This is a genomic window from Chlorogloeopsis fritschii PCC 6912, assembly GCF_000317285.1.
GTDB classification, from domain to species: domain Bacteria; phylum Cyanobacteriota; class Cyanobacteriia; order Cyanobacteriales; family Nostocaceae; genus Chlorogloeopsis; species Chlorogloeopsis fritschii.
Genome location: NZ_AJLN01000116.1, coordinates 1 through 57,671, shown reverse-complemented (window position 1 = coordinate 57,671; position 57,671 = coordinate 1). Strand labels below are relative to the sequence as shown.

Annotated in this window: 55 protein-coding genes and 2 pseudogenes (1 of these 57 running past the window's edge); 26 read left to right on the top strand and 31 right to left on the bottom strand. The window is 41.9% G+C overall.

The features are described 5' to 3' along the window. From gcvP to gcvT, 3 genes are all read right to left on the bottom strand, one after another. Positions 1-1,849, bottom strand: partial view of an aminomethyl-transferring glycine dehydrogenase gene (gene gcvP / locus UYC_RS0124210; RefSeq protein ID WP_016874717.1) — the 5' portion only. Its footprint begins 1,115 nt before the window's first position; 1,849 of the gene's 2,964 nt are visible here — the first part of the coding sequence; the start codon lies at positions 1,847-1,849; its stop codon lies beyond the left edge, outside the window. 248 nt (positions 1,850-2,097) lie between these two features. After that, positions 2,098-2,484: a glycine cleavage system protein GcvH gene (gene gcvH / locus UYC_RS0124205; RefSeq protein ID WP_016874718.1), complete on the bottom strand. Its 387-nt coding sequence runs from the start codon at positions 2,482-2,484 to the stop codon at positions 2,098-2,100. Positions 2,485-2,553: 69 nt separating this feature from the next. Beyond that, positions 2,554-3,693, bottom strand: a complete 1,140-nt coding sequence (gene gcvT / locus UYC_RS0124200) for a glycine cleavage system aminomethyltransferase GcvT (protein WP_016874719.1) — start codon at positions 3,691-3,693, stop codon at positions 2,554-2,556. A 132-nt stretch (positions 3,694-3,825) separates the two neighbouring features. Between gcvT and UYC_RS39570 the strand changes: the two genes are divergently transcribed. Then, positions 3,826-4,146 (top strand): hypothetical protein, encoded by a 321-nt coding sequence (locus UYC_RS39570; RefSeq protein ID WP_162139011.1) that lies wholly within the window; start codon positions 3,826-3,828, stop codon positions 4,144-4,146. Positions 4,147-4,151: 5 nt separating this feature from the next. On the opposite strand, the pseudogene UYC_RS40415 reads toward UYC_RS39570, so the two are convergent. Beyond that, positions 4,152-4,220, bottom strand: a pseudogene (locus UYC_RS40415) (hypothetical protein); the annotation flags it as partial. A 65-nt stretch (positions 4,221-4,285) separates the two neighbouring features. Beyond that, a complete protein-coding gene (locus UYC_RS0124190) occupies positions 4,286-4,489 on the bottom strand; it encodes a type II toxin-antitoxin system HicB family antitoxin (protein WP_016874720.1) in 204 nt (67 codons plus the stop codon). A 480-nt stretch (positions 4,490-4,969) separates the two neighbouring features. On the opposite strand from UYC_RS0124190, the gene UYC_RS0124180 reads away from it, so the two are divergent. Continuing rightward, positions 4,970-6,706 carry a DUF1565 domain-containing protein gene (locus UYC_RS0124180; RefSeq protein WP_016874721.1) on the top strand — a complete coding sequence of 579 codons (1,737 nt, stop codon included), beginning with the start codon at positions 4,970-4,972 and terminating at the stop codon, positions 6,704-6,706. Positions 6,707-6,856: 150 nt separating this feature from the next. Here UYC_RS0124180 and plsY read toward each other — a convergent pair whose 3' ends face one another. The 4 genes from plsY to UYC_RS0124155 all read right to left on the bottom strand — a co-directional run bounded on the left by plsY (position 6,857) and on the right by UYC_RS0124155 (position 10,811). After that, positions 6,857-7,540 carry a glycerol-3-phosphate 1-O-acyltransferase PlsY gene (plsY, locus tag UYC_RS0124170; protein ID WP_016874723.1) on the bottom strand — a complete coding sequence of 228 codons (684 nt, stop codon included), beginning with the start codon at positions 7,538-7,540 and terminating at the stop codon, positions 6,857-6,859. Positions 7,541-7,837: 297 nt separating this feature from the next. After that, positions 7,838-9,103 carry a DUF3086 domain-containing protein gene (locus UYC_RS0124165; RefSeq protein ID WP_016874724.1) on the bottom strand — a complete coding sequence of 422 codons (1,266 nt, stop codon included), beginning with the start codon at positions 9,101-9,103 and terminating at the stop codon, positions 7,838-7,840. 305 nt (positions 9,104-9,408) lie between these two features. Beyond that, a complete protein-coding gene (locus UYC_RS0124160) occupies positions 9,409-9,831 on the bottom strand; it encodes a DUF3119 family protein (RefSeq protein ID WP_016874725.1) in 423 nt (140 codons plus the stop codon). Positions 9,832-10,013: 182 nt separating this feature from the next. Further along, a complete protein-coding gene (locus tag UYC_RS0124155) occupies positions 10,014-10,811 on the bottom strand; it encodes an MlaE family lipid ABC transporter permease subunit (protein WP_071588439.1) in 798 nt (265 codons plus the stop codon). 517 nt (positions 10,812-11,328) lie between these two features. On the opposite strand from UYC_RS0124155, the gene UYC_RS0124150 reads away from it, so the two are divergent. From UYC_RS0124150 to aroH, 3 genes are all read left to right on the top strand, one after another. Next, positions 11,329-11,616, top strand: a complete 288-nt coding sequence (locus tag UYC_RS0124150; protein WP_016874727.1) for a hypothetical protein — start codon at positions 11,329-11,331, stop codon at positions 11,614-11,616. A gap of 452 nt (positions 11,617-12,068) precedes the next feature. Next, entirely contained in the window at positions 12,069-12,890 is an 822-nt protein-coding gene (sppA, locus tag UYC_RS0124140) for a signal peptide peptidase SppA (RefSeq protein ID WP_016874729.1), read from the top strand. Between the two features lie 98 nt (positions 12,891-12,988). Beyond that, positions 12,989-13,357 (top strand): chorismate mutase, encoded by a 369-nt coding sequence (gene aroH / locus UYC_RS0124135; RefSeq protein WP_016879697.1) that lies wholly within the window; start codon positions 12,989-12,991, stop codon positions 13,355-13,357. Between the two features lie 87 nt (positions 13,358-13,444). Here aroH and crtR read toward each other — a convergent pair whose 3' ends face one another. Together crtR and UYC_RS0124125 are read right to left on the bottom strand one after the other, a co-directional pair. Then, on the bottom strand, positions 13,445-14,344 hold the full coding sequence (gene crtR, locus UYC_RS0124130) for a beta-carotene hydroxylase (RefSeq protein WP_016874731.1): 900 nt from the start codon (positions 14,342-14,344) through the stop codon (positions 13,445-13,447). A gap of 174 nt (positions 14,345-14,518) precedes the next feature. Beyond that, positions 14,519-14,773, bottom strand: coding sequence for a hypothetical protein (locus UYC_RS0124125; protein WP_016874732.1), 255 nt, complete (start codon positions 14,771-14,773; stop codon positions 14,519-14,521). A gap of 452 nt (positions 14,774-15,225) precedes the next feature. Between UYC_RS0124125 and pyk the strand changes: the two genes are divergently transcribed. After that, the gene (gene pyk, locus UYC_RS0124120; protein WP_016874733.1) at positions 15,226-16,995 is read left to right on the top strand and encodes a pyruvate kinase; all 1,770 of its coding nucleotides are present in this window, start codon (positions 15,226-15,228) and stop codon (positions 16,993-16,995) included. Between the two features lie 103 nt (positions 16,996-17,098). Here pyk and UYC_RS39090 read toward each other — a convergent pair whose 3' ends face one another. The 4 genes and pseudogenes from UYC_RS39090 to UYC_RS0124110 all read right to left on the bottom strand — a co-directional run bounded on the left by UYC_RS39090 (position 17,099) and on the right by UYC_RS0124110 (position 19,528). Beyond that, entirely contained in the window at positions 17,099-17,275 is a 177-nt protein-coding gene (locus UYC_RS39090; RefSeq protein WP_016874734.1) for a hypothetical protein, read from the bottom strand. A gap of 156 nt (positions 17,276-17,431) precedes the next feature. Then, positions 17,432-17,728 carry a nuclease A inhibitor family protein gene (locus UYC_RS40000; RefSeq protein WP_268743994.1) on the bottom strand — a complete coding sequence of 99 codons (297 nt, stop codon included), beginning with the start codon at positions 17,726-17,728 and terminating at the stop codon, positions 17,432-17,434. Positions 17,729-18,073: 345 nt separating this feature from the next. After that, positions 18,074-18,328 (bottom strand): annotated as a pseudogene (locus tag UYC_RS40260) (hypothetical protein); the annotation flags it as partial. A 171-nt stretch (positions 18,329-18,499) separates the two neighbouring features. Beyond that, positions 18,500-19,528 carry a ChaN family lipoprotein gene (locus UYC_RS0124110; protein ID WP_016874736.1) on the bottom strand — a complete coding sequence of 343 codons (1,029 nt, stop codon included), beginning with the start codon at positions 19,526-19,528 and terminating at the stop codon, positions 18,500-18,502. A gap of 27 nt (positions 19,529-19,555) precedes the next feature. Between UYC_RS0124110 and UYC_RS0124105 the strand changes: the two genes are divergently transcribed. Then, positions 19,556-20,509 (top strand): MDR/zinc-dependent alcohol dehydrogenase-like family protein, encoded by a 954-nt coding sequence (locus tag UYC_RS0124105; protein WP_016874737.1) that lies wholly within the window; start codon positions 19,556-19,558, stop codon positions 20,507-20,509. A gap of 120 nt (positions 20,510-20,629) precedes the next feature. On the opposite strand, the gene UYC_RS0124100 is transcribed toward UYC_RS0124105, so the two are convergent. From UYC_RS0124100 to UYC_RS0124075, 5 genes are all read right to left on the bottom strand, one after another. Further along, complete coding sequence (locus UYC_RS0124100; RefSeq protein WP_016874738.1) at positions 20,630-20,917, bottom strand: hypothetical protein; 288 nt, start codon at positions 20,915-20,917, stop codon at positions 20,630-20,632. 122 nt (positions 20,918-21,039) lie between these two features. After that, the gene (gene chlG / locus UYC_RS0124095; RefSeq protein WP_016874739.1) at positions 21,040-22,080 is read right to left on the bottom strand and encodes a chlorophyll synthase ChlG; all 1,041 of its coding nucleotides are present in this window, start codon (positions 22,078-22,080) and stop codon (positions 21,040-21,042) included. A 97-nt stretch (positions 22,081-22,177) separates the two neighbouring features. Then, on the bottom strand, positions 22,178-23,278 hold the full coding sequence (locus UYC_RS0124090) for a Get3/ArsA fold putative tail anchor-mediating ATPase NosAFP (RefSeq protein ID WP_016874740.1): 1,101 nt from the start codon (positions 23,276-23,278) through the stop codon (positions 22,178-22,180). Positions 23,279-23,399: 121 nt separating this feature from the next. Continuing rightward, positions 23,400-23,594, bottom strand: coding sequence for a cytochrome b6f subunit PetP (gene petP, locus UYC_RS0124085; protein ID WP_016874741.1), 195 nt, complete (start codon positions 23,592-23,594; stop codon positions 23,400-23,402). Positions 23,595-23,884: 290 nt separating this feature from the next. Continuing rightward, positions 23,885-25,168 carry an acyltransferase family protein gene (locus UYC_RS0124075; protein WP_016874742.1) on the bottom strand — a complete coding sequence of 428 codons (1,284 nt, stop codon included), beginning with the start codon at positions 25,166-25,168 and terminating at the stop codon, positions 23,885-23,887. Between the two features lie 809 nt (positions 25,169-25,977). On the opposite strand from UYC_RS0124075, the gene UYC_RS0124070 reads away from it, so the two are divergent. The 11 genes from UYC_RS0124070 (at position 25,978) to UYC_RS0124020 (ending at position 38,455) form a co-directional block, all read left to right on the top strand. Then, positions 25,978-26,823, top strand: coding sequence for an ABC transporter permease (locus tag UYC_RS0124070; protein WP_016874743.1), 846 nt, complete (start codon positions 25,978-25,980; stop codon positions 26,821-26,823). Positions 26,824-26,919: 96 nt separating this feature from the next. Further along, complete coding sequence (locus UYC_RS0124065) at positions 26,920-28,275, top strand: ABC transporter ATP-binding protein (protein ID WP_016874744.1); 1,356 nt, start codon at positions 26,920-26,922, stop codon at positions 28,273-28,275. After that, positions 28,263-28,787: an acyltransferase gene (locus UYC_RS0124060; RefSeq protein WP_016874745.1), complete on the top strand. Its 525-nt coding sequence runs from the start codon at positions 28,263-28,265 to the stop codon at positions 28,785-28,787. The genes UYC_RS0124065 and UYC_RS0124060 overlap by 13 nt, the downstream gene beginning before the upstream one ends. A 74-nt stretch (positions 28,788-28,861) precedes the next feature. After that, positions 28,862-30,322 carry a class I SAM-dependent methyltransferase gene (locus UYC_RS0124055; RefSeq protein WP_016874746.1) on the top strand — a complete coding sequence of 487 codons (1,461 nt, stop codon included), beginning with the start codon at positions 28,862-28,864 and terminating at the stop codon, positions 30,320-30,322. Then, a complete protein-coding gene (locus UYC_RS0124050) occupies positions 30,319-32,658 on the top strand; it encodes a glycosyltransferase family 4 protein (protein ID WP_016874747.1) in 2,340 nt (779 codons plus the stop codon). The genes UYC_RS0124055 and UYC_RS0124050 overlap by 4 nt, the downstream gene beginning before the upstream one ends. Before the next feature lie 54 nt (positions 32,659-32,712). Then, complete coding sequence (locus UYC_RS0124045; protein ID WP_016874748.1) at positions 32,713-33,867, top strand: class I SAM-dependent methyltransferase; 1,155 nt, start codon at positions 32,713-32,715, stop codon at positions 33,865-33,867. 334 nt (positions 33,868-34,201) lie between these two features. Continuing rightward, positions 34,202-34,339 carry a glycosyltransferase gene (locus UYC_RS36790; protein ID WP_016874749.1) on the top strand — a complete coding sequence of 46 codons (138 nt, stop codon included), beginning with the start codon at positions 34,202-34,204 and terminating at the stop codon, positions 34,337-34,339. A gap of 116 nt (positions 34,340-34,455) precedes the next feature. Then, the gene (locus UYC_RS0124035) at positions 34,456-35,541 is read left to right on the top strand and encodes a COG1470 family protein (RefSeq protein ID WP_016874750.1); all 1,086 of its coding nucleotides are present in this window, start codon (positions 34,456-34,458) and stop codon (positions 35,539-35,541) included. Between the two features lie 107 nt (positions 35,542-35,648). After that, entirely contained in the window at positions 35,649-36,017 is a 369-nt protein-coding gene (locus UYC_RS0124030; protein ID WP_026087466.1) for an EamA family transporter, read from the top strand. A gap of 184 nt (positions 36,018-36,201) precedes the next feature. Next, positions 36,202-37,119, top strand: coding sequence for a HEAT repeat domain-containing protein (locus tag UYC_RS0124025; protein WP_016874752.1), 918 nt, complete (start codon positions 36,202-36,204; stop codon positions 37,117-37,119). Positions 37,120-37,168: 49 nt separating this feature from the next. Further along, positions 37,169-38,455, top strand: coding sequence for a hypothetical protein (locus UYC_RS0124020; protein ID WP_016874753.1), 1,287 nt, complete (start codon positions 37,169-37,171; stop codon positions 38,453-38,455). Positions 38,456-38,699: 244 nt separating this feature from the next. On the opposite strand, the gene UYC_RS0124015 is transcribed toward UYC_RS0124020, so the two are convergent. The 3 genes from UYC_RS0124015 to UYC_RS0124005 all read right to left on the bottom strand — a co-directional run bounded on the left by UYC_RS0124015 (position 38,700) and on the right by UYC_RS0124005 (position 42,782). Next, positions 38,700-39,854, bottom strand: a complete 1,155-nt coding sequence (locus tag UYC_RS0124015; RefSeq protein ID WP_016879694.1) for a SpoIID/LytB domain-containing protein — start codon at positions 39,852-39,854, stop codon at positions 38,700-38,702. Between the two features lie 352 nt (positions 39,855-40,206). Beyond that, positions 40,207-41,454, bottom strand: coding sequence for a tryptophan synthase subunit beta (trpB, locus tag UYC_RS0124010; RefSeq protein ID WP_016874755.1), 1,248 nt, complete (start codon positions 41,452-41,454; stop codon positions 40,207-40,209). A gap of 71 nt (positions 41,455-41,525) precedes the next feature. Next, positions 41,526-42,782, bottom strand: a complete 1,257-nt coding sequence (locus UYC_RS0124005; protein WP_016874756.1) for an FGGY-family carbohydrate kinase — start codon at positions 42,780-42,782, stop codon at positions 41,526-41,528. 136 nt (positions 42,783-42,918) lie between these two features. Here UYC_RS0124005 and psaM point away from each other — a divergent pair, with 136 nt between their 5' ends. Together psaM and UYC_RS0123995 are read left to right on the top strand one after the other, a co-directional pair. After that, positions 42,919-43,014 carry a photosystem I reaction center subunit XII gene (psaM, locus tag UYC_RS0124000; RefSeq protein WP_016874757.1) on the top strand — a complete coding sequence of 32 codons (96 nt, stop codon included), beginning with the start codon at positions 42,919-42,921 and terminating at the stop codon, positions 43,012-43,014. A gap of 355 nt (positions 43,015-43,369) precedes the next feature. Further along, complete coding sequence (locus UYC_RS0123995) at positions 43,370-43,780, top strand: slr1601 family putative cell division protein (RefSeq protein ID WP_016874758.1); 411 nt, start codon at positions 43,370-43,372, stop codon at positions 43,778-43,780. A 376-nt stretch (positions 43,781-44,156) separates the two neighbouring features. Here the strand turns inward: UYC_RS0123995 and UYC_RS0123990 are convergent, their stop codons facing one another. After that, entirely contained in the window at positions 44,157-44,876 is a 720-nt protein-coding gene (locus UYC_RS0123990) for a tetratricopeptide repeat protein (protein WP_016874759.1), read from the bottom strand. Positions 44,877-45,219: 343 nt separating this feature from the next. Between UYC_RS0123990 and UYC_RS0123985 the strand changes: the two genes are divergently transcribed. Both UYC_RS0123985 and UYC_RS0123980 read left to right on the top strand, forming a co-directional pair. Next, the gene (locus UYC_RS0123985) at positions 45,220-45,684 is read left to right on the top strand and encodes a hypothetical protein (RefSeq protein WP_016874760.1); all 465 of its coding nucleotides are present in this window, start codon (positions 45,220-45,222) and stop codon (positions 45,682-45,684) included. Positions 45,685-45,811: 127 nt separating this feature from the next. Next, positions 45,812-46,369: a glutathione S-transferase family protein gene (locus tag UYC_RS0123980; protein ID WP_016874761.1), complete on the top strand. Its 558-nt coding sequence runs from the start codon at positions 45,812-45,814 to the stop codon at positions 46,367-46,369. A 154-nt stretch (positions 46,370-46,523) separates the two neighbouring features. Here the strand turns inward: UYC_RS0123980 and UYC_RS0123975 are convergent, their stop codons facing one another. The 4 genes from UYC_RS0123975 to UYC_RS0123955 form a co-directional block, all read right to left on the bottom strand. Then, on the bottom strand, positions 46,524-47,015 hold the full coding sequence (locus UYC_RS0123975; protein ID WP_016874762.1) for a YajQ family cyclic di-GMP-binding protein: 492 nt from the start codon (positions 47,013-47,015) through the stop codon (positions 46,524-46,526). 132 nt (positions 47,016-47,147) lie between these two features. Continuing rightward, positions 47,148-47,579, bottom strand: coding sequence for an MAPEG family protein (locus UYC_RS0123970; RefSeq protein ID WP_016874763.1), 432 nt, complete (start codon positions 47,577-47,579; stop codon positions 47,148-47,150). Positions 47,580-47,939: 360 nt separating this feature from the next. After that, positions 47,940-48,443, bottom strand: a complete 504-nt coding sequence (locus tag UYC_RS0123960) for a DNA-processing protein DprA (protein ID WP_026087467.1) — start codon at positions 48,441-48,443, stop codon at positions 47,940-47,942. A 98-nt stretch (positions 48,444-48,541) separates the two neighbouring features. Continuing rightward, the gene (locus UYC_RS0123955; protein WP_016874766.1) at positions 48,542-49,072 is read right to left on the bottom strand and encodes a PadR family transcriptional regulator; all 531 of its coding nucleotides are present in this window, start codon (positions 49,070-49,072) and stop codon (positions 48,542-48,544) included. 179 nt (positions 49,073-49,251) lie between these two features. Here UYC_RS0123955 and UYC_RS0123950 point away from each other — a divergent pair, with 179 nt between their 5' ends. After that, a complete protein-coding gene (locus tag UYC_RS0123950) occupies positions 49,252-49,689 on the top strand; it encodes an antibiotic biosynthesis monooxygenase family protein (protein ID WP_016874767.1) in 438 nt (145 codons plus the stop codon). A gap of 84 nt (positions 49,690-49,773) precedes the next feature. On the opposite strand, the gene UYC_RS0123945 is transcribed toward UYC_RS0123950, so the two are convergent. Both UYC_RS0123945 and ebsA read right to left on the bottom strand, forming a co-directional pair. Next, positions 49,774-50,868 (bottom strand): phosphotransacetylase family protein, encoded by a 1,095-nt coding sequence (locus UYC_RS0123945; protein WP_016874768.1) that lies wholly within the window; start codon positions 50,866-50,868, stop codon positions 49,774-49,776. Positions 50,869-51,080: 212 nt separating this feature from the next. Further along, on the bottom strand, positions 51,081-51,455 hold the full coding sequence (gene ebsA / locus UYC_RS0123940) for a type IV pilus biogenesis protein EbsA (protein ID WP_016874769.1): 375 nt from the start codon (positions 51,453-51,455) through the stop codon (positions 51,081-51,083). A gap of 390 nt (positions 51,456-51,845) precedes the next feature. Between ebsA and UYC_RS0123930 the strand changes: the two genes are divergently transcribed. Further along, the gene (locus tag UYC_RS0123930) at positions 51,846-52,820 is read left to right on the top strand and encodes a radical SAM protein (RefSeq protein ID WP_016874771.1); all 975 of its coding nucleotides are present in this window, start codon (positions 51,846-51,848) and stop codon (positions 52,818-52,820) included. Continuing rightward, positions 52,774-54,186, top strand: a complete 1,413-nt coding sequence (locus UYC_RS0123925) for a glycosyltransferase family 2 protein (RefSeq protein WP_016874772.1) — start codon at positions 52,774-52,776, stop codon at positions 54,184-54,186. The genes UYC_RS0123930 and UYC_RS0123925 overlap by 47 nt, the downstream gene beginning before the upstream one ends. Positions 54,187-54,407: 221 nt before the next feature. Here the strand turns inward: UYC_RS0123925 and UYC_RS0123920 are convergent, their stop codons facing one another. Further along, positions 54,408-56,579: a DNA polymerase III subunit gamma/tau gene (locus tag UYC_RS0123920; RefSeq protein ID WP_016874773.1), complete on the bottom strand. Its 2,172-nt coding sequence runs from the start codon at positions 56,577-56,579 to the stop codon at positions 54,408-54,410. Positions 56,580-56,939: 360 nt separating this feature from the next. Here UYC_RS0123920 and UYC_RS0123915 point away from each other — a divergent pair, with 360 nt between their 5' ends. Next, entirely contained in the window at positions 56,940-57,662 is a 723-nt protein-coding gene (locus UYC_RS0123915; protein ID WP_016874774.1) for a hypothetical protein, read from the top strand. Positions 57,663-57,671 lie beyond the last annotated feature (9 nt).

Sequence of the window (57,671 nt, the reverse complement as noted above, 5' to 3'; positions counted from 1 at the left end):
GGTTTGTCCCGTGGGCAGATGTGGGAATTAAACAAACTTTCCGGTGTCTTTCTCCACGGCTTTCATGATACTGGCGAATAACTAAAAGTCCAGCGTACTCACCTTGAGAACCTGCATTGGGTTGCAGAGAAATTCCAGCAAATCCAGTAATTTCCGCTAACCATTCCTCTAGTTGTTGGAACAGAATCTGATAACCCTGCGTTTGCGATAGGGGGGCAAAGGGATGAATCTTAGCGAATTCTGCCCAACTTACAGGTATCATTTCCGCTGTCGCGTTCAACTTCATCGTACATGAACCCAAAGGAATCATCGATGTCGTCAGCGATAAGTCTTTAGTTTCTAGCCTGTGCAGGTAGCGCAACAACTCAGTTTCTGAGTGATAGCGGTTGAAAATGGGATGGGTGAGGTAGCTGCTGGTGCGGGAAAGATGGGCACAGAGAGGATTGGGGGATAATTCTTCTAAACTAAAAGGTAATTCATCCTTGCCTGCAAAAATTGCTAGTAGGTCTTTTACATCTGCAATTGTCGTAGTTTCATCAAGTGAAATACCTACAGCAGCTTCATCAAAAATTCGCAGATTAATTTTCTTTTGTTCGCAAGCTGCAAGAATATCTTTTAAACTGCCCCTTCCTAGTTCTACCCGTAAGGTATCAAAGAAATATTCAGAACTAATCTTATAACCTAGAATTTTCAGTCCTTCTGCCAAGATGACAGTTAGTTTATGGATATTCTCGGCAATAGTTTTGAGTCCATTCGGGCCGTGATAGACAGCATACATACTTGCCATCACCGCCAACAACACTTGTGCCGTACAAATATTGCTAGTTGCTTTTTCGCGGCGGATGTGCTGTTCGCGGGTTTGTAAAGCCAAACGTAATGCAGGTTTACCTTGGGCATCTTTTGATACACCTACAATTCGTCCTGGAACTTGTCGCTTGTATTCTTCTTTGGTAGCAAAATAAGCCGCATGAGGCCCGCCATAGCCCAAAGGAATACCGAAGCGTTGAGTACTGCCGACGGCAATATCAGCCCCAAATTCACCAGGAGGTGTCAAAAGTGTCAAGCTTAGAGGATCTGCTGCTACCGTTACCAATGCCCCCACAGCATGGGCTTTTTCTACAAAAGCGCGGTAGTCATAAATAGTGCCATCACTGGCAGGATACTGCACAATTGCCCCAAAAATCGGTTCTGAAAAATCAAAGGTTTGATGATCGCCGATGATGATATTTATCCCTAAAGGCTTTGCCCGTGTTTGCAGAACATCGATAGTTTGGGGATGGCAGTCTTGGGATACAAAGTAGGTATTGGACTTATTCTTGCAAAAACCATAGCTCATGCTCATAGCTTCTGCTGCTGCCGTAGCTTCATCCAACAATGAAGCATTTGCAATTTCCAAACCCGTCAGATCTATAATCATTGTTTGGAAATTCAGTAGCGCTTCCAGTCGCCCTTGGGCAATTTCTGGCTGATAGGGAGTGTAAGCAGTATACCAACCAGGGTTTTCTAGGATATTGCGCCCAATTACTGGTGGGGTAATACTGTCGTAATATCCCATACCGATAAACGAGCGGAAGATGCGATTTTTTAAAGCTATTTCTTTTAACTTTGCTAGTGCTGCGTACTCACTGAGCGCTGCTGGCAAATTTAATCGACGAGATAGTCGAATCGACTGCGGTACTGTTTGCTCAATCAGGGTATCCAAGGAAGAAAACCCCATTTCCGCAAGCATTTGCTGGATCTCGTCGCCATTCGGCCCAATATGTCGTTGCTGAAAATCACTTGACTTTTTATTGTCTTCGCCTGGCGTCTTGCGATCGCCTGACTGAGGACGAGGAGTGGATGCTACCACAAATAGTTTCTCCAGACGTTACTATTTCATATTTTGCAATAAGTATATTTGAGGCGTGGAGCAAAACTCTCAGTTTCTGTAAGATTAATAAAATTTTTTGGGAGTGGTTAGTCATTGGTCATTAGTCATTGGTCATTTGTTAGTGGTTGGTAGAGACGCGATAAATCGCGTCTGTACAATTACTCCCCTTGTCTCCTTGTCTCCTTGTCCTCTTGTCTCCCACTCCCCCTTGCCCCCCTCCTTCCCAACTACCCTTCTACTTGGGCGCTATACTCATCTGCGGTTAATGCATCATCAATTTCACCAGGATCGTTAACCCGCACTTTAATAAACCATCCTTCACCATAAGGATCGTCTGCAACTTGTTCGGGAGAGTCTAACAGAGGTTCGTTACGGTCTATTACAGTACCAGTAATTGGTGAGTTTAAGTCTTCAACGGCTTTTACTGATTCAACTGTGCCAAAAGTTTCTCCTTTAGTAATAGCATCACCAACTTCTGGCAATTCCAAAAATACAATATCTCCCAATTGATCTACAGCAAAGGCGGTAATGCCAATTGTCGCAATTTCCCCCTCTAATCGCACGTATTCATGGGTATCTAAGTACTTTAAATCTCCAGGATATTCCAAAGACATATTGCTTCCTCTTCCACAATGGCAAAAATCAACATGGCTAATAGCTAATGGCTAATGGTAAAGACATTATTAGCTGTTTGCAACACGAGCTTTTGAACGGTAAAAAGGTTTTTTCACCACTACCGCCGGGTAAGTTTTACCGCGAATTTCCACTTCTAGCTGCTGGCCAACAGTTGCTAGCTGGGTAGGAACATAGGCTAGAGCGATCGGATAACCGAGCGTAGGAGATAGTGTACCACTAGTAACTTCTCCTACTACAGTACCTGCTGATAATACTTGGTAGCCGTGGCGGGCAATGTTACGTCCTTGCATTTGCAAACCTACGAGTCGGCGCTGTACTCCAGCAGTTTTTTGCCGTTCTAATATGGCACGCCCAATAAAATCAGCTTTGGTATCAAGATGCACTAGCCAACCCAAACCAGCTTCTAAAGGGGTGGTGGTGTCGTCGATATCTTGTCCATAAAGTGCCATTGCTGCTTCTAGCCGGAGAGTATCTCTAGCACCCAATCCGCAAGGGGTAACACCAGCATCAACAAGACTACGCCATAATTTGACGCCCTCTTCAGGATCTAACATAACTTCAAATCCATCTTCTCCGGTGTAACCAGTACGGGCAAGGAAGGCGGTTTTGCCTAATACAGGTGCTTCGAGGTGACTGAATGCTTTAACTGGGGTTAAGTCGGCTTGCACAAAGGGCTGAAGAGATTCAACTGCTTTTGGCCCCTGGACAGCAATTAAGATTTTTCCTTTGGAAAGGTCTTGAAAATTGAATTCGTTGGCGTCAAGATGCTGCAATAACCATGCTTTATCTTTACTGGTGGTGGCAGCATTGACTATCATCACTCCCTGTTGTTCGCCAGAGGAAGTTTCGCCGTAGTAATAGAAAATAATGTCGTCAATAATACCACCTTTTGGATTTAACAATACGGTGTATTGAGCTTGACCAGGTTGTAACCTACTCAAGTCTGAAGGAACTAGATATTGAAGTTTTGAAATTAAGTTTTTCCCTTGAAAGGTAAATTTACCCATGTGGGAAATATCGAACATTCCTGCTGCATTTCTTACAGCCTCGTGTTCGTTGGTAATACCGCTAAATTGTACGGGCATTTCCCAACCACCAAAGCTGGTAAGCCGTGCTTTTAGTTCTTGGGCAAGGAAATATAGGGGTGTTTTATATAGGGGGAGGGCGTTTTCTTCTTGTTTAGCCACAGGTAGTTTTGTTATCTTAGGTCAACCTTTATATATCCTACGAGATTAATTAGAACCTCACTGTTTGAGGAAATGGAGAAGTGGGGCGATCGCATTTTTTTCGAGGGTAGATAATGCCTACACCCTGGAAGGGTGAGGCTATACAAACAAAGCCCACCTGCGTGGGCTAGGGGCGATCGCATTTTTTCTGTAGATCATGCCCTCAGACTAGAAGTCTGGACGGCAGTCGCTACAACGGGGGAAACCCCCAAGGGCGCGCTGCCACCCTTACGGGAAGCCGCTACTCTTCGAGAACGACTTCGTCGAACGCGTCTACGGCTAGATAAACAAAGCCTACCTGCGTGGGCTAGGGGGCGATCGCATCTCATTTATAACAAGTCTAAAAATCGGTCAACTCCTATACGCGCCTGCTTTAGAATTCGAGCCAAAGTAGAACGCTTGATTGGTCGATGAGCCGGAACTGTTAATTTTAATACTTCATCTGGCATGGTTTTTTCTAGTCTGATATGACTACCCCGTTGGCGCACAATAACCCATCCATCCCGTTCTAAAGCTGCAATAATCTATGTGTAAGGTAAGTTGGGAACTTTACTCACAGTACCAATTCCCTCACAAGTGCTCCCTCTTGAGTCATTAATTCATCTTCTAATGGCTCAAGGTAGAGTTCGATTGCCTCTTTGATATTTTCTAATGCTTCTTCGATTGTTTCTCCTTCGCTGATACATCCTGGAAGTGAGGGAACATAAATTGTGTATCCGCCTTCATCACTCGGCTCTAATACAACTTTTATCTTCATAGTTGGGCTTTTGAAGCTACTTTATCTATTGTTAATCATGTTAAAACGCACTTACCAATCTGCCCTCAAACTAGAAGGCGATCGCTTGACTGGTTTGAGTTGGTTTGTAGTGCGATGACTTCAAATTTGTCTCACGCAGAGGCGCAGAGAAATCAGGAGTGTAGTTTAAATAGGTGATGCTGTAAGCTCAGAACTCGAAGTTTCAAGCTCAGAACTCGAAGTTTCATGTTTGGAACTCGAAGATTCATGTTTGGAACTCGAAGATTTGTGTTCAAAACTCGGAGTTTCATGTTCACAACTCAAAGTTTTATATTCAGAACTCAAATTTTCATGTTCACAACTCGAAGTTTCAAGCTCGGAACTCAAAGTTTCATGTTCAGAACTCCATAAATAATTATAAAATTTGTAAAATCCATCACTATTAGCTGATTTATTTTTCTAATCTAAATTTAGATTCATCTCTCCATCGGTGGTGTCGTCATGATCCAGTACAGTTATCGAGTATTGGCAGCCACTGTTGCTTTTTCTTGTGTTTTACCCTTAACAGTTCAAGCCGCTCCACCAGTTGAACCTCAAAGGACTACTGCACAGACAGTGGAATTCGCGCAGCAACGCATTTTGTATGTTAACCCTCAGCAAGGCACAGATGCCCCTAATGCTGGCAAAGGTCAATTGACTCCTTTTAAGACAATTACCTATGCCCTGCAACAGGCAGAACCTGGTACGGTAATTCAGTTAGCCCCTGGACAGTATCAGGCTGGGGAGACTTTTCCGCTCAAACTTAAGCCAGGAGTCATTCTCAAAGGTAACGAATTCCAGCAGGGGCAGGGAGTTGCGATCGTTGGTGGGGGTGACTATCTCAGCCGTATCTTTGCCCGCCAAAATATCACCCTCTTAGCTGCCCCAGATAGTCAAGTTATCGGTGTCACTATTACTAATCCCAATACGCGTGGCACTGGCATCTGGGTAGAATCCGCCAATCCCACTATTCGTAACAATACCTTTGCCAACAACAAGCGAGAAGGCGTTTTTGTCACTGGCAACGCCGATCCCAAAATTCAGAACAATCAATTTATTAATAACGATGCCAATGGAATTTCTGTAACTGGAACAGCCAAAGGCGAAATCCGGGGAAATACGTTTCAAAAAAACGGTTTCGGTTTAGCGATCGGTGGCTCTTCTACTCCGTTAGTAGTCAATAACCAGATTCGAGGCAGCAGAAGTGGCGTGGTGGTGACGGAGAAGGCGCGTCCAAATTTGCAGGCTAATTTCGTTGAAAATAACAGTCAAAATGGTCAAATAGCAAGCATTCCCACTCAGCCAAATCTAGGCAATAATACTTTTCAAAATAATCTACAAAATAATAGTGAGTATGGACAAATAGCAAGCACTCCCACTCAGCCAAATCTAGGCAATAACACTTTTCAAAATAATCTAGAAAACAACGGTGAAAATGGACAAATAGCGATCGCTCCCACTCAGCCCAATCTAAGCAATAATAATTTTCAAAATAATCTAGAAAACAACAGTGAATATGGACAAATAGCGACTGCTCCCACTCAGCCAAATCTAGGCAATAATGACTTTCAAAATAATCTACAAAATAACAGTGAGTATGGACAAATAGCAAGCACTCCCACTCAGCCAAATCTAGGCAATAATGACTTTCAAAATAATGTAGAGGAAGTAAGTAATGGGGCGAACTCTACACCAACAGAACCACAGTTACCAGCAATAATAGTGCCGACGCTTCCAGATAATGGTATATGGACGAGGTCGGATCGGGGGATATTAAAAGAAGGGGTATATAGCTTTCCAAATGGATCTGTTATTTACTCAAATGGAAACAACGCATTTTGTGGTTTCACAAGCTCAGAGCATTATGAGAGTTTTGGTAGAGGTTGGGATCAACTAAAGCGAATCACTGAACAGGATAGAGTCAGAGCTATATCTGATATGCGCTATGATGGCCCCTGTCCCCTCGCTGATGCAAATAGAAATAGCAAGGTGTTTGTTTATGACATCAACCGCAACAATGTGGGGAATAGCCAACAGCCTACAGGTTCAAGTGTAGCAGTCCAACCACAGGACAAATTGGTTCTGATTATCGGCAATAGAATAGTGGTAGTCACCCCTGATGGCAGAGTGTTTGCCCATGACATTAGCGGGAACACTATGGGAAATGTCAACCAGCTTCCAAATCCAAGTGGTAGATAAGTGGTTAGGCAAAATTAAAGTTACGGGTGGAGATCGGGGAACAGGGTTGGGGGTACAGCTTAAAGAATGTTTAATTAATTTTGTTAAATCTGGGATAGATTCAGCATGAGCAAGTTGTGTCATCGCTGGCAGATAGAGATAATGCTGAGATTATGCAGTTTGTTCTGGTTCTGCTTGTTCTAATTTCTGTCCTAATTTTGGCTCTGTACCAGCAAGTAATCGTTCAATATTACTGCGATGTCGCCAAACTACGTATAATCCACCGACGATGCCAAACAAGATGTAGGGCAGTGGTTGGTGCAAAATTACCATGAAAATGGAAACAGCGATCGCACCAAAAATTGAACTTAAGGAAACTATCCGTGAGATGGCGACGACGACAGCAAAAACTCCTACTGTTGCCAATGCCACCTGCCAATTCATCGCCAATAAAACGCCCAAACTAGTTGCAACGGATTTACCGCCACTAAATCCTAAAAAAATAGATTTACTGTGTCCGAGTATTGCTGACAATCCTGCTAAAGTTACTATCCAAGATTGCCATATTTCTAGATTTACTGTTGAGGGAATCAAGTTTTGACTCTGGGCAAAATTGAATAACCAGTAAACGAGGAAGATTGCTAAAACTCCTTTTAGGCAATCAATTCCTAAAACAAAAGCTCCAGGGCCTTTACCTAAAGTTCTTAACACATTAGTTGCGCCTGTAGAACCAGAGCCAATTTCCCGAATATCAATGCCTTTGAGTAGCTTCACTACTGTGTAGCCTGTAGGAATGGAACCTAGCAGGTAGGCTAATACCAAAATTGCCCCACATAAACTGAACCAAATAGCCATATGTCAACCAGTCCAAAGTCAAAAGTCCATAGTAAAGAGTCTACATTGCATAGAATCCATTCATTCCCTCAGACTGGAAGTCTGGGGCTATACAAACAAAGCCTGCCTCCGCAGGCTAAATACTTTAAATTAAGTAAAGAGTTTACATGAATCTATTCATTCCCTCAGACTGGAAGTCTGGGGCTATACAAACAAAGCCTGCCTCCGCAGGCTAAATACTTTAAATTAAGTAAAGAGTTTACATTGCATAATCCAAAACTACTGACTAATGACTAATGACTAATGACTAATGACTAATTAAAAATCATCATCATAACTTCTCATCATTTTCGGATCGGGGGCAAAGGCTAACCACAGGGGAAATTGCAGTAGTGCTAAACTAATTTGCTCTTCGGAGTCGTCAATAATAATCAAAGGCAGCATCTTGGATTTCTGCAAGCGATCGGCTTTTTGGGCTAAAGCTTCTGGTGTCTCAAATAATGTTACTCCGCGATCGGGGCCAAAATCTGGACGACCAATTCCCAAGCAGTCTTGCAAGCCACGCCGCCACTCACCTAAGCGTTCTGGCGTATTAGCTAAAACTAAAGTGCGCAGGCGATCGCCATATAATTTGTGCAATATCGAGATCACTGCTGAACTAATCAGTATATTCTGCAATCTGCTTCCCATTGTTCGCAAAGCACCCCGCCCTCCTTGGTTGAAAAACCAGTCAGAAACCCGTTCAGCGTGAACTGGTTCAAAGGTACGGCGCAATTGCCAAGGTGGGCCATAATAATCTGGTTTGTTGCGATATTGATCTATTAGACGGCGAATTTGTTTTGTGGTGTCTTGAAACTGCTGTTGGGCGAATTGAGGTGTTCCTAACTCAGTTTCTGCTGGCTTCACGTCTTTGATAGCGGGTTTTTCGGGTTCTGGCTTAGTCTTCGGCACTAGTTGCAACTGTTCTGCTGCTACTGCCAAATCCTGTAAGCTACCTGTGAGATAGTCTTTAAAACCCTGCACCCGAATTGCCAAGTCTTGAGAAGCACCTGCAAATGTGGTTCGCATCTCGTTACGGATGCGTTCTTGGCGTCGTTCTAGCTGTTCTATCGAAAGTTGCAATGTTTGTTTGCGTTGTTCTAGCCCAGCAAGCGCTTCTTGCACTAGTTTCCCCATTGCTGTTTGCGTTTGTTGCATTTGGGCTTGCAAGCTGGCAATTTCTTGTTTGAGAGCTTTTTCTTGTTTTTGTAGTTCGGCGATTCGTTGAGCGGCTTCTAGCTGATTATCTTGTGAGTTAACTTCTGATCTGAGGGTGAGTGTTGCCTCTTGTTCTTGTACGGCAATATCATCAGCAGATAACTCTTGTTTTGACTCGTTGATGAGGCTTGTTGCTTCTGTATTTATAAGGGGTGAATCAGAAGTGGAGTCGTCTACTTCTGTGTCAAGAGTAGAGTTTTGCGCTGCTACTTCCGCCACTGCTTCAACAGATGAGTTTTCTTGTCGATCGCTTGTAGGGTTTTGTTCTTCTTCTTGCACTAAGGACTCTTCTGTTGGTTGTGGGGCTTGATATTCCTCTGGATTCATAAACTATAGTGTAATGACGATGACACAATTAAATAACTTTCAGAAAATATACAATTTACGAACTATAAAAGTCTCTAGTCCTGAGGGGAGCAAAACTTGCGGTAAGTCTGAAGGTTCACCCCTTTCCGAGATGACAGACACAACAGCTACTTTCGCAACTGTCACATTGCTATCATAGACCATTGCTGCTGTCGAACACACGCTAATTAATGCTCGTGTAAGCGCTTGATTGGGCTTTGGGCAGATTGAAATTATTTATGAAAATCTAGCTTCGTGCAGGTATTTTGTTGCGAGTAGGATTTGATTTAAGACTCAATACGCGGACAACGTTCTTCCAGACACTTTTTCAAGGTGTTGGGGTCAAATAAAATAGGTAAAAAGTGAATGCTTTTAACTTCTTTAAAGTAAAACAGGATAGGAATTTTATCCCAAAAAATACGCCAGTTTTGCCATTCTAGATAAGGAAAGCGCCTAATTAATTTTTCGCCTCTATAGATATCTAAATCGGTGGCGGTAAATTGCAGTCGTATTGTTACTGCCTGAAACATCAGAAACAATCCCAAAATCGCGATCGCACCACCTACCCAAGGTTGTAAAAATAGCAGTGGAATGGCTGCGATCGCTAACACTACAGGTATGTTGTAACTGGGCTTAAGTTCGACAGTTGATGCCGATAATGGTGCTTTTGAAGTAGTCACAGTCTTAATTCCTGTTTTGTGAGTAGACATCATTCATATTTTAGAAGTTAGTCATTGGTCATTGATTAGTGGTTAGTGGTTATTAGGGGCGGGTTTAGAAGATAAATTATCAGTTTAAACGGCAAGATTATCAATAAAACCCGCCCTTACAGTAGTTAGTAGTTCTCCCCATCTCCCCTAGCCCCTAGTCCCTAGCCCCTAGTCCCTAGCCCCTAAAACCCTTGTAGCAAAGCACTTCCCGCTCCTTGAAACATTAGCCAAGAGAGAAAGAAATTACTAATAAATATAATCAGCAAGGCTGTAACCACAGCAGTTGTAGTTGATTGTCCTACGCCTTTAGCTCCTCCGGTTGTTGTCAAGCCCCAACTACAACCGATGACAGCAATTAATACTCCAAAGCAACACCCCTTGATTAAGGCGCTTAAGATATCCCAAGTATCAAGAAAGTTACGGGCTGAGTCTAAAAACTGTGTATCAGAAAGATTGTATACATTAGTAGCAATAAATAATCCCCCTAGCATCCCTGTCACCAAAGACAAAAGGGTTAAAACTGGCATCATTAAAAAGCAAGCAATTACACGGGGAATAACTAGGTAATCTACCGGATCTGTTTTTAACATTAATAAGGCATCAATTTGTTCTGTAACACGCATTGTGCCGATTTCTGCTGCAAATGCCGAACCAACACGTCCTGCTAATATTACAGCAGTTAAGACAGGGGAAAGTTCTCGTGTTAGCGCAACCGCCAGTACTCCACCCACGAGATTTCCTGCACCAAAGGTAATAAACTCCCGCGCTACTTGAATAGTAAATACCGCACCTACAAAAATAGCCGTTAAAAGGGCAATGAACAGTGAATCTGGCCCTACTGCTGCCATTTGTTCTAGGGTATTGCGTCTATGGATTTTGCCTCTAAGGAGGTGAACTAGTACTTGTCCACCCAAAAAAACTGCTGCCAGCAACCGCTGACCCCATTTTCCCAAACTAGATTTAGATATAGTCTCGTTCAATGTTCACTATTTAACTCGGTAACTGCATTTAGAATAGCGAATTTAGTGAATGGTCAATAGTCATTGGTCATTTGTTAGTGGTTAGTGGATAGTAGGGGCGGGTTTAGAAGATAAATTATCAGTTTAAACGGCAAGATTATCAATAAAACCCGCCCTTACAGTAGTTAGTAGTTCTCCCCATCTCCCCTTGTCCCTGTTCCCTGTCCCCTGTCCCCTATCCCCCTCTTCTGGTTAACTTAGGTTAAATCTCATCTCAGAAATTAATATTTCGATTTACAGTGCTTACACTCCAAATATCACTGGCAATCTTCTCGTCATGCCTGATTTTTCAAGGTTTAAACAGAGTTTTGCTCAGATTGAATTTGACAACTCTGTTGAGAAATTATGTGTAGGTATTTTAATGAAAACTTAAGATTTTTGAAATCTCACCCACTGTGGAGCGATCGCACTTATTGTAGAAAGTGACAACTGAGGTAAACGGCTATTGTCCTCTTGAACCACGGAGCCAAACCTAATTATGACGATTTTAACGAACTTTCTGCGCTCGCTATTGCTTACGATTATTCTCAGTTTCGTCGCCCCCATGTTTCTTGTTGGCGCGATACTATTGATTTTATCGCTGATAGATTACATTCCCGGCTTGCAAGGAGCGGGTGAGGCGATCGCTAATCATATATTGCAGTTTCTCGTCATTTTTGGTAGTGGCACTGCCTTCAGAGGACTATTTGTAATTAGTTTGACTTGTGGTTTTGTAGGAGGACTGTTTGATACTTATGCTTACTATCGGTGTCAAATCTTACGATAGTTTACATAAATATGCGTAAAGTAAATTTGCTATTGTTGATTTATTAGTTAGCAAGCAGCTTAACTTCCAAAAGTTCAAAAATATTGCCATCCCCATCTAAAACAAGATTGGCAAAGGTAAATTATTATTTATCACAATATTTATAATCTAAAATACTTAATTACTTTGTCTGATATTTCTTTGATGCTACAAGCTCCCAGATCGATCTGTAGAGTTAATCCAAAATCTAAAATTAAATGACTCAAGTTCAGTCTTGACTTTTTACCCTAAACTTTTACAAAGCAGTTTTAGCGGCGGTTAAGTTAGCATATAAAAAAGGCACACGCAAGTTGTAAAAATTAAATTACAATTCAGATGAGTGTCAAACCTGCTTATTTTCTTTGGAATAAAAAAGCAGGTGAAACTAGCATTTATGTTTTTGAGATTCTATTTAGAGGTGTTTTTAACTGCCCATGATTTGGCCTTTTAAGCCTAAGTTTCGCAAACAAATTGCTCGAATTGAAATTACTGGTGCGATCGGTAGTGCAACTCGCAAGCGAGTTTTAGAAGCCCTGAAAACTGTAGAAGAGAAAAAATTTCCGGCTCTACTGCTACGTATTGATAGCCCTGGCGGTACAGTGGGAGATTCTCAAGAGATATACAGTGCCTTGAAGCGTTTGCGCGAGAAAGTCAAGATTATAGCTAGTTTTGGCAATATTTCTGCTTCTGGGGGTGTATACATTGGTATGGGTGCCCAACACATCATGGCTAACCCAGGTACAATTACGGGTAGCATTGGTGTGATTTTGCGTGGCAACAACTTGGAACGCTTGCTAGAAAAAATCGGTGTTTCTTTTAAGGTAATTAAATCTGGCCCCTATAAAGACATTCTGGCTTTTGACCGAGAACTGACTGAACCTGAGCAACACATTTTACAGGAATTGATTGATACTAGTTACCAACAGTTCGTGCAAACAGTAGCTGAGGGGCGGAATTTAGCAGTAGAAGCTGTAAAAAGTTTCGCCGATGGTCGAATTTTTACCGGGCAGCAGGCTTTAGAATTGGGTATTGTAGACAGATTAGGAACCGAAGAAGACGCACGTCGATGGGCAGCAGAGCTAGTCGGTCTTGACCCAGAAAAGACACAAGTCTTTACACTAGAAGAACGTAAACCCTTGTTAAGTCGATTATTGCCAGGCACTCGTCAGGTTTCATCTGGGTTAGCCAGTGGCATTGATTGGTTGGAATTTGAAATGTCTACCAGTGGTTTACCTTTGTGGTTGTATCGGCCTTAAATCGTCATTTGTCATTTGTCCTGTATCCAGCAGTCCCAAACTAATGAATAATGACTTAATGACTGAATCTTAAGGAGGATTGATTAGTGGAGTGGCGAATGCGGGCGATTCGCGGTGCAACAACAGCCTCGGAAAATACGCTGGAAGCGATGCGAGAAGCTGTCATGGAGTTAATGGATGAACTGGAAAAACGCAACCATCTGCATCCATCAAATATTGTGAGCGTGACTTTTACAGTGACACGAGATTTAGATGCAATTTTTCCAGCTGCGATCGCCCGCCAACGTCCCAATTGGGATTGCGTCGCCATGTTAGATGTACAACAAATGTATGTTCAGGGCAGTTTGGAGCGATGCATCCGGCTATTAATTCATGCCTACCTGCCAGCCTCCGACCCAATTTACCATACATATTTGCGTCATGCCGCCGAGTTACGTCCTGATTGGAGTTTGCCCCAACCTCTGTAATCAGGCGCAGAAAATCTCAATATGGGCGGTTTTTTTATGAAGTCCACCTAACGTGGACTTTGTTTGTACAACCCAATTATTTCTTTGCTAGCTTTCCTCTGGTTTTTGATGATGAAAACGAATTCCTAAAAAAATGTCATAAACGAAAGCAAAAAAGTCTTTTTTTTGTAGTAATCCTAACGATTGGTAACTACCTTTTTCATCTAGAAGAGGCTTCATGAGATAGTATGTGGGTTGATAATTGTACCAGGGAATAGAAGGCCACAAATGATGAATTAAGTGGTAATTCTGTCCGAGAATGAGAATATTGAGAATCGGGTTTGCATAGACGCGGGCATTTTTCCAGCGATCGCGCTCCACAAAGGGACGATGGGGCAAGTAATCAAAAAATAACCCCAATGTTAAACCAACGATGCCAGAAGGTACGAACCAAAAATTTAGAACATAACCCAAAAAGTGGTACTGTACCGAAAGATAGATAATTGCCACTACAAATAAGCGGCTTGCCAACCATTCTAAAAGCTCGTATTTTCGCCAGAGGCGACGTTTAAAGAAAAACACTTCATGATAGAAAAAACGTACCGCTATCAGCCATAATGGCCCGCCAGTAGAGACAAAGTGATCTGGGTCATCTTTTGGATCGTTGACATGAGCATGATGCTGTAAATGCACCCGTGTAAACACCGGAAAGGCAAAAACCAGCATCAAAGCACTACCATGTCCTAGCATCGCATTAATTATCTTATTGCGATGGGCGGCTTGGTGACAGGCATCATGAATCACCGTGCCAGAAATATGTAAGGCAAGAATGTTCATGACAAAAGATAACCAATGCGGCCAATGCCAAACCCAGTAACCCAGACAAGATAGCACAACAATTCCCACTGCTGCTAAAAACATTAGCAGTGTTGGATTTAAACCACCGGGAGGCGCTAATAATTCTTTTGGGGGGACTGTCAGTGGCTTCCGTGCCTCCGACACGAGCATCGCAAACTCCTTACTTACTCAAATTTTGTTAGTTGGTGTGAGGGCATAGACACGTAAAATCCCTAGAAGGCAGCTGACAGTGAGAGTAGCAGCTTCCCTGAGAATGGGATAAATCGATGGATGACTTCTTTGGAGTCAATGACTTAGGGAAGTATTGCGATCAAGATTAATGGACTATTCAGAAGCAATTCTGAGTAGCCTGCACTTAGTTTTCCCTACATAGTTATCCTCCTTGGCAATTGGTTCTTGGTCAAGAGCTGCCCATTGAACCGTGCCAGGTTCCTGATAAGCTGTTGCAGGGATACCAAATGCTTGATTTTGTTTGCCGACTAACTTCACCAGCCAATAATATAGAACAGCAGTGACTGTCTGAACTGCTCTACTGAACAGATAATAGCGGCAAATAAACGACTTTAATCTTGATCGCATCCTTAGATAAATTACAATCCGCCCTGAAAAATTATAGAGACTTAAAGTTTTGTATAGCAAGATTTATCGATTATCTTCGCATATCAGGGCTAATTAAAGGTATGATTCCAGACGAGACTCTAAGCTTTAGTTGATTAGTAGGATGTGTAAAGGGGACTGGGTACTAGGGACACTTGAAGAGGATAAGGAGAGGGGGAGAGTGGGAGAATCGTTATTCACGTTTACTCCCTCATCTACCCCAACTCCCCCAGCTTCCCCATCTCTCCTTGTCCCCTTGTTCCCCAGTCCTCTTTCTCTGTGTCCCCGTGTCCTCTTCCCGATCCCCTCTCACCTTAAGACTTCCCTCCAGATCAAGCAACAGCCAGCTGAAATGACTGATTCAGCAGGCACAGACAACAGGTAGACTTTCAAATTACGATAATTCCCTGAGTAGCTCCTAAGTTTCAGCCCCTATGCAACTAAGAGATTCTGTACGCCGAACAAAAATCGTCGCCACGATCGGGCCTGCCACCAGTAGCCCAGAAATGCTTAAAGCTATTATTGAAGCTGGTGCTACAACGTTGCGACTCAACTTTTCCCACGGTTCTCATGCCGATCATCAACGCAATATTCGTTTGATTCGGCAAATAGCCTTTGAGTTAAATCAACCAGTGGGTATTCTCCAAGATTTGCAAGGGCCGAAAATTCGCTTGGGGAAATTTGAAAATGGATCGATAGTAGTGGCTCGTGGCGATCGCTTCACCTTAACTAATCGCCCAGTCGTTGGCACACAGGATATTAGCTGTGTTACCTACGAATATTTAGCAGATGAAGTTCCCACAGGGGCAAAAATCCTCCTCGATGACGGGCGAGTAGAAATGCAGGTAGAGGAGGTAAACCGAGAAAAAGGCGATTTGCATTGTCGCGTCACTGTCGGTGGTACACTTTCTAATAACAAAGGTGTGAACTTTCCCGGAGTCTACCTTTCTGTTAAAGCAATGACCGACAAAGACCGCGAGGATCTCATGTTCGGTTTAGATCAAGGTGTAGACTGGATAGCACTTTCCTTTGTCCGCAACCCACAAGATGTAATCGAAATCAAAGAACTCATTTCCAGCACAGGCAAGCAAGTACCAGTGATTGCCAAAATAGAAAAGCACGAAGCCATTGAACAAATGGAAGCGATTTTGGCTTTGTGTGATGGCGTCATGGTTGCTAGAGGGGATTTAGGTGTAGAACTTCCAGCTGAAGATGTGCCCATCCTGCAAAAACAGTTAATTGCCACTGCCAATCGCTTGGGAATTCCAATCATCACCGCCACCCAAATGTTGGACAGTATGGTTAGCAACCCTCGTCCCACCCGTGCCGAGGTGTCGGATGTAGCCAATGCGATTATCGATGGCACGGATGCAGTCATGCTCTCCAATGAAACGGCTGTGGGCAAGTTCCCGGTAGAAGCTGTAGCAACAATGGCACGTATTGCCGAAAGAATCGAGCAGGAAGCAGCACAAAATAATAATGCCAGCCAGGCAAAAGATAGCAAACGTTCTATTCCCAACGCGATTAGCCAAGCAGTCGGACAAATTTCCGAACAGTTGGGAGCAGCAGCGATTATGAGCTTGACGCAAACCGGAGCCACTGCCCGCAATGTTTCTAAGTTCCGTCCCCACACGCCGATTTTGGCTGTTACACCCCATGTGAATGTTGCCAGACAACTGCAATTGGTATGGGGAGTCAAACCGCTACTAGTATTGGAACTGCCTTCCGCCGGTCAGACATTTCAAGCAGCCATTAATGTTGCTTTGGAGAATGAGCTTGTCTGTGAGGGAGATTTGGTAGTGATGACGGCGGGTACTCTGCAAGGTGTTTCTGGATCGACAGATTTAATCAAGGTAGAAGTCGTAACAGCAGTACTCGGTCAAGGAATCGGACTCGGACAAGGTTCTGTTAGCGGTAGAGCCAGAGTCGCTCACACTGGCATGGATGCGAGTAACTTTAATCCTGGGGATATTCTGGTTGCACCCCGCACTAATGCCGATTTTGTAGAAGCGATTCGGAAAGCAGGCGGTATTATTACTGAAGAAGAAAGTCTCAGTTGTCACGCAGCAGTAATTGGCTTGCGTCTTGGCGTGCCAGTGATTGTTGGTGTGAAGCAGGCAACTCAGGTGATTCGCGATGGAGCAATTTTGACAATGGATACGCAGCGAGGTGTGATTTATTCTGGGGCAGTGGGAACGCCGTAGAAGTGGTTAGTAGGGGCGGGTTTATAGAAAAGATATTTCGTCATTGTAGAAAGATTTTTGTTAAAACCCGCCCGTACAGTGGTTAGTAGTTAGTGGTTGGTGGTTAATTTCTCATCACCATGCTCTGCATGGTGATGCAAACTGGAGGCTCTGCCTCATGAGGAGGAGGCGGAGCCTCAATTAATGCTTTCCCAGGCTGGAGCCTGGGAAAGAGAAATAGAGAAATCATAGGCAAAAAACCCGCCCGTACAGTGGTTAGTTGTTGGTGGACAATGGGCATCGGTAAAAAAACCAATTCCTCTTCCTACTCCTCAATATTTTCTTACTTGCTCTCAAGCCATACTGGCAAAGCTTTCGGCAAGATGCGATCGCTTACCTTTCTTGCGCTTCGGAGTTAGCTATAACCTTTATAAACATATTAATTAACTGTATATTTTCAAGTCCACGTAGCCATCGTTGAGACACCTAACACATCTTTTTCCTCTGTCTGACCAACGCTGTAGATAAAATACCTTGCATTTAAACCTACTATATATTCTTGTAAGTTAGTCAAGTTTGATCTAAGAAACTCATCCAATAGACGGAATTGATTAGAATTACTGCGGTCTTCATTACAGTAATCCTCAAAAGTAAATGCTCTAAAAAATCCCACAGAACCCAGCAATCTATATAGCAGTTCTTGTTTTATGCTGCCAGCTTCTACAATAGTTTTTTCCTTTCTGTAGAAAGCCATACACTCAACTACAGAGAATTTCAGATCTAAAATAAGCTCTGATAAATTTTGTTTAATATTTATCGTATTTTCAGTAACTAAAGGTTCAGCCAGTAAAAACCTTTGTCCACCTCTTTTAGTTCGGTCACAAGACATTTTAGGAGCAATACCTAACCACTCACCTTCAAAAGTTTCACCAACAATAATATGAAATGCTTCCTGTTCAATAGAAATTTCTCCCCTTTTATAGGGTTCATGTAATTGGTCTACTGATAATGAGTAAAGTTGGGGATTTCCAATTCTAGATTTTTTTACTGCTTCTTTACGGATATCGGAACCTTCTTCACCTAAGTTGCTTACTAGGTAAATCTCTAGCGTCTTCAGGTGAGAATTAAAAAAATCTATGATTTCTGTATATTTCCGGCTCATCTTTCTAGCAACTTCATTTGGCGTAGAACTCTCCCAAATACTCGAACTCCAGCTTGCTGATGAGGAAACGAACTCTAGGAGAATATTAGCGTTTAATGGAAATAGAAATCCTTCAGATTGAAGAAACTTTTCTAATGACAATATCCCATGTTCATCTGTTTCCCAAATAAATGGCTCAAATTTTTTATAACTCTCGCTAGAAAATGAAGATCTCTAATAATTTCCCTAAGTTGTTGTATAAGTTCAGCATTATTAGGCTTCATTGCAACACCAAGTTTAGGCAAAAAAAGACAAGGTTCCAACTCTCATAGTCTTACGTTTCTTCAATAATTTTATTATTAAGCACCAAAGAATCTTTAGTGATTAGGGAGCCAAAGGGCTTGTCTTATCCAAAATAAAATCTGCCACCCTTGGAGTTTTACCCTTTGTCGCATCTTCAGAAGGACTGAGTAAAACCGATCGCTGAGTAAACTTTTGATTGCCAAGCCGACGTTCTACACGGCTGGGAATACCGTAACCGTAGATAATATGTCCCGCTCCAGCTAACACTACCACTTGGTGTTCTGGATTTGCTTTAACAAACTTGGTGATTGCCTCTGCCATTGTTTCATCCCATAACACTTGCGCCAAGAAAAAGCGTTCTGCACTAGGGCTGTTACCATGCCCTGCATCTTGATGGTGTTGAAAGGCTTGGAGTGCTAGTTCGCGATATTCTTGGTTATCGGTGCGAATTTCTGCAAAAGGAGGGATAAATTGCCGTTCCGAGGGTGTGAGGCTTTCTAATCCTTGACGGGCAACTTTGCGAGTAATTTCTGTAGGGGTGTTTAAGGCTAAGACGGGCAGTTGTTTTTGTTTGGCAAAGCGGAGGATGGGCGCGTAATTTTCCCAAGGGAAACCCCAGCGTTTTTCGTATTGGCTTTTCTCAAGTAGTTGTGCTTCTGTTAGTTTACCTGCCAAAAATTCATTGACGACACCTTGATAGGGGCGCTGGAACATTTCCATCGCGATCGCTATTTTCGGGTTACGCTGGTAAAGTTCTTGAATAATTTTGAGTTGGTTTTGGTGATCGAGGCTTCTGCTATGAGTTTCCCCCAAATATATTACATCCACCTTTGCTAATTCTGATAGCATTTTTTGAGGGCTGGAAATAAATTTTTCAGCTTCACCACAAGTTTTATCCAAGTTTGGAAAGATAGTATCTAAATTTTTGGGCGGTGTAGCGATTACTAATTTGGGAGGGCAGGAATTTTTTACTGTTTGGGCACAAGCAGGTAAGGCGGAGAGTAGAAAGTAAACAGTAAAAGATAAAAAGTAAAAAAATAGTTTTTTCGTTTGAAAGCTTTGCTGCTTGTTTGCTAATATTTTGGCCAATGACTGTAACTTGGGTTGCATAAAGGGTGTCTCAGTACAGCTTTATATATGAAAGGACTCTGGCTGGAAAACAAACAACTGCAATTACTTAGCGACATTCCGATTCCTGAACCACCACCAGGAGAAGCCTTGGTGCGGGTTTTGTGCGCTGGTATTTGCAACACTGACTTAGAACTTACCAGAGGTTATTATCCCTTCACTGGCATTTTAGGGCATGAATTTGTTGGCATTGTAGAACAAGGGCCAGAAAATCTTGTAAACCAACGCGTTGTTGGCGAAATTAACGCTGTTTGCGGGCAGTGTCGCTTTTGTCGCAGCGGTAACTCAACTCACTGTGAAAACCGCACTGTTCTTGGCATTGTTAACCGTCACGGAGCCTTTGCCGACTATCTTTGTTTACCAGTAGAGAATCTACATATCGTACCGGATCGTATTCCCACAGAAGTAGCAACATTTACCGAACCTGTAGCCGCAGCCCTGGAAATTCAGCAGCAGTTAACATTACAGCCAAACCACAGAGTTCTCGTAGTTGGGGATGGCAAGCTGGGGCAATTAGTAGCACAAACAGTGGCTTTGAGTGGCTGTGAGTTGTTAGTGGTGGGGCGTCATCCTGAGAAACTGGCTAACTTAGAAGCACGGGGGATAAAAACAGGCTTTGCTGATGCTGTTACAGACAAAGCTTTTGATGTTTCTGTAGAGTGTACGGGTAATGCCCAAGGATTTGCGATCGCTCGTCGCGCGTTACGCCCTCGTGGCACGCTAGTACTAAAAAGCACCTATGCTGGCAATCTCAGCTTGGATGCTTCCTCATTGGTAGTAGATGAAATCACTTTGATTGGTTCACGCTGCGGCCCTTTTCCACTAGCATTGGAGGTATTGGCTCAAGGCAAAGTGGACGTACAACCATTAATTCATGCTCGTTATTCCCTGTCTGAAGGGTTGGCAGCATTTGCTCATGCTCAAACAAAAGGTGTTTTAAAGGTTTTGTTAGAAATGCACTAGGAACTAGAGGCTAGGGGCTAGGGGCTAGAAAATTAAAAAGTAAAAATTAAAAGTTTTTGCATTTTGCATTTTTAATTTTAAATTGATCTGTCCCAGTCCCCAGTCCCTAGTCCCCGATTCCTAATAATACATCGCATTTGTTTTCGCTTGATAATCCAGACAATTTATTGCTTCTTCTGTATTAGCGATACAAGGGTGGACAGTGCATTTGAGGCGATAATCATCGGTAAAATATTGACAGCTAGAGCAGGGAATTTGATGCATATTCTTGGCTGTCTTGACGGTATCGCGTGCTGCTGTCCACAAACTCCATGCAACAAGAATAAGTAATGCCCAGGCAGTAATAAAACAAAGGGGCACTAAAAACTGTTGAATTGTATGAATGAGAAAATATAGTATTTGAGACACGGCAATTCTTATGCAAATCTGTGAAAAAATTTGAGTGAGGATCGAGAAGTTATATGGATCTTAACCTCTCATTCCTCACTCTTGACTTCTTACTCTAGAAGTATTGATTTAGAAGTATTGATTTAGATGCCGGCATGGCCAATTGCTAAACCAGCGACAAGCATTCCTAAGACTAGGAAAGGTTGGGCACTGGCTTGATATTTTACGTCATTTTTGAGGGGATCGCGCAGGAAATACATATCCTGGAAAGTGATTTGTGGGATGATCAGCAATATGAGAATTGCTGCGTACAAATTTTCGTGAATGTAAATCAGATAAGCTGCGATCGCGGTTTGAAAGACATCAATCATCACCACACAAATCCAAGCGGCGGTGGTGACGCCAAACATTACAGGTAATGACTGCAATCCTAATTTGCGATCGCCTTCTACACTCTTAAAGTCATTGACAATGGCAATACCCAACCCAGCCAAACTGTAAATTAGAGTCAGAACAACAATTTTCCAATCTAGTTCACCAAACAAAGCATGACCAGTACACCAAGGGAAGGTAATATAACTTGCACCTAAGGCATAACTTCCTAACCAGCCGTTTTGCTTGAGCTTTAAAGGTGGGGCTGAGTATATATAGCCGACAAATGCACCAATGAAGGCGATCGTTGTAATTGTGGGAAATTCATTACCTGCCCACTTATCTAGGGTAAATGCCAGGGCAATACCAGCAATAAGTAATACCCAAATCTGCGTAATTACCTGGGGTACAGAAATGGCTCCAGAGGGAATTGGGCGATATGGTTCGTTGATGGCATCGATTTCGCGATCGTAGTAATCGTTCAGAATTTGTACATAACCTGCCATCAATGGCCCTGATAGCAACATACAAACTGCTGCCTTAAACACATTTTCCAGTGTCCAAGTATACTCGCCAGAAGAAGCCGCACCACAAATTACACCCCACATTAGGGGAATCCAAGTGATGGGCTTCATCAGTTGCAAACGGATTTTCCAAATCGATGTCTCTCCAGGTGCAGCACCTTTCATGCCCAAAAGCTGCCTGGTTTTAGCACCACGATTGGCAATGGCTTTTGCTTCCTCAGTTGTCGCGACTGAGTTTAGAACTTCAGATGTATTGGAATCTGTGGTAATGGGAGTTGATTCAGACATAAGGCGTACTGAATAAATAGGGACGCTTAGGCTAGGGACTAGGGGTTAGGGACTAGGAATAAAGAAATCCTAATACCCAATCCCCATTAACAATTTTCTAAAAAGAGATGATCAAATAACTATTTTGAAACTTTGCACCAGTAACAGACCTACCACTCAAAGCTGGAGGGAGAAAAATATTTCGCCTTTGATCTCCTGCTTCTACAGTGACTTCTGGGCCGTATTGGGTAAGTTTGACTTGTTTTTTGTCAAATCCTGGCAAAAACAAGCTTACTTTTCGTTCGTGAATGTCAATTTCAATAGGTTTAGGAGCTTGTACTGCTTGTGCTACGAAGTTGGGCAGGGAATCCATTAGCGGTTGCCAATCATTAGCTTTGACATGGGGAACTACGCTGACAGGCAAGGGGGTAAATTCCCCAGATATATTGATGCTTCTATCTTCAGATACAAGCATCACGCCACCTACAGTTAAACCCACTTGTTGAGCGCTCCCCCAAAGGTAACGAGCAGAGGCAACTTCAACCGGATCGGCAGTTGTTACCAAAAAAGCTGCAACATGCTTGGGATCGGCGAGGGCTGCTTTACCCTTGTCTAGAAAATTGTTGACTTGGTTTGTAGGTTGAGCAAAATTATCTGCCGTCCAATTGATGTTGAAGAAAGTGCTAACAAGAGGTTGAATCAAGGGAGATTCAGAAATTGTCCTTCCTAAATCGGAGTTGACAAATAATTGCCGGAATCGCCGTACATACCAGCTGAGATACTCTGGCATCCCAAACATTCGCAAAGTAGAACTATCGCCGTTGCCATCGTAGACGATCGCATCATAGTTGCCGCTTTCGTAGTACTCGCGAATTGCATTGAGGACAAGAGCGCTATCCATTCCTGGCAATACGGAGAGTTCCTGTCCATAAACATCTTTAAGGATAGGAGTTCTTAGATATTGTGCTTCCAGTTTTTTCACATCTTCCCAGCTACGTTCTAGCAGCGTTGATGCTTGTAACTGTACAACTTGCAAATTAGCAGCGATTTCTTGGGGTTCGGTGCCAATAGGAAGTCCCAACAGGATTTGTAATGCTGGTTCTGCGCTTCCAGCCAGAAGCACACGCTTTCCTTGGCTTGCTAAGAGTTTGGCAGCGGCGATCGCTACCTGAGTGCGAGCAGAGCCGCCTTTGCCCAAAAATGTCAATATCAGGGCCATTACTTGATTCCTAAATTTTTACCGCCGATTTTTCAACTCCAACTTAGCATTCGGCTTTTTTTGTAACTTCTCTCCGAAGTTTAGCAATCAGCGGACACAGCCGCCGATAACTTGTTTTTCCTTACTGTACTACTTTGAGTTCGTCTTCAAAAAACCAGGTGGTAAAATCATCATTAAACTTTACCACTACGCCAACGCCGCTACCATCAGTCATTTTAAAGCCTTCGATGATACCGACTTGTCCTAGTCTTTGAGCAATAGGATTAGATACGCGATCGCGCAAACGATAAACCTTAACCTTTTGTCCGATGTCCATGCCAAATTACAATGCAATAATCCAAAACTCAGTGTAGCGGAATCCGGTGTCTAGGGGGAGAGTGGGAGAGGGAGAGACAAGGGGACACGGGGAAAAGGCGATACGGGGATTAAACATTAACCAATGACTAATGCCCCAGCGATCGCAACAGTGGCAGAACGGTTAAGATTACTAGGAATCGATCCAGATAGTTTAAAAACTGATTTATAAAGTAAATACTATGAACGGCTCAGTGAAGCAATAATTTATTGTGCGATGTCAAACTGATAGTGAGTATGCAAGTAATCTACTTAATTTTCATTTTGTCTGGAAATCTTGTTTTTTGCATATGGAAGTTCAATCAAGTAGTAGCTTACAGATGCTAACACTGTCGATAGAAAAAATGTTGCTATTAGTCTTCCATAGAATGCTTCAATTGGAATTTTTGATGTGAATATAGGAGTAACTTTTTCAATAATTGGTACGTGCCAAATATATATTCCATAAGATAGGTGACCGAAGACTTCTACAACTCTTACAGGATTTTTAATAATTATTCTAAATGATAATTTTTCATTTTTTGTAAAATCATTATACTCATAGTATTCAAATGTAAAAATAAAGAAAGAGACAACTAATGCAGTGACCAAGGGCAAAATAAAAATAGTTGTAGTTGTTCTAAATCCTTTGCCCAAGCGCTCTGGCAAATTAAACAATTCTTGATGATAGAAGTGATGTGCTGTAAATAAATAAAGTAGAAAAATCAAAATTAAAGCGATATTTTTTTTAGATACATTTAGAAAAATGTTATTTGATTTATTATCTTCTCTTCCGTTAACTCCTATCTCGTAATCTAATTTTGTATTACTTAACAAAGCATTGAGTAAAAATCCACATAAAAATAAGTCTAAATTAGTGAATAGTGGAGCATACCAATATTTAAAGACATATGAAAATTTATCGCTCATTTCATCTCTAAATGCTATCCAGAATATACAACGAGTAATAAATATAGTAAAAAATATTAATAAAATTGATAAGATAACTTGTTTTCGATTCAATAAACGATGCTTAAAATAGCTATATATAAATGGTACGATTACATAAAATTGAACTTCTGTTGAAAGCGACCAAAAAACGCCATTAAAATTCAGATTTGACAGTAGTTGTGGTGAACCGTCATATGTAAATGTACATACCCTAATTAAATAACCCCAATTTTCGATTCTCATCCAATCTGGATAAACTAAAACAGTTAAAAATAACACAGCGAAATAGTAAAGAGGAAAAATTCTGAGAGCGCGATTTCGCCAAAAATTGATAACTCCTGGTACATCATTAGTATATCGATGAGTGTAAAAAGCTTTTCCCATTAGATAGCCAGAAAGAACAAAAAAAATCCAAACGGCTACCATTCCGTTACTACATAATAACCAACTCAAATCGTAACCTTTATAGATAATTGAATTTCTAGGAGGAAGACAATGAAAAATAACTACCATGAAACAGGCAAACCCACGCAGAGTAAGCAATGGGTCTAGACGATTATGATTGTGAATTAATGTTGGAAGTGGAGTCAATAATTGATTGCCCATTGGTATTTATGCTCCAGACGGCGAATACTCAGCTTTTATAAACCTCCGTAATTGAGTATTCTGGGTAAGTTCCACTCAACAGGAACAAAACTGGCTTGCTACGATCAAAATTTGACTTTAGCAAGGCACAAATGAAGTAACTGAGACTAGAAGCATTATTATCAATCTCCCCTAAATTCGATAAAAAGGGAGGTTCTCAAGCTTAAAAGCCAGCAATTAATTGGCTAATCATCATATTTTAATGGTTGTGTCGCATTAGTAAAGTGCCTTATACCGTTTCTTTGTGAAGCTGTGCCAAATTCTCTCTATACCTCTTCTCTTTGTGTTCTACCCTGCGGGTAGTCACGAAGTGGCTTCTGAAAGTAGCCGCTCCGCGTCTACGTTTTTATTTATTGCGCGTCAGCGCATCTTCATGCAGAATTGGTATTCAGAATTTTTTCTAAGGCAAGATCCAACTGAGTCATTGAGGCTCAAATAGCGGGGCTAAAAAGGACAGTGGATTTAAATTAGCCTTACACTGCTATCCTAAAGACACAGATGGAACGTTTGCTTGAGATTTTTAATTATTTGGAAAAGCGTAGATTTCAGTCATATAAAGTATAAATAGGATGAATAATGACTGAAGATATACAGTAATATCTTACGCTAGCTCTATTAACTTTATTGTATAATGCCGAAGATAATTTCTATCAGACTCTTTTTTAGCAATTATTTTGATAATACAACGGGAACTTTCATAGCTAGTCAGCTTCATTGAAAGGAATTTTGTGTGTAGGTTGTGAGAGAGGAAACAGGAATTGTTGCGAACGATGCGAGGAGTTATCCGTAAGACAGGAAAGCTGAGACGTTACTTACCCATCAAAGAGTTGTGGTGGGCAAAGTTCGACTTACTGAGGACGCTCGTGCGTCGTGATTTAGAAGCACGTTACAAGGGTTCTGTGTTAGGTAATTTATGGCCCTTGCTAAATCAGTTATCACAGTTATTGATTTTCACTTACGTTTTCTCGGTAGTGTTAAAAGTGAAGCTGAATCTTAGGAACTTACCAGAAAACAACTTCACCTTTGGTTTGTGGCTGTTTGCAGGATTACTACCTTGGATTGCATTTAGCAGTGGTTTAATTCAGTCAGCAAATTCAGTGGTGGCACAGCCAAATTTAGTCAAAAAAGTAGTATTCCCCTTAGCTTTATTGCCTCTAGTGCCAGTTTTATCAACGTTTATTGAAAGTTCTTTTGGTTTAATGGCGTTGATTTTTTTTGTGGCAGTAACTTCTCATACTTTACATCCAACTTTGGCATTTTTACCGTTAGTCTGGCTGACGCAACTGCTTTTTACTTCAGGCTTAGGATATTTGGCGGCAGGATTAACAGTATTTTTACGAGATATTCCGCAGACATTAGCAGTTATTTTAAACATTTGGTTGTACTTGGCACCTATTGTCTACCCAGCATCAGCGATTCCGGAAGCTTGGCGAGGTTGGGTATTTTGGTTGCATCCAATAGGTACTATTGCCGAAGTCTATCGTGACATAATTTTAGGGGGAGAAGTTAAGCATTGGGGCGAATGGGGAGTTGCTTTACTAGTATCTACAATTATGTTTTATTGTGGATTTTGGGTGTACAAGCGTTTGCGTCCGGCGTTTGCTGATGTTCTGTGAGTAGCTGCATCCAATTTACTGAAAAACAGGGTAGTACACAGGATGTCTTGAAGTTGTCAGATATAACACATTTAGATTGAAGTAACGTGTGGCGGTATGGGGGAGATTGCAATTTCACTCAAGAATGTCTCAAAATGCTACAAGCGATATGCTCGTCCGGTAGATAGGCTAAAGGAAATTTTACTACCTGGAAAGAGCCGAGCACAGGAGTTTTGGGCACTGCGAGATATTGACCTAAAAGTTCCCAAAAGAGAAACTGTAGGAATTATTGGTCAAAATGGGTCTGGCAAAAGTACATTGCTGCAAATTATTGCAGGAACTCTGACACCAACTACAGGTGAAGTGTTTGTAAACGGCCGAGTTTCAGCATTGCTAGAACTGGGTAGTGGGTTTAATCCAGAGTTTACAGGACGGCAAAATGTCTTTTTTAACGGGCAAATTTTAGGTTTAAGCCGAGAAGAAATAGAAGCTAAGTTTGATGATATCGCAAGTTTCGCTGAAATTGGCAGTTTTATCGACGAGCCAGTTAAAACATATTCTAGTGGGATGTTTGTTCGTTTAGCATTTTCAGTAGCGATTAATGTTAACCCTGAAATTTTGATTGTAGATGAATCCTTAGCCGTAGGAGATGGTGTTTTTGTACATCGCTGCATGGCAAAAATCAGAGATTTTCAAGATGCTGGTGGGACGATTTTATTTGTATCTCATGATGTAGGAGCTGTATCACGTCTTTGTTCAGAAGCTATCTGGATTAATCAAGGTGTAATTGTAGATTCTGGAAAACCTGCTGAGGTGTGCAAACATTATCAAGCTTGGATTCATGAAGAAGTAAATAAGAGAACTGCAGTACATATAAATTTAGGAGAGCATATGTCGCCGAGTTTAAATGATGAAAAAATAGATATTAGTAAAATTACTATTAAAGAAGTAAATCCTTTTACTAACAAGACATATATAGCATTTTCTGGATATGAAAGATTTGGTACAGGTCGTGCAGAAATTGAAGCTGTTTGTCTAGTTGGAGCAGATGATAAGCCGATTACCTTAGTTTACCCAGGTGATATAGTCAGAGTCAGAATTACTACATTTAGGCATGACAAAGTTAGAAAGCCCAATGTTGGTATTGCTCTACTTGATAGATTGCGCACTGTTTTATCAGGCTGGAGTACTGAAATGCTAGACAAAAATTTTACTGATTATTGGACATCTAAGTCAGAGATAGGTAGAGCAACAGTTGAATTCGAGTTTATTTGGCCTCATCTAGCTGGGGGCAATTATGCCTTTGACATAGCATTTGGAGATGGGCCTCATGAAAATTTAGAAATGCTGGATTGGATTCAAAATGCAATTAGTATACAAGCAGCAGTAAATGATTTAGTAGATGGGATATTTCAAGTTTCTGGTAGAAAGGTAAGTCTATTGGAGGCTGAGGATACATTATGTACAAAATAATAAAAGAAGTTTTCAAGTCTCGTTTAGAAAGGTGGTTCAAGTCATATATTGAAACTTATATAGAACAATATATTAAGCAATATATGTTTGAGGGAGAATTTGACGAGCAGATCAAGAATGTAATTTTAAACCACCATCTAGTTTATGGCGATCCTCAAAGACTTAGATTATCAAAAAGTTGTATTGTAAATAATGCGTTATTCAATTTATCTTCTGGAAATATCTATATTGGTGAAGATGTATTTTTTGGACATAATGTCAGTTTAATCACTGGAACTCATGATTATAATAAACTTGGCAAGGAAAGAATGTATGATTTTCCGACAGAAGGGAATGACATTTTAATTGAGGAAGGCGTATGGATAGCAAGTAATGTCACAGTGATCGGGCCATGCAAGATTGGCAAGCATTCCGTAGTAGCGGCCGGTGCAGTAGTTAAAGATGATGTTCCTAGTTATCATGTGGTAGCTGGTATTCCTGCAAAAACTATCAAAGAAATATCAACAAGATAGATTAAAATTATAGAAATATTGGTATTGGTAAAAGAAAAATATTTTATAAATTATAATAAGTATTACCAAATAAAATGATTGATAAAAATAATCCAGAAATTAATACTGATGAATTGATGGAGAAGGTTAAAGAAGAGGTAGCAAAGCGTCAATATCGCTCTCGTCAAGTTCAGCAAAGTAGTTTAAACTTCGATTTTGAAACCTCAAAACTGAATTGGAATATTAGCCAAATGGAGGGTTTGGTTAAAAATGCAGAATCGAGAGCTATTGTCCGCACGAAGTGGCCCGATAATTTAAATCGATTTCCTTATAATTTCAGCCGTGGAATACAGAAATTAGCGCTGAAAATACTAAATTTTATATTTAAGGATCAAAGAGAAGTAAACTTTAATTTAATCAATGCTTTCAAAGAGTCTATAGTGCTTAATAAGCAATTAATTGTACAAATTGCAACTTTGCGATCGCAACTGGATGAACGCTTGAGTAATGTAGACACTCGCCTTGAAGAACTAAATCAACGCTTGAGTGCTGTAGATACTCACCTTGAAGGATTAAATCAACGCTTAAGTACTGTGGATACTCGCAATCAAGCGAGGGATGATAGCTTGAATAGCATCAGTAGCAAGATTAGTGATATCCAACAGCACTTGGATGCTATGAATAATCAAGTGCAAGGGATAGATGGGCATCTAGGTGCTATTGATACTCAGTTCCAAGGACTGAATGAGCGTTATGTTAAAAACGACAGTTATCTGAAAAATGACCTCAGCCAGCAAAAGCGATTGCTTACCCTGTTTTTAGAAGAGGCACGGCAACGCTTGCCACAACCTTTCACTCAAGAACAACTGCAAACTTTTGTGAATGAAAATCAGCATTCACTAGATGGCTTCTATGCAGCTTTTGAAGATAGATTTCGAGGCGCTCGTGAAGAAATAACTCAAAAATTGCAGGTCTACTTGCCTATAATTGCTAATGCTCAAATAGGTACCCAGGATTCACCTATTTTAGATGTCGGATGTGGTCGGGGTGAATGGCTAGAGTTGATGCGTAAGCATGGATATACAGCAAAGGGAATAGATATCAACAGAGTAATGGTAGACCAGTGCCGAGCTAGGGAACTTGAAGTGATAGAATCCGAAGCAATGGCTTACTTGCAATCTTTACCAGATGCTAGCTTGGGTGCTGTTACTGGTTTTCATATTATTGAACATCTGCCATTTCCTCTGTTAATGAAGTTATTTGGTGAAGTAGCACGAGTACTCAAACCAAATGGATTAGCAATTTTTGAAACGCCAAATCCTCAAAATTTACTGGTAGGAGCGTGTGACTTTTATTCAGATCCAACACATTTAAATCCACTCCACCCAGAAATGGTTCAGTTTTTGGTAAATTATCAAGGGTTGTCAAATGTCAAATTATTGTATTTAAATCCTGTAGAAAACAGTCCTTTTAATCAAGAAAATCCTGGTTCGCAGACTCTTCACAACTGGTTTTTTGGTTCTCGTGATTATGCAGTAATTGGATACAAGATATGAAGCCGTTGGCAATTGTAACTACATGGTTCGGTAAAAATTTAAAAGGAGGAGCAGAGCAACAAGCTTGGCAAATAGCCACGCGCCTTGCAAGTAGAGGACATAAAGTTGAGGTGTTGACAACTTGTTGTCAATCATTCTTTGATGACTGGGGAGTTAACCACCTGCAAGCCGGATTAAGCCAGGATGAGGGTGTAAAAATTAGACGTTTTCAGGTAGATCGTCGCAATGCCGATAGTTTCAATCGGGTCAATAGCTTCATGTTAAGCTTGCCATCTTCCGATCTAAAACCTGGACTAAACCCGGTTAGCCCAGAAGAAGCTGCTATATTTTGCGAAGAAAATATAAATTCTACTCAGCTGCAAAATTACTTAGAAATTCATCAAGAAAAATATCAAGCATTTTTATTTCTACCCTATCTTTATGGCCCGATATTGAACGGATTGCCGATTGTTGCCGAGCGTGCCTTCTTACAACCTTGTTTGCACAATGAAGTTTATGCTTACTTGCCCCAAGTTACTAAAATTTTTCATGCAGCAAAGGGGTTACTTTTTAATAGTGAGGGCGAGGCTCAACTGGCATTTAATATGTATGGTCCGGGAATTATTCCAAAAAGCATTATGGTAGGTCAAGGTGTGGAGGCTAGGCAACATTACGATCCTACTCTTACCCATGTAGGTGATTTTCCAGTCAAGCAAGAGCGTTTTATCCTTTACCTTGGTCGTCGAGATTCAACAAAAAATACAGATTTTTTAGTCAAGTCCTATGCAATTTTTAAGCAGAAATATCCAGACTCTAATTTAAGATTAGTTCTTGCTGGGCCAGGTAATACATCTTTTAATGGCTCTATTCCCGGTGTGGTTGATTTAGGCTTAGTACAAGAAAATGAGAAAGAAACATTACTAGCCAATTGTTTAGCTTTGTTCCAACCAAGTCGGAATGAAAGCTACTCTCGCGTCATCATGGAAGCTTGGTTTTACAAACGACCTGTTGCTGTCCATCAAGATTGTTTAGCAACTGCACTAGCCGTTGAAAGTTCAAAAGGGGGCTGGCTAGCAAGAACAGAAACTCAATGGGCTGAATTATTTGCGAAAGTTGACCAGATTGGAGATGAGTATCTGGCAATTTATGGAGCAAATGGTCAAGCCTATGCTCAAGAAAAAGCAGTATGGGATAAAGTAATTGATCGTTATGAAACTGTACTTGGATTATCTGAAAAACCAACTACTGTTTCCAACAAGTCACAAAGAAAAAGACTTCAAGAAATTCATCAATTATTAGCTGGCTTTACCTATGGAGATGCAATTTCTAATCAAGCCCGATTAATTAGAGACCGTTTACGCGATTTAGGGTATAAGTCAGATATTTTTGTCGAACATCTAGATCCGGCAGTTGCTGATGAGGGAAAACAATTTCAGCCACAAAAAATTAGTCCTCAAGCAGGGTTAATTTATCATCACTCAATTGGTTGTGAAGTTACAGATTATGCGATCGCTCATCCAGGTGCTAAATGCCTAATTTATCACAACATTACACCGGCTGAGTTTTTTGTACCATATCGCCCAGAGGTTGCCCAACTTCTAGAAAAAGGTCGAGCCGATCTCAAACAATTAGCTCAACACTTCCCCTTATCAGTAGGAGTTTCTGCTTACAATGCAGATGAACTTATCGCATCTGGGTTTGCTCAACCGGGAATTTTACCTATCACTGTTAACCCTAGCAAATGGGATATGCCTGCGGATGCTGCATTAATGCAGCAATTACAAGATGGTAAAACTAATCTGCTGTTTGTAGGTCGATTCTCGCCAAATAAGCGTCAAGACGATTTATTGAAAGCTTTTGACCATTACCTGACAATGGACGCCCAAGCACGACTTATTTTAGTGGGAGGCGGCGACATCAACGATCCATACTATTGTCATGTAATGAAGATTATTAAAAGTTTGGATTTGAGCCAATATGTAATGATTCCAGGAAAAATTAACGATGCCCAACTATTAGCATTTTATAGAACTGCAAACTTATTTTGGTCAATGAGCGAGCATGAAGGTTTTTGCGTGCCACTAGTTGAGGCAATGTGGTTTGATGTTCCTGTTCTAGCTTATAAAAGCAGTGCTGTGCCAGAAACATTAGGTGAAGCTGGGCTAATGTTCACGAGTAAGGAAGATTTGGTGCAAGTAGCGGCACTGGCAAAGTTGCTTGTTAAGGATAAATCACTAAGAACAAAAGCGATCGCTGCACAGCGAAAAAGAAGAAGTTTTTTTACACAAACTACAATCAATAAATATTTAAGTAATCTAATATCTTGTCTAGAAGAAAATAATACTAAATACGCCTAAGAAAATCTTGTCATTATTTCTGCTTTTCATGAGCAGACAAATAGGAGAAAAATTATGGAAATCAATGAGTTGCAAAAACATTGGAATGAATTTGGCAAACAAGATCCTCTTTGGTCAATCTTGTCCGATCCAGCAAAAAAAGGGAATAAGTGGGAATTAGAGGAGTTTTTTAAGTCGGGTGAAGAAGAAATCGAAGGTGTTTTGAAATATCTTAAGCAATTAGGCGTTTCTTACTCGCGAAAAAGAGCTTTAGATTTTGGTTGTGGTGTTGGCAGGCTCACTCAAGCGCTGTGCCGTTACTTCGATGAATGTGTTGGTGTAGACATTGCTCCGTCAATGATTGCACTTGCCAACAAATATAATCGCTATCAACAAAAATGTAAATACTATGTTAATGACTCAGATAACTTGAGAACTTATGATGATAACTACTTCGATTTTATCTATTCGAGAATAGTTCTTCAACACATCATGCCAGAGTATAGCATGAACTATTTGAAAGAATTTGTGAGAATTCTTGCCCCTAACGGTTTACTAGTTTTTCAAATTCCAAGTGAATTAGCTCCTATTGAAAACCTTGAGAGTTTAGAAGATGCTGCATACAGGGCAGAGATTACTTTGCAAGAACCATTGAATATTGTAAAACCTGGTTCCACAACTACTATTAAAGTCAAAGTTAAAAATCTTAGTAATGTTACTTGGAAATCCTCTGGAGAGTCTAATGAAAAACACTACATTAATTTAGGTAACCATTGGTTGAATGAATCTGGAGAAATTGTTGTCAATGATGATGGGAGAGAACCTTTGTTAAAGAGTTTGCAGCCATTAGAAGAAGTCGAATTTATGCTCGCCATTTCTACTCCTAAAGAAGCAGGTAACTATATTCTAGAACTAGATATGGTTCACGAGGGAGTAGCTTGGTTTAAGGACAAGGGTTCTAAAACAATTAAAATTCCTGTCAAAGTTGAAGAAGTAAATCAAGGTAAGGACATAGGTAATATAATTTTAAATTTCTACCGCAAGCTTACAAATCCTAAGCAAGAAAGAGCTAATAATCAGCATTTTGTGCCACGTATGGAAATGCATTGCGTTCCTAAAGAAGTGGTTTTACAGTTGATTAATGATTGTGGAGGCAAAGTCGTAGATATTCAGCAAGACTTTTCATCTGGTAAATGGTGGATAAGCTACCTTTATGCCGTAACTAAGTAACAAATTATCAAATACAGCAGATGACAGCGATGTTCAAGATGTGATCGTCCCACCAATTAAATCCTTGAAAGCCCTGACAGATAATGTTTTTAAAATTACTAAACATTATGCAGATATGCATAATGTTTAGGTGTAAACTTTTCTTATGCTAATACTTCACTTATTTACTCGATATATAAGATAATTTAATGTAATTAAATAACCATAGTATTATAAAATTTTGAAAAAATCAGATGATTGAATAATTAATCAGGAAAGACTAGAACGAACTTAAAGATTTTACTTCAGAAACAAATAATGTGTGTGGTGTGGGCAATAGGAGTTAATAGCTGAAATGAAGTTATCTGTAGTTATTCCCTGTTTTAATGAAATGGGGACTATTTGCCAGGTAGTTGAAGCTGTCAAAGCATCTCCAGTTAAAGATTGTGAAATCATTATAGTGGATGACGAACATATCAAGTTTTTAAGTTAAGGTTTGGCAAAGATGAACAATTGATAGGATGTTTAACTATCGGCTCTGTATTTTTGTTTTTTAGTTATTGCTTTTACAAAATTTGGTCCGCTGGTTGGTGTTATGGACCAAGGTTCATGACTGATATCCTGCCTGCAACTTGTTATTTGATTAATTATTATTTAGGTAATAAATTTATAAAACAATGCAATAAAGGATTTAGAAGTGGTTACATATTTTCAATTATTTTAATTTTTTCTGTGTACACTCAAACTGTAGGTGCTTTTGGTTCTTCACCAGGTAGAGATTGGGATTCAATTCCCATTCCTACAAATCATGCTGCTTATGAATACCGATTTTGGGAATTAAAAGATACCCAAATAGCAAGACATACAAATGCTTTGTTTCACAAAATTATTAAACCACCTATAGATAATGAGTTTTATGTTCAAGGTTTGAGTGGAGTCATTAAACAAGTTTTAGACGAAAAAAATCAACCTATTAATTCCTTAATTTCAGTTGGAATAGGGTCTGAAAAAATTTTTAAAGCTGAACTTGAAAACACAGGTGTATCAAGATGGTTTGGTTATGAGTCTGCTCTTAAAAAAGGTGAGGTACGTGTAAGATGTCAATTCTTTGACAAAAATAACCAGCTAGTCAAAGAGGTAAGGCTTTATGTTTCTGGTACACCTAAACAATATGAAACAACCAATGCCATTGCTTCTATCTTATCTCCTGACGAGCCAGGAACTTACAAACTGATATTTGATTTGATAGCTGAAGGAGTCAATGAGTTTCCAAAAAATAGTGATGTTGAGTATTCCTTTATTACGGTAATAGTGGAGGATAACCGCCAATTTGCTCAAGAGATCCAAATAATGGAGCCATTTAAATCCGGTAAGAGCGGTGAAACAGTCAAAATTCCGCTGATAGTAAAAAACACTAGTAATTTCGTCTGGAAGAATGCAGGTACTAATCCTGTTAATCTTTCTTATCACTGGCTAGATGATAATGGCAAAGTAATTGTATTCGACGGTGAACGTACTCCCTTGCCAGGAAGTCTGCCTGTGCGTGGCTTAATCAAATTGAACGCAACCCTAAAATTGCCTGATAACCCAGGAAAATATACTTTGGTTTTAACAATGGTAAAAGAGTATGTTGCTTGGTTTAATGATAAAAATGCTAAACCTCTAGAAATTCCTGTAGAGATTATTTCTCGCTAGTTTTTTGTAAAAATAAAAAAATTGTATTGCCGAACCCCTCCTAAACAATTGAATAAAAGCAGCCATTTAGATATTCTCTAAAATGAATTACTTTAAAGGATGTTTCTGTGACACCGCAAGAATTTGTTTTACTTTTAATGTCAGTCTTAGCTAGTGTAGCAGGGCAATTTTTTTTAAAAGCTGGGGCACTTAAGTTAGGCAGAGTTAACATAGCGAATACCATCAATCACATTCTTAGTATTGTCACAATACCCGAACTTTTATTAGGGCTAACCTGCTACGCTCTAGGCGCTTTAGCCTATATACTCCTTTTAACTAGAGTTAATTTGAGCGTTGCCGGGCCTTCCATATCGCTAGTTTATGTTTTTTCAGTGTTGCTAGGTTACTTTATTTTTAGGGAAGCTATTCCCCTTGTGCGTCTTGCAGGCTTGAGCTTTATCGTTCTTGGAGTGATATTAGTAGTCTGGCAAAAATAAAAGCAAGCATCATTTTTTAATATGAGTTCTATAGAAACATCGGAACAGTCATGTCGGTTTTCAAGTCGTGTGTGCTAGCGTGGCGAGGGCTGGATTGCCCTTGATAATTGCGTACTTGTACTTGTCTTTACTATACCTAAGCGCGATCGCAACCAACTGAAAACTTGTTTCCAAACCCAAAATGATGCCTATGAACAGATATACTTATAAACTGCGCTTCCATGTTGCGATCGCTTGCTTGTGCCTGTCATCACCTTTACTAGCACTCAATTCTACTTGGGCACAATCACAAACACAAATTAACTCTTATATTCAACGCTTAAAGAATCCCCAACAACGTTCTGCTGCGGTAGATTATTTAGCATCTGTAGGCAAGCCCGCTGTTCCCGCCTTAATTAAAGCTTTGCAGGATAGCGATCCCCAAATGCGTGCTGGTGCAGCAATGACTCTTGGTAAAATTGGCCCAGCTGCATCCGAAGCTGCAATTGTTCTGATGCGAACAATTGGTGACAAAGATCCTACTGTTCGTTCTTATGTAGTCCAAGCGATTGAAAAAATTGGCAGAAAAGCCTACATTCCTTACTTTATCAGCGCTTTAAATAGCGATAAGCAATGGGAACGTTACAGCGCAACCCATGCTTTACGCGCGATGGGAAAAGATGCGGCATCTGCTGTACCTGCTCTCATCAAAGCCTTAGAAGATAAAGATATGTGGATGCGGGTGAATGCAGCCTCTGCTTTAGGCTATATTGGCACACCCTCTGCACCTGCTCTACCTGCCTTAGTTACTCGTTTGCAAGATCCAGATGAAACAGTTCGCAACACTGCGGCTTATGCTGTGAGTATCATCGGCTTGAGTTTGCAAGAGGATATCAAGCAATTATCCAGTTCAGAATTGGATCGGGCTGTCTCAAGTTTGGAAAGAGCTTTAAAAGTACTGCGAACCCCCTCATTAAAATTCCGTCAAGAAGCAATTACCTCTGTTCAAGATCCCCTTACTGCCTTGCAGAAGGAGAGACTCACACGAGTAAAATCATATCTTGCACCTAGTCCTAAATGGCGAGTTAACTACCCAAAAACCCACCACCAGATATGGGAGTAGAATGTCAAACTAAGAAAAGGAGAGTTCTTTTCATTAGGAGGGAAGAGCAATGGCTCTCAATCCCACCATTATGCAAGCTGTAGAACGATTGGGTTACCGCGTCACTGTGGGAGATGTGGCAACCCAAGCCGGATTGAATGTTGAAATAGCCAATCAAGGGTTATTAGCCCTTGCCTCTGAAGCTGGCGGACATATGCAGGTTGCAGAAACAGGTGATATTGTTTACCTCTTTCCGCGAAATTTTCGGGATATTTTACGCAATAAATATTTGCGGTTGCAGCTGCAGGAATGGTGGAAAAAAATCTGGAAAGTGCTATTCTACGTAATTCGTATTTCCTTTGGCATTTTCTTAATTGTTTCTATCGCCTTAATTTATATCGCCATTCTCATTATCATTATGTCTGCTAATTCAGATCGTGATAGTGGCGATCGCGGCGGTGATTTTGGAGGAGGTTTTTTCTATTTCCCAAATTTATTCTGGTATCTTAGCCCCAATTATGATACTTACTCCTACCAGCGACAACGAGAACAAAGAGAAAACAAATTGAATTTCTTGGAATCTGTGTTTTCGTTCTTGTTTGGTGATGGCAATCCCAACGCTAACCTAGAAGAGCGGCGCTGGCAAGAAATTGCTGCGGTGATTCGCAACAATCAAGGTGCAGTCGTAGCCGAACAAATCGCGCCTTACCTGGATGATATTGGTGAGACTTATCAACAAGAGTATGAGGACTATATGTTGCCCGTACTCACTCGCTTTAATGGACGTCCAGAAGTAAGTCCTCAAGGACAGATTGTATATCACTTTCCAGAATTACAAGTTAGTGTCACAAAAAAGCGTCGTCGCTCATTACAATCCTATTTGCAAGAATTCCGCTGGCGTTTTAGCGCCGCTTCTTCTGGGCAAATTCTCTTGAGTGCTGGATTGGGCGCAGTCAATTTTGTTGGTGCTTTGATTTTGGGAAGTTTGTTGAGAGATGGCACCGCCGCCGCTGCTTTGGGTGGGCTAGTCGCTTTTGTACAAGGGTTTTACTGGCTGCTTTTAGGTTACGGCACAGGTTTTTTAGCGATACCATTAGTGCGTTATTTCTGGATTCAGTGGCGCAATCGCAAAATTACCGAACGTAATCGCCAACGACAAGCACGAGCAATGGTATTAGAAAGCCCAGATCCCCAGTTGCAAGAAAAAATTGCTTATGCAAAACAGTTTGCAGCGGAAAAATTTATCGGTAAAGAAGATTTAGTGTACTCGACTGAAACTGATTTACTAGAGCAGGAAGTTGAGAATACTGCACAAATTGACGCTGAATGGCAAAGGCGGCTTGAGGAAGGGAACTAGGGACTAGGAACTAGGGACTAGGGACTAGGAAAGAAGCACCAGGAGCAGGAGAGGGAAGAAGAGAGCAAGGGGAGATGTGCAGCAGGGGAGGCAGTGCGCCCTTGCGGGTTAAGAGACTTGTAGCAACTGCCGTGGAGAAAGGGGAGAATCGTTATTCACGTTTACTCCCCCAGCTACCCCATCTTCCCCATCTCTCATTGTCCCCGTGTCCTCTTCTAACCCCTAGCCTCTAGCCCCTAACCCCTCATTTCACCTTAATTGGCGACAGAGCTACACCTTTGTAGTAATGTCCCAAAATTTGCAGGTGGTTGGCTCCCTGTCTAGCCAAATTATAGGCTCCCCATTGACTCATGCCTATACCATGACCAAAGCCGAGTCCTTGAAGTATGAAAGCACCATTGCCGTTGGAGACATTAAAGCGCGTGCTTCTTAGCTTTAAGGCAGTACGCACCTCTTCGCCTTTGAGCATTTTTTCGCCCTTATCGCCGACGATTTTCAAGCTTTTAACACTACCGTAACGCGATCGCTTCTCTGGAATTATCTGTTTGACGTTGCCTACTTCTGGAAATTTCGCACTAATTTCCGCTGGAGAAAAGCTTCTCACCCAGTTGCACTGTTGAATATTCTGATCGAAGTCTGGCACTGCACGCAGGTAAGGCAGAGGGTTTCCCCAAACATCTTCGACGTTTTCAGTATGTCCACCGGAACAAGCATGGAAAGCTGAGAGAATAATTCGATTTTGGTAGGTGAGAACTTTCCCGGCTGTACCATCGACAGCAGCATAGGTAGTGGGAGATTCGCTAATTACGCCTTTGTAAATCTGCCAGCGATCGGGAGTTTTTCCTAAATCATAAATGGGATTATTGCGTTCTTTTTCTCGCTTGTAAAGGGCATAAGTACGAGCGGCGATCGCTTGGGCTTTGAGGGCTTCTTGTGGCCATCTGGCGTCTACTTCGCCACCGAGCACGCTGTAGAGATACTCTTCTAAATCTACCCAGTTAACGGCAGTTAAACCTTTTTCTGTGGGAACAACTAAAGTTCTGCCTCGATACCAGCGATCGCCTATATAAACAAATCCCTTACCTTCAGGTTCAATCCAAAATAAAGGAGATTTCCACCTATCCAAAGCAACGCCGCCAGGAACCGCTTGGGCATAGTATGAATTCATCGCCGGCAATTGTCCCAGAGTCTTACCGCTACCATCCTTGACGATCGCAGTTGTGGAACTGCCAACTTTTACCTGATTGACATCCCGCTCAATCGCGACGCGCAAGATTACAGATGCTTGTGCTGGTGCTATTAGTGCAATCCATAAAATGATACCAAACCACCAATGGCGTCCTTTCATCTGGGAAAATAAAGAGGCTAAGAACAGTTGGAATTTCATGCCGCTGAACATCTAGTTAGAGTTGTATAATTTTATGCTTTGTTGTGCAGTAGTTTGCTGGAGACAACCTGTTACCCCAGAAATGCCCACAGGCTGGAAGCCTGGGGCTACAAGAACAAAGCCCACCTCCGTGGGCTGAAATCCTTACAGGCTGCGGAGGCAGCCTTGGTACGTATAGCGACAGCCTTCTAGGGTGTTGGGTTTTGGCGAAGCTATTGACATTGACAACAAGGTTTTAGTTGTTTGTCGTTGCTTCATGCTTAGTTGTTCCCCTTCATTGGGGATTGGGTATCGGGTATCGGGGATGGGGTATTTAAGATTTCTTTATTCCTAATCCCTTGTCCCTAGCCTAAGCGTCCCTAGCCTAAGCGTCCCTAGTCTCTAGTCCCCTTGCAGCTACCGTTTGCACATCTTTATCGCCACGTCCAGAACAGTTAATTACAATGCGGGGACTACCCTTAAGTTGCGGACACAGGCTTTCTAAGTAGGCGATCGCATGAGCGGTTTCCAATGCTGGTATTATCCCCTCTAACCGCGAAAGTCTCTGGAATGCGGCTAAAGCTTCTTCATCTGTGACACTGTAATACTCAGCACGGCCAATTTCTTTCAAAAAGCTGTGTTCTGGCCCCACACCAGGATAATCTAATCCGGCACTAATCGAATGCGCCTCAATTACCTGTCCATCGTCATCTTGCAATAGATAACTCATTGCTCCATGCAATACACCAACGCGTCCTTTTGTCAAGGTAGCAGCGTGTTTATCTGTACTAACTCCTTCTCCGGCAGCTTCCACGCCTACTAACCGTACTGACGGTTCATCGACAAACTCGTGGAACAATCCCATGGCATTGGAACCGCCACCCACACAAGCGATGAGAATATCAGGCAAACCGCCCCATTTTTCGATTGCTTGGGCGCGAGTTTCTTTTCCAATCACTACATGAAAATCTCTTACCATCATTGGGTAAGGATGAGGCCCTGCTACCGAACCCAAGATGTAGTGAGTTGTTTCTACATTTGTCACCCAATCCCGAATTGCTTCAGAAGTGGCATCTTTGAGCGTACCTGTTCCCGCTGCCACCGGACGCACTTCTGCTCCCATCAATCGCATTCTAAATACATTCAAAGCTTGGCGTTCCATATCGTGAACGCCCATATAAATTACGCATTGCAATCCAAAACGAGCGCAAACAGTAGCAGTTGCTACTCCATGTTGTCCAGCACCAGTTTCGGCGATAATCCGCTGTTTGCCCATGCGCTTTGCCAGCAACACCTGGCCGAGGGCATTATTGATTTTATGAGCACCTGTATGATTTAAATCTTCACGCTTTAAGTAAATTTGCGCCCCTGTTCCATCCGGACGAGCATAGTGGGCGGTGAGGCGTTCAGCAAAATACAAAGGGGTAGGACGTCCTACATAATCGTGTAGTAATTGTTGCAGTTCTGCAACAAAGCCTGGTTCATGACGATATTGCTGGTACGCTGTTTCTAGCTCTGCCAGAGCTGGCATGAGCGTTTCTGGTACATATTTACCGCCAAAACGACCAAAACGTCCTTGGGGATCGGGGCGATGGGTAGTTGAAGAATTCGGGGGAATGGGGGTTGTAGTCACGGAATAATTTTCAATTACGGGACAGAAGATAATTATAAGTAAAGACTGAGGCAGATGGGATACGATCGCACCTATTCTCTCATCCCACGCATGGCTAAAACAGCCGTTCCATAAGCTGCTTCCGTGTGCAACGGACGTACCACAGGCACTTGCAAATACCGTTTCCTGATTTCTGTCCAGGTATCATTTGCTGCTCCACCACCTGCCGTATACACACAGTTTAATTTATCTGCTCCTAACTGCTGTAATAATTCATAACCTCGTGCTTCGATCCGGGCAATACTTTCTAATAAGCCATGTAGAAATTCTGCAGGGCTATCTGGGCGTGGTTCCAGTCGCGGCGGTAAATTTGGATCGTTAATGGGAAAGCGATCGCCTGCTTTGAGCAAGGGATAATAATCCAAATCGCTTGCTTTAGTGGCATCAATTTCCCGGCTAAACTTTTCTAACTCAGCATCCGTGAAAAATTGCCGCAGCACTGCACCACCCGTATTGGAAGCACCCCCAGGAAGCCACAAATTGCCTAACCGATGGCTATAAATTCCATACCTGGCATCTTCGACACGGGTACGACTCAATAATTTCAGAGCCAGTGTAGAACCAAGAGATGTTACCCCTTCACCAGGCAATTTCGCGCCACTGGCAATAAATGCGGCAATGCTATCTGTAGTACCAGCACAAATCAGGCAATTGCGTGAAAAACGGAACTGCATAGCAATTTCAGGATGTATTTCCGCTATGGAAGTTCCAGGGGTAGATACTTGGGGTAAATGAATGGGGATTTTTAGTTTTTCCAGCCATTCTGGGTATTTCAACGCTTCCACGTCATAACCCAACTTTAAAACATTGTGGTAATCGCTAATACCTAATTGCCCATGCAACAAAAATGCTAACCAATCCGCCTGATGTAGAAAATATCTAGCTTGGGCAAAATCAGGTTGTTGTGCCATCCATAGCAATTTTGCCAGGCTTGATGTCGCACTTAAAACAGTATGGTTTGGAGGTGCTACACTTTTCAAATTGTCCAGCATAATTGCACCCCGTCCATCGTTATATAGCAAAGGCGCACTTACAGGATTACCAGCCGCATCGCATAGCAAAACAGTGGAAGAGGTACCGTCAATAGCGATCGCTTGAATTTCTTGCCGTATTGCCCCAGGAATTTGTTCTAGCAAGCTAAATAAAGCTACTTGCCAGTCTCTTGCTAAATTTGAGTCAGAAGACATTCCAAAAGGATATCGCGCCTGATGTTGGATATTCCCTTCTTCATCAATCACCACACCCCGCGCACCAGAAGTACCAAAGTCTATACCTAAGTACAATCCCATATTTTTATAAATTTTTCTCATGACCAATGACTAATGACTAATGACCAATTTGTTTCATCTTGTAACAAGTTATTCCCCTATCTAGACAAAACAGGGAAAAGTAGTAAACAAACCGATCAATAGGAGGCTTTAAACCATGTCTATATCTGATACTCAAGTCTACATTGCTCTGGTAGTGGCGCTAATTCCAGGCTTTTTGGCTTGGCGGTTAGCAACAGAACTTTATAAATAGAGATTGGGTACTGGGTATTGGTGATTGGGGATTGGGTATCGGGAAGAGGATGCGGGGACAAGAGAAAGGATTGTGACTCACATCTTCTCTCCTTGTCCTCTTCCTAGCCCCTAGTCCCTAGCCCCTAGCCCCTAGCCACCTGGCACTCAAGGGTGTAGTTGCTCAGTACTTTTGGTTAAATACCGTCAAGCACTTGCAAATATCGCTTTTGTGTGCCAGGTTTATTTTGAAATTGCTATATATGTGTAGCAAATTGGGAAAAATAAAGTAATATTACAGCTAAACAAAATCGTAAACACTACAAAAGTATTGTTTACAGAGCTTCAATTCCATCAGGGAGACTATTTTAGTACTTATGAATGCACTTCAACCGTCTAGATCCCCGCTACAGCCAATACCCAAACGCCGAGTTGTTCCTCGTCCCAAACGACATCTACGACAGCGTTCATACAAAGTTCTGGCACTAGAAACAACAGCCAAAATCGGAGTTAACGTTTTAATTTCAGCAGTAGCAATATCAGCTTTAGTAAAGCTTTTGCCATTTCATCAATCACAGCAAGAAAAGTTGCGAGAAATCCGCACCGAAGTCAAGCTCATGGAAGAGCGAGTAAGTAAATTGCAAGCCGAATTTAGCCGTAATTTCGATCCAAGTCAAGCTAAAGCTATTATGCAAGAGCAATCACATCGATTAGCTCCAAATCAGCATCCTATCGTTCTGATTAAACAGGAAACCGCTGAAATTAAACAAGCAGAGTCATCAAATTAAGTAAGCTAATATTTCAGATTGAGAATTGGGGTTAATTTAGATTTATCGGCTGAGAGCTATTTATAAATTACTTAGTCATTAAAAAAGCTAACAGCTAATAGTGAATCGCAATAGATGATTTGTTTAAAGCTATTTATTAGCTAAAACTTTACCGAAAGTAACGCAATCATCCATAGCCAAATTCAAAACTCCAGAAATTTCTGAAAAAGCTCAACTTATTTTAAACTCAGCTCTATGACAGCAAGCTTGATTTTGAATATCTAAATCAAAATATAGTTGCTTAAATAGCTAAAAAAGTATGAAAAAAGGTGGCGACAACGGATTAAATAAATAGTAATTGTCCCGTCGTCATAAAATACAGGTGTGTCAAATCTACCTATTTAAAATGCGAAACAGAAGTAAGTTCTTTTAACCAACTTTCGACTTGCAAACGCAAACGCCAGCTTGGATCTTTCGTTGTGGTGCAAGACAAAGGTAGTAAATTTAGGGCACGGCGGTAATCAGCGATCGCACAATTCCAGTCACCCCACAAATGATAAGTTCTACCACGCTCCGCGAAAATGTGTCCTTCTAGTTGCTCAAAGAGCAATGCCATCTCAAAATTATCAATAGCTTTCTCATATTCACCCAGATCGCGCCAGGTAATACCTTGATTCAGCCAAGCTCTAACATAACCAGGGTTCAAATCCAACGCTCGCTCATAGTCAGCGATCGCTGCTGCTAATTCTCCACGCGCCGCATAGTAGTTTCCCCGATTGTTATAAGCACTAGCTAATTTAGGATTTAGTTTTATCGCTTTGTTGTAGTCACAAAAAGCTTTTTGCCTTTGTCCGCTTTGAAAGTAAATTAATCCCCGATTGTTGTAATCAATTGCATTGTGCGGGTGGCGATTAATCAGTTGACTCAACAGCGCGATCGCTTCAGTATAATCTCCTTGTTGAGCCGACGTTAAAGCACAAAAGCGTAAGTAACTGTCACCAAAAGCAGAATTATCGTCACTATCAGTTTCTAATTCGCGAGCAATAGTATATTTTAATACAGTTTGACAAGAGTAATTTTGCTGTTCCCCAAACTTTAAAAATGAGTGGCTGTTCATATCGTCCTGCCCAATCTATTTACTTTTTGAACTCAATTTATAGTGTTTTTCGTGCTTTTAGTTCTGCTCCTATGTCACTTGCTAATGTGCTTATGAGTACTTGGAAGCATTTTATCGGAATCTCAGCTTCTACAACAGATATGTGCAACAGGTGCTAAGTATTCGTCATATCTAATAGATCCTTAAACTTAATAATGAATACTTCATCCCTAAGTTGAATTCCAGAAACAACAAATATCAATCCAACAGAGTAGTCAATTCGTAGGATCAACAACTTGGTAGAATGCCAACAAGCCACTCAGACATTTTTTAGCTGAAATTATAGTTTTGAAAATTTTTTCTTATGGCAACAGCAATTGCTTATCCGAATACGCCTGATTTAACAACCGATGATTATATTGTCATCGGTCTAGCAACCTGCTTCATCAAAGAAGATGGAGAAGTTCATCAAGTTGAAGTTATAGAACCAATTCCTTCTGCTGCGTTGGAAGCGATTGTCAAAGGTATTCCCACTTCCTATAAGTTTGCTTGTGCAACAACCTTAGGCAGTATACTTGATGGCGAGACACTTACAAAACCAGCTAACTTTCCACAGACAGCTCAATTCTGTGATGAATTTGCGCAACGGGCGATCGCCGCGGCTCGAACTTACAAGCGTAGTGCTACAGCAAAATCTCTGATTGCTCTGGGCACCACCTACACCGATTTGAATTATTCTACAGAACGAAAACGTGTACTAAACGCTACACGTGTTGTGTCCAAAGAAGATAACGTCAAACAGCACTCTCACACCCATAAAGTTTTATAACATAAAGATTTTAGTTGTTAGTGGTTAGTAGGTAGTAGTTAGCGTTTGGGGAAAGAAACGTTTACTGGTACATTTATATACAATTAGCAGCTGACAACTAAAAATCAACAATCAGTAAATAAAGATTATGTTGAAACTTTACGGCGGCGCTCGCAGTCGAGCATCAATTGTTCAATGGTATCTAGAAGAATTGGGAATTCCCTACGAATTTGTCATGCTAGATATGCAGGCTGGAGAACACCGTAAACCTGAGTATCTAGCAATTAACCTGATGGGAAAAGTCCCGGCAATTGTTGATGGTGATTTTCAGCTTTGGGAATCAGGGGCAATTTTGCTTTATCTCGATGAGAAGTATGGCAAAACCAAGCACTCTTTAGAAGAACGTGCCAAAATAGCTCAGTGGGTGTTGTTTGCCAATTCTACCTTGAGTACAGGTGTGTTTATGGAAGCCACCCGCGAGCAGGAATTACCCCGCTTAATGACTCCCCTCAATGAAATTCTCCAACGTCAACAATTTTTATTGGGTGGAACATTCACTGTTGCCGATGTGGCAGTAGGATCTGTCCTAGCTTATATTGCGATGCTGCTCAAGCTAGATTTGAGCACCTATCCAGCTTTGTTTACCTACTGTAAGCGATTATCGGAGCGTCCGGCATTTCAAAAAAGCATCGGTTCTCGTAATTAAAGATAGTAGTTAGTAGAGAGGAGCCAGAGGCTCTAGTTCTCGTAACCAGGTTGAACCTGGTTACGAGAGTTTGTGGGCTGCTGCCTCCAGGCTATTAGCCAATTTACAGACGCGAAATTTAGCCATTAGCCACTAACCACTAACAAACCCAGATTTAACGATAATTTGTAAATTGCAGAGCCACTGGATAATCTTCTTGCTTCAAGCGCTGGATGACAGATTGCAAATCATCTTTATTTTTAGCGCTCACACGCACTGCATCACCTTGAATTGAGGCTTGCACTTTTTTGAATTCATCACGAATCAACTTGGAAATTTGTTTGGCAATTTCCTGGCTGATCCCTTTTTTGAGTTTGATTTCTTGGCGCACGCGGTTACCGCTAGCTGATTCCACTTTGCCAAAATCAAAGATTTTTTGAGAAAGGTTACGTTTAGCAGCTTTTTCCCGCAAAATGTTGTGTACAGATTCTAATGTGAACTCGCTATCGGTGTTCACAACAATATCTTGTTCACCTAACTCTATTGTTGTTTGAGTGTCTTTGAGATCATAACGGCTTTTAATGTCTCGTGCAGTTTGATCGACAGCGTTAACCAATTCTTGTCTGTCAAAGTCGCTAACAATGTCAAAGGAATAGGTAGAAGCCATAGTCAAGAGTTAGTAATTGGTTGTTGCTAGGGATAGGTTTAACTCAATATTCAGTCTTTTGAACGCAAAGATATTCTAGCTAAATCCACCCGTACATTGATTTAGTGGTTAATTTAACCATTTCTCAACTAACTAGTAGCCTTGAGTAACCTTGAGCATACTCAAGACAAAAAGAGTAGTAATTCCAAAAGAGCCAACGCCGAACATAGTAGAGCGCAAAATGGGTTTATTTAAAATATAAAAAATTGAGTATAGTAAACGTGCTAAGACAAAAGCTAAAGCTGCTCCTACAGCTATTGGAGAATTGACTCCAGTTACATATGCTGTCAATGCTGCTGCTGCAAATAGCATAAACGCTTCAAAGGAGTTTTGGTGTGCCCAAGTAGCTCGTTGGGCATAAGGTGGCAGCTTATCAAACATGGCGCGGGGAGCAGATAGATCGTACCCAACAATTACACGAGCATAAACCACTACCAAAAATGGCAAATAAATTAACACAGCCGTGGCGGCAATTGAGTATAGAAAAATCGCTGAAACGGGAATTTGTGATAAGTACATCAACATGAAAAAGATTAAAAATCTTGGGCTTGTGATGTTTTGGCGTAGCCGCAAAGCAGCTAAAACAAAGAGACATCACCCGCAAAAACTCAAGGACACTTGCAAGGCAGTTTTCCTTTCTTACAATGTGTCCGTAGTTATTTATCCATAAGTTATTGCTCAAAAATCATTAGTCCCAACATTGACTACATCTACCCCCAGTAATTGGAGATAGGGCAGTTTGTCACGAGAGTGAGGTACAAAATCCAAGACTCAAAGTCATATATGAAGCCTGTGTTACTTCTGACTGTTGACTCCTATAGACGCCTAGACGGCATCTTCCCGTAGGGTATTTTGCTATGTCTATCACTTACGTATGGCTAATGATTAATCAAAGTAGAATAGCGTCACCACTTTTCTTTGTTCTTCTGCATCCTTACAAGTTTGCAAAAGAGTACGACTGTCGTGAAACGCAAAGCAGATCAGCTGCTGGCAACGGGAGATAATCTCCTTGTTACACAAGTAACTCGCTTCGGCTAAAGACAGATGATCGTTAGCGGGATTTTCCACCAGATGCATAACTTGTTCTAATTGCTGGCGGGATTCATTGGGCTGCCTTTCCAAGCTTTGGGGTAGAATCACCGTTAATAAATTGGCATCAGCCCGCATTGCTCCCTTAATGGCAGCTGAATTAGTACCCGTAGCACCAGATGTGATGATGCGGTTGCCAGATAAAACTAGGGCATAGGACATCATCTCAATAAGATTTTGATGTGTAATCGGCACGTGACGAGAACCCAACAAGGCGATCCTTTTAGAACCTGTTTGTTGGATTGTCGCCAGTTCTTGCACTAATGTATCGACGTTAATAAGGTCTATTGACTGACTCAAAGACGGACGGAATCAGATTAAACAACCTAGTTATTTTAACAGAATGAGAGCAAACGCAAAGCTGCTTTGAGTGAGATCTCGCTATAATTTCAGACTTCTTAACTAAGGAGTTTGATAGCTTGTTGGCACCAAGCAAGCCAATGTGTCTCATAACTAATACCATTGAGGAGAGTCAGGAATTGAAACTTTGCTTGTTCTGACAGTTCCTGAGGTTTCTGAAAATATTTCTGCTCTAAAGCCTTATATGTGGACAATCTTTCTAGGTGTGCTTGGCGGTGACGCTCTAGTTCTTCCAAAATTACTTCTCTAGAAGCAGCATAGCCACCAAATATTTTCACCAATAAATCGTCTTTGATTGGTGCGGGTTCACACGGTTGTGCAATCCACTCTTTTAGCTGCTGTTTTCCCAGTTCCGTCACCTGATAGAGCTTTTTATCGGGACGTTTTGATTGCGATATTGTCTTGGAAATAACCCAACCTTGAGCTTCTAGTTTGGACAATTCACGGTAAATTTGCTGGTGAGTTGCCTGCCAGAAAAAGCCGACTGAGCCGTCAAATTCTTTGGCTAAGTCATAACCACTACAAGGGCGATCGATTAGAGAAGCCAAGATAGCGTGTGCTAGTGCCATAAAAATCTTTTATGTACAATATGCAATTTTTTGAATATACTAAATTTATAAGCAACTAGTTGCATATTCAAAAGTTTGAATACAGTATAAGGGTTTGTTGACGGCAATAGCAAGGATTGTACGTCACGACACACCTTGTTGAGAGATAGATCATCTATTCAACTTAGGAGAATAATCTCATGGTATTAATTTCAGTTACGCGCTTGCACTTGAGAGCGCCTCGTTATTTACCAGCCTTTTTATGGCACAACATCATGAGTGTTTGGCAAATTCTCAATACTCCTGGATTTTTGAGCGGTAAGCTCTTCAGAGACGAACACGGTGCATTTTGGACGCTGACTGCTTGGAAAGATGAGTTGGCTATGCGCAATTACCGCAACTCTGGCTCGCACCGCCAAGCTATGCGATACTTGCCACATTGGTGTGATGAAGTGGCAGTCGTTCACTGGCAACAATTAGATAGCAACTTGCCTGATACAAATAAGGCTCATTACTGTATGGTGGCAGAAGGTCATTTTACAAAGGTGCTTCATCCATCAGTTGCTCACCAGAGGCGAGAAATTCCATCTCCAACATCACCGAAAGCGATCGCACTACATCCTCTCAAAAAAAGCTGACTGATAATAATGAATCAAGGCACAGCAACGCTGTGCCTCTAGCTTCCATCTTCATGACAGAATTGAAGTTAGTAGAAATCCTGGTTATGGTAAAGCTGCTGCCGGACTTAAATCCAAGAGATTGAGCAAACGCTTGATATCAAAATGTTCAGACATCAATTGGCGAATGCAGTGGACTTTTATCGGTTCGTGAACACGCACTTGCCCAAAAGTCTTATCCACAATTTCCACAGTAGTTAGGGTATCCAAGTCTACTGATAGAATAGGTATTTCTAACTCTTCAGCACGATTGAGAATAAAAGAGGGTGGTGGTAGTTGTCCGGTAAGAATCAGACATTGAGTCGAAGTTTCTAAAGCTGCTTGCTGAATTTCCACGCGATCGCCTCCCGTAACTACTGCCATATTCCGGCGTTTACGGAAATACTTGACGGCGGCGTTAACATTCATTGCCCCAATCGCTAGGCTTTCTACCATCAAATCCAGGCGATCGCTGCGGCAAAGAACTTCTGCATTTAGCTGGTGTACGAGTTCACGCACGCTAACACTGCGTAGCAAATCGCTTCTAGGTAAGATTCCCAGTACAGGAATTCCCTGTTGTTCTAAAAAGGGGCGGATAGTTGTATCAAAGATTTGTGTTTGTTCGGCGGGAACATCATTGAGTACAAAACCGATTAAGCGTTTTCCTAAACGCTGCTTGGCAGACAATACAGACTCAATCGAAAGCAGTGACTGATAGCGAGTTACTAACAGCACGGCAGCATCAATAACTTCTGCTACTTGTGGCAAAGACAAATTATATAAACTGCCTTCTTCTAAGTTACCTGGCCCTTCTAGTAAAACCAAATTACCGACTGACATTTGTAGATATTTTTGCGCTAAAGACTGCCGATAATCAGTTGTGTCTTCTCCGCACAAGCGTTTTTGCATGGTGACTTCGTTTAACGCCAGTAGAGTAGGTGCAACACGATTTTCTGGCAGATTGAGACTGGCTGCAATAAACTGGACATCTTCCTCAACAGCACTTCCAGAAGATTCGCTCAAGCACGTACCTAGCGGCTTGCCATAAGTAATATCCAGCCCTTGTTGTTGTAGTAAATGATACAAACCTAGAACGGTCGCTGATTTACCACTGTAAGCCTCCGTCGAGCCAATTAATAAATATTTAGGGGATTTTGGCACACATACACTCCTAATTTCAAAAGTCGGTACAACCTTTGCTTAGTGTTTATTAATTTTAGGGCGAACCAAGGCGATCGGGTTGCAGCCACAGATGCAAAAGGAAGTGATTACTTAACTTGCAAGGAGGAATTTTGACTAAAAATAAGCTTTATTTTCAATTAGGGTGTGCCCAAATCTATTACTTTTGGGGGATATTATCACTAGCGCCAAATTTATTCGTCTATTTTTAGCAACTTGCGGTAGAAAGTCTGAGAAAAATCAGTGACACGATAACGCTTGTAATTTTCCATTAATTCAATTAAATAATTTATAAACTCGAAACTTGCCATCATCACCTCATAATTTAGCTCCGCATTGCCATCAAACTGAACGCGACAACGAGTTAAGTCTGAAGGCAGTGCAGCAACATTCCAAGTGGCAACAAAAGGAATATTTTCACTGCCTTCTATTTTGCGCTGCCCCTCCAACACACTTTTTTGATAGAGACTGATAGCGTAGGGCAAGAAATTCCGCTTGTTAGCTTGAGTATATGGCATATAGACATTGGCTTGCTGCTGAGTGACAGGCTGGAGTTGCTCGATAGACATAACTTAAATACTCCTCAAGTGGGTTGATCCAAGTCCCATTCGGGGGATGGGGTGTAAAGGTGTAGGGTTGAAATAATTCATCTACACCCCTAGTAAAAATCAGGCATATGAGTGACCTTTGATAGTATTCCCAAAAAAGCGTCTTGATACACAGCTGCCTGTGGAAGAGGAGGGGGAGAGTGGGGGACAAGGGGACAGGGGACACGGGGACAAGGGGACAGGGGACAAGGGGACAGGGGACAAGGGGACAGGGGACAGGGGACAGGGGGAAAAGGGAAAAAGGAGAATGACCAATGACCAATGACCAAATTACAAATAACTAAATTATTGTTGACTCTTTTGTAACTCCGTTTAAAGATGTGTTAAGGAAAACTTTAGTGGTTTAACACTATGGCTCCACTGGTTGCGAACTACTATTTGACATATCGTTGTAATGCTCGCTGTCACTTTTGTAACATTTGGGCATTAGAACCGGGAAAAGAAGCTAATTTTGAGACAATCAAGCATAACTTGCAAGATTTACGTCGCTTGGGAGTAAAGTACGTAGACTTTACAGGTGGCGAACCGCTGCTGCGGCATGATGTAGGACAAATTTATACTGAAGCCAAGCAGCAGGGTTTTTATACCAGCATGACGACAAATACAATTTTGTATCCGGAGAAAGCTAAAGAAATTCAGGGCTTGGTTGACTTTTTGAATTTCTCTCTGGATGGAGCGGATGCTGACACTCACGATCGCTCGCGGGGAGTGAAAATTTTTGACACTTTGGTCGAATCCGTAAAAATCGCCAAGTCTTTGGGAGAATATCCTGTACTCAACCATACCGTCACCGCTCAAAACTATGATCGCATTGAGGAAGTAGCAGAACTGGGTAAAAATTTAGGTGTGCGCGTTTGGCTCAATCCTGCCTTCACTGCCCATGAAAACTACAACTCTGGTAAAAATCCCACCCCGGAAATGGTGGCGGCAATAGAAGATACCGCGAAGAAATACAAGAATGTCGGGTACAATAGGGCTGCACTGGCTTTTATTGAAGCTGGCGGCAATGATACCAAAAATCCCCGCTGTAAAGCGGTAGATGCGGTCATTGCTATTTCTCCTAACGACGAACTGTTACTGCCTTGTTACCACTTTGCTCAAACTGGAATTCCCATTCAAGGACGGCTCTACGAACTTTATCGAGAGTCGGAAGAGGTGGAAAATTACCGCCGCTCTCAAGGTAAGCTCAAGGTGTGTGAAGGTTGTACGGTTTGGTGTTATCTGATACCCAGCTTCTTTATGGGTGTTGACAAATACTGGTGGTTGAATCAAGTTACCTATGCCAGCGAATTTCTGGCCCGAAAACGATTCTTACAACGAGCTTGATCCGCTCGACTCCTTGCTTGCCGACCTATCGGTGCAAGAAGATGTGCTGGAGGAAGAGACATCAACTCCCGTGTCTGTTCCATCCCGCTTTCAAGGTCGCAGACGCAAAGCTGCTTTGGCTCTCACAATTGTTTGGAGTGGCACGATCGCCCTGCATTTAGTTTCTTGGGGTTCTTTGTTTGTACTGGGACTAACTACAATTCTTGGGCTGCACGCCCTGGTGTTGGTGTTTGCTAAACCCCGCCGTCCTCACGAGCAAATCCAGGGTGATTTCCCCTATGTCTCGGTTTTGGTAGCTGCCAAAAATGAAGAGGCTGTAATTGATAAATTAGTCAGAAACCTTTGCAGCTTAGAATACCCGGAAGACAAGTACGAAGTCTGGATCGTTGACGATAAGAGCAGCGATCGAACACCACAGCTCTTAGCAGAACTGGCGCAAAAATACGACAATTTAAGAGTGTTGCAGCGTCCAGTGGGAGCAGGTGGCGGCAAGTCTGGGGCATTAAATCAGGTTCTGCCCTTAACAAAAGGGGATATTTTGGCAGTATTTGACGCTGATGCTCAAGTGCCAAAAGATATGCTCCTGCAAGTCATACCCTTGTTCCAACGTGAAAATCTGGGGGCGGTGCAAGTGCGAAAAGCGATCGCCAACGCCGAAGAAAATTTTTGGACAAAGGGTCAGATGGCAGAAATGGCAGTTGATGCCTACATTCAGCAACAGCGAACTGCTTTAGGTGGCATTGGTGAGTTGCGGGGAAATGGTCAATTTGTCCGGCGCAAAGCCCTTGCGGGTTGTGGTGGCTGGAATGAAGAAACGATCACAGATGACTTGGATCTGACACTCCGCTTACATTTAACCAACTGGGATATTGATTGCGTGTTCCACCCAGCGGTTGAAGAAGAAGGTGTGACGAGCGCGATCGCCCTTTGGCATCAGCGCAACCGTTGGGCTGAAGGGGGATATCAGCGCTATTTAGACTACTGGGATCTGATTCTCAAAAACCGCATGGGCACCCGCAAAACCTGGGATCTGCTGGCATTCATGTTGATCCAGTACATCTTGCCCACCGCAGCAGTGCCTGATTTGTTGATGGCGATCGCCAAGCATCGTCCGCCAATACTCAGCCCAGTAACTGGCTTAACCGTAACAATGTCGGTGGCAGGGATGTTTGCTGGCTTGGCAAGGGTGAGGAAACAAAAAGGCTTCAAGATTTCTACTTACTTCTTGCTGCTACTCCAAACCTTGCGCGGTACTTTGTATATGCTCCACTGGCTAGTGGTGATGAGCAGTAACACTGCCCGAATGTCAGTACGCCCCAAGCGGTTGAAATGGGTGAAAACTGTACATACGGGAAGTGAAAATTAGTTAGTAGATAGTGGATAGTGGATAGTGGTTCAAATAACTCCTACTGTAGATAGTGGTTAACAACCAACTACTAACTACTACATGGGCGGGTTTAACCGCAATCTCAATAAAATAACAAGATATCTATGAATAAACCCGCCCCTACTAACTAGGTAAGGGCGGGTTTTAACAACAATCTCTCTAGAATAACGAAATATTCTAGATAAACCCGCCCCTACTAATTAAAATTCCTCATCTGTTTCTGCTTCTTCTTCCCATTGGGCGGTGTTGTTAGAGTTAGCTACTTCTGCTGTATCCTCTGTAAAATTAATAATCTGCCCATCAAAAAACTGTGCTAAACGTTGAGCGGCGATCGCCACTTCATCAGTTTCCCAATCCACAGTTGGTGCAGTTTGTGGTTGTGGCGGAGGTGAAGTTTTTACCACATTGGGATTCTTAACTGATTCCGTTTTTTGAGGCGGTGTTTGTACTGCTTTGGCAGTTTCAACTGGTGGATTATGCCTTTGCTGGTTAAAAGTAGGCTGTGGTTGAGGTGAAGAAGTACTCTTAGGGAGTGTAGAGTTTGATGCAGTTGCTAATGCCAAGTTTACTTGAATCTGACGCTGGAAAGTTTCCTGAAACGCTGCTGCAATTTTTGACTGTTCTGACTGTACTTTTTTATACCAAGCTTGTTTGATGGCAATACAAGCTACAGCGCCGTCAAACTCGATCAGATGGCACATTTGCCGCAATAGCTCCCGCCGGGAAACAGGCTGGAAATTAGCAAGTACCTGTTGCCAAATCTGAGTCAAGTCAAAATTTGCTGTTGTAGCAACTTGCTCTTGATTTGTAGAGGAGTCATTACCAGGTGGAGAGAATTCACCAGAAGCGGAATCATGAGATAGTGCTTTAGAAGAACCATTACTTTGCCCAGAGCTTTGCTGTGCAGGAGGCTTTGCAGGTGACTGCGTTTCCTCTGGAGGTTCTCGTTCGGTAGGGTAAGCTTTTGTGGAGGGCAGATTACTTGCAGACGTTTCTGGAGAAGGCATCTGCGATTTCGATGCACTGCCGTTAGCTGCTTGGAAAGTAGGGTTTGCTGCTATGTGCCCGTTTTCAGAGACAGGCTTGGCATCCGCAGCAGATGATTTGAATTGTCTGCCATTGACTACTTCGGATGTTTGCTCGTGTTCGGAAGTGTATTGCCTATGGGCGTCTTCTTTATTACTTGAAGTTTGGGCAAAAGAGGGAGGTGGTGTGGAGATGCGAAGGTTTGGTGTTGCCGCAGGAGTTGGTCGGCTTGTAGTTGATGGTTGACTGCTATGATGTGCTGAAGGTAACAATCCCAACAGTGTTACTTCTAACCACAAACGTGGTTGGGTAGTATTCTTCAATTGCACTTCAGCCGATCGCAGGTGCTGTTGTCCTAGCAAAATGGTACTTCTATCCAACTGTTGAGATAAATCAACCAGCGCTTGCCAAGTTTGGGGAGTACAAGCCACTAAATCGTGGCGGCTAGGTGCGGTGTTGGCAATGAGTAGATCTCGGTAAAAAGAAGCTAGATTCTGAAGAATGATGAGAGGTTCTCGACCGCGATCTAGGATTTTACGAGTACAATCAAGCACCGCTTCCGGATTGTCAGAAGCGATCGCGCTCAACAATATTAGCAAGTCACGTTCGCTCACCGAACCCACTAAATCCCAAACTCGCTCAGGCGTCACTTCCCCCGACAATAAACTTAACTGATCGAGTAAGCTTTCCGCATCCCGCAATCCTCCCTGAGCAATTTGAGCTATTAAGGTAACTGCTTCAGGAGTAATATTAATGTTTTCTTGGGTAGCGATGTTACTTAAATGCTTGACCATCGCTTCTAAAGGAATCCTGCGGAAATCAAACCGCTGACAGCGTGAAATAATCGTTGGTAGCACTCGCTGCGGATCGGTTGTCGCCAGGACAAAGACAACGTGCTTAGGTGGTTCCTCTAGGGTCTTAAGTAGCGCATTGAACGCTGCGGTACTGAGCATATGGCACTCATCGACCACATAAACTTTGTAGCGACACTGAACAGGGGCGAATTGCGCTCTTTCAATAATCTCGCGGATATTATCTACACCAGTGTTGCTGGCAGCATCAATTTCAATTACGTCTAAAGAATAACCCTTAGTAATTCCTTGACAAACATCGCATACGCCACAAGGTTCGGACGTGGGTTTGTCACTTTTAATACAATTAAGTGATTTAGCTAAAATACGAGCGCTAGAGGTTTTTCCTGTACCTCTCGGCCCGGTAAACAAATAGGCAGGTGCTATTTTCGCTGCACGGATAGCGTTAGTGAGGGTAGTAGCGATCGCTTCTTGTCCCACCAATTCAGCAAAACTTTTGGGGCGATACTTATGGTGCAGCGGTTCGTAAGACATGGATTTCAATACCTTTTCAGGTTTTTAGCAACTAGCCAAGTTCGGGGCTAAACCATTGTGACATTCTGTTGCGATGATGAGGCAGAGTTATAGATCCCCGACTTTTTTAAAAAGTCGGGGATCTGAACACCTACGACCTGTCAAAATCAATGTGGTGGAGTACCAGAGTGTTTAGGTTGTAGTAGTACACCTGTACGATTATTTTACCACTCACCCATCTGTACTGGTCAACTGCTATTAATAACCTATATAGGGGTGACGCATGAATTGGATTTTAATAGTTTTTATTGAATTGAAAGAGTATAAGAGGGCAGGCGATCGCTACAATCTTAGGATAACTAACACTTGAGGGTGCGGCAGATGCTCAAGCGGCTCATTCGGTGGCTAAAAAGGCTGTTTCAACGCTTGTTTGGTAAAAAACAGGTGCCAACAACATATGTGGGTGATACTCAAAAAGCCCCGCCTCCACCCCTCAATGATACAGATTTGGAATTTCTCTTCACCGAACTGTTGGAAGGAGTACATCAGGCACGAGGACAACATTGGGCGCAAAAATGGCTACATAATATCGAACATCGCGTCTCGACGGAACGTTGGGTAGAGTGGTTGCAAGGCTTTGGCGAAAGATTATTAGCATCACCCACTCCCAATAACGAATTAGCTTCTCGAATGGTGCAATTAGGTGAATTGGGTGTTGGGGAAGTAGGAGATACTGCTTATGATATTGGGATGCAACTTTTGATGCGCAACCAAGAAGAGCCGATTTGGGAGTATGGGGGGCCAGATCATGAACCTCTAGATTTTCCAACAGTACAACAAGAATCCCCTCAAGGAGAAGCAACAAGTTTTGAAGATTCCCAAAGTAATGTTTCTGGGGAAGTCAACGAGTCAGAAAATTTTCCAGAAGGAGAATTTCAAACAATTACCCTGGAAGAGTTATTGGTGATGATGCAGCAAGATGAGAACTTACGCCAGATGATTGCCCAACAATTGGGAATAGAGACGAACGATCCGCAAGCGATTATTCAGGCGTTGATTGATCAATTTCAAGCAGCGAATCAATCAAATACAGAGCAAGAATGAAATGCCGTT

Bases quoted from the DNA above. Each gene is read 5' to 3' on its own strand.
- gcvH (WP_016874718.1), bottom strand. From the start codon at position 2,484: ATGTCTTTGGAATATCCTGGAGATTTAAAGTACTTAGATACCCATGAA.
- UYC_RS0124190 (WP_016874720.1), bottom strand. From the start codon at position 4,489: ATGAAGATAAAAGTTGTATTAGAGCCGAGTGATGAAGGCGGATACACA.
- UYC_RS0124180 (WP_016874721.1), top strand. From the start codon at position 4,970: ATGATCCAGTACAGTTATCGAGTATTGGCAGCCACTGTTGCTTTTTCT.
- plsY (WP_016874723.1), bottom strand. From the start codon at position 7,540: ATGGCTATTTGGTTCAGTTTATGTGGGGCAATTTTGGTATTAGCCTAC.
- UYC_RS0124165 (WP_016874724.1), bottom strand. From the start codon at position 9,103: ATGAATCCAGAGGAATATCAAGCCCCACAACCAACAGAAGAGTCCTTA.
- UYC_RS0124160 (WP_016874725.1), bottom strand. From the start codon at position 9,831: ATGTCTACTCACAAAACAGGAATTAAGACTGTGACTACTTCAAAAGCA.
- UYC_RS0124150 (WP_016874727.1), top strand. From the start codon at position 11,329: ATGACGATTTTAACGAACTTTCTGCGCTCGCTATTGCTTACGATTATT.
- sppA (WP_016874729.1), top strand. From the start codon at position 12,069: ATGATTTGGCCTTTTAAGCCTAAGTTTCGCAAACAAATTGCTCGAATT.
- aroH (WP_016879697.1), top strand. From the start codon at position 12,989: ATGCGGGCGATTCGCGGTGCAACAACAGCCTCGGAAAATACGCTGGAA.
- crtR (WP_016874731.1), bottom strand. From the start codon at position 14,344: ATGCTCGTGTCGGAGGCACGGAAGCCACTGACAGTCCCCCCAAAAGAA.
- UYC_RS0124125 (WP_016874732.1), bottom strand. From the start codon at position 14,773: ATGCGATCAAGATTAAAGTCGTTTATTTGCCGCTATTATCTGTTCAGT.
- pyk (WP_016874733.1), top strand. From the start codon at position 15,226: ATGCAACTAAGAGATTCTGTACGCCGAACAAAAATCGTCGCCACGATC.
- UYC_RS39090 (WP_016874734.1), bottom strand. From the start codon at position 17,275: ATGCCCATTGTCCACCAACAACTAACCACTGTACGGGCGGGTTTTTTG.
- UYC_RS40000 (WP_268743994.1), bottom strand. From the start codon at position 17,728: ATGGCTTTCTACAGAAAGGAAAAAACTATTGTAGAAGCTGGCAGCATA.
- UYC_RS0124110 (WP_016874736.1), bottom strand. From the start codon at position 19,528: ATGCAACCCAAGTTACAGTCATTGGCCAAAATATTAGCAAACAAGCAG.
- UYC_RS0124105 (WP_016874737.1), top strand. From the start codon at position 19,556: ATGAAAGGACTCTGGCTGGAAAACAAACAACTGCAATTACTTAGCGAC.
- chlG (WP_016874739.1), bottom strand. From the start codon at position 22,080: ATGTCTGAATCAACTCCCATTACCACAGATTCCAATACATCTGAAGTT.
- UYC_RS0124090 (WP_016874740.1), bottom strand. From the start codon at position 23,278: ATGGCCCTGATATTGACATTTTTGGGCAAAGGCGGCTCTGCTCGCACT.
- petP (WP_016874741.1), bottom strand. From the start codon at position 23,594: ATGGACATCGGACAAAAGGTTAAGGTTTATCGTTTGCGCGATCGCGTA.
- UYC_RS0124075 (WP_016874742.1), bottom strand. From the start codon at position 25,168: ATGGGCAATCAATTATTGACTCCACTTCCAACATTAATTCACAATCAT.
- UYC_RS0124070 (WP_016874743.1), top strand. From the start codon at position 25,978: ATGCGAGGAGTTATCCGTAAGACAGGAAAGCTGAGACGTTACTTACCC.
- UYC_RS0124065 (WP_016874744.1), top strand. From the start codon at position 26,920: ATGGGGGAGATTGCAATTTCACTCAAGAATGTCTCAAAATGCTACAAG.
- UYC_RS0124060 (WP_016874745.1), top strand. From the start codon at position 28,263: ATGTACAAAATAATAAAAGAAGTTTTCAAGTCTCGTTTAGAAAGGTGG.
- UYC_RS0124055 (WP_016874746.1), top strand. From the start codon at position 28,862: ATGATTGATAAAAATAATCCAGAAATTAATACTGATGAATTGATGGAG.
- UYC_RS0124050 (WP_016874747.1), top strand. From the start codon at position 30,319: ATGAAGCCGTTGGCAATTGTAACTACATGGTTCGGTAAAAATTTAAAA.
- UYC_RS0124045 (WP_016874748.1), top strand. From the start codon at position 32,713: ATGGAAATCAATGAGTTGCAAAAACATTGGAATGAATTTGGCAAACAA.
- UYC_RS36790 (WP_016874749.1), top strand. From the start codon at position 34,202: ATGAAGTTATCTGTAGTTATTCCCTGTTTTAATGAAATGGGGACTATT.
- UYC_RS0124035 (WP_016874750.1), top strand. From the start codon at position 34,456: ATGACTGATATCCTGCCTGCAACTTGTTATTTGATTAATTATTATTTA.
- UYC_RS0124025 (WP_016874752.1), top strand. From the start codon at position 36,202: ATGCCTATGAACAGATATACTTATAAACTGCGCTTCCATGTTGCGATC.
- UYC_RS0124020 (WP_016874753.1), top strand. From the start codon at position 37,169: ATGGCTCTCAATCCCACCATTATGCAAGCTGTAGAACGATTGGGTTAC.
- UYC_RS0124015 (WP_016879694.1), bottom strand. From the start codon at position 39,854: ATGTTCAGCGGCATGAAATTCCAACTGTTCTTAGCCTCTTTATTTTCC.
- UYC_RS0124005 (WP_016874756.1), bottom strand. From the start codon at position 42,782: ATGGGATTGTACTTAGGTATAGACTTTGGTACTTCTGGTGCGCGGGGT.
- psaM (WP_016874757.1), top strand. From the start codon at position 42,919: ATGTCTATATCTGATACTCAAGTCTACATTGCTCTGGTAGTGGCGCTA.
- UYC_RS0123995 (WP_016874758.1), top strand. From the start codon at position 43,370: ATGAATGCACTTCAACCGTCTAGATCCCCGCTACAGCCAATACCCAAA.
- UYC_RS0123990 (WP_016874759.1), bottom strand. From the start codon at position 44,876: ATGAACAGCCACTCATTTTTAAAGTTTGGGGAACAGCAAAATTACTCT.
- UYC_RS0123985 (WP_016874760.1), top strand. From the start codon at position 45,220: ATGGCAACAGCAATTGCTTATCCGAATACGCCTGATTTAACAACCGAT.
- UYC_RS0123980 (WP_016874761.1), top strand. From the start codon at position 45,812: ATGTTGAAACTTTACGGCGGCGCTCGCAGTCGAGCATCAATTGTTCAA.
- UYC_RS0123975 (WP_016874762.1), bottom strand. From the start codon at position 47,015: ATGGCTTCTACCTATTCCTTTGACATTGTTAGCGACTTTGACAGACAA.
- UYC_RS0123970 (WP_016874763.1), bottom strand. From the start codon at position 47,579: ATGTTGATGTACTTATCACAAATTCCCGTTTCAGCGATTTTTCTATAC.
- UYC_RS0123955 (WP_016874766.1), bottom strand. From the start codon at position 49,072: ATGGCACTAGCACACGCTATCTTGGCTTCTCTAATCGATCGCCCTTGT.
- UYC_RS0123950 (WP_016874767.1), top strand. From the start codon at position 49,252: ATGGTATTAATTTCAGTTACGCGCTTGCACTTGAGAGCGCCTCGTTAT.
- ebsA (WP_016874769.1), bottom strand. From the start codon at position 51,455: ATGTCTATCGAGCAACTCCAGCCTGTCACTCAGCAGCAAGCCAATGTC.
- UYC_RS0123930 (WP_016874771.1), top strand. From the start codon at position 51,846: ATGGCTCCACTGGTTGCGAACTACTATTTGACATATCGTTGTAATGCT.
- UYC_RS0123925 (WP_016874772.1), top strand. From the start codon at position 52,774: ATGCCAGCGAATTTCTGGCCCGAAAACGATTCTTACAACGAGCTTGAT.
- UYC_RS0123920 (WP_016874773.1), bottom strand. From the start codon at position 56,579: ATGTCTTACGAACCGCTGCACCATAAGTATCGCCCCAAAAGTTTTGCT.
- UYC_RS0123915 (WP_016874774.1), top strand. From the start codon at position 56,940: ATGCTCAAGCGGCTCATTCGGTGGCTAAAAAGGCTGTTTCAACGCTTG.